The sequence below is a fragment of the Noviherbaspirillum malthae genome (genome assembly GCF_015352985.1).
GTDB classification, from domain to species: Bacteria; Pseudomonadota; Gammaproteobacteria; order Burkholderiales; family Burkholderiaceae_D; genus Noviherbaspirillum; species Noviherbaspirillum malthae.
The window spans coordinates 171601-229271 of record NZ_JACYXF010000004.1 but is presented as its reverse complement, the minus strand read 5'-3'; the positions used below and the strand labels follow the sequence as shown (position 1 = coordinate 229271).

The window sequence follows — 57671 nt, the reverse complement described above, 5'->3', positions numbered from 1 at the left end:
CGATAGCTGGACTCCCGCTCCAGCAGCGGCAGGCGGTCGCCGGCCGTCTGGATGACGTCTTCGATCCGGCTGCGGTTTTCCAGCTGCCGTACCTCGGCAAGCGCGGCTTCGGCTTGCGCCGCGATATCGGAGAGGGCGACCGGCTGTGGAGCGGGAGGCGCTTCTGTAGGCTTGGCAGGGGCGGCGGGCGCAGCCGGACTCGCCGGCGCGGCCGGCTTGGGCGGCACCTGCGCCAAAGCAGTGCCCTGCAGGCTGAACATTGCCAGCAGCAGGAAAAACAGGAAGGGCAGCGGCAGCCGCTGCCAGCCTCCATGAGCACCATTCAATACGGGGAAATGAAATCGGTTCACGCTGTTGAGTTATCCGGTAATGCATGGAAAGGCGACGCGTGTTCGGTTCAGCCTGGCATGCGTGTTTTGCTGAAGAAAGACAGTGCGGGAGATGATGTCCCGTGCATGATACTTCATGCAGGAACTGAGGCAGCGCAGCGCGCTGCCGGCTGGAGCCCGGGCACCCGGCCTCCGGGAAACGACGCGCTATTTCGCCGCCGTGGCGGAATTCCTCGCCGCTGCGACCGACGACGCAATGTCGCGGCTGACACTGGCGACCGCGCGTGCAAAAGCGCGGGCGATCTCTTCATTGTCGCTGCCCGCCAGCGGTTCGCGCGACGTCGACTGTCCGGTAAGCGGGGGCCGGTCGTTCGTCGGCCGCACCGACCACAAGGCCTGTACCGTCACCGCATCTCCGGGCACGGCATCGAAGCGGCTGATGTCGACCGTTACCCTTACATCGGCATTTTGCGCGGCGGCGTCACGGTCGAGCGCCACGCGGGCTCCCGGCAGCTGAGTGCGCAAGCCGCTTGCAATCGCCTGCGCAATCTCGGCGCGCAGCGGCTGTGCCCAGCGGTGCTGCTCCAGCAGGTCGATCTGAGTCGGTCCGCGACGCACCACGAGCTGCGGACGGTCGACGATCTCCGGCACCCGCACAGGACCGACCGCGATGCTCAATGCGCCTCCGTTATTGGCCGTGGCAGCCGTTGGCGGAGGAACGGCGGCCGGGTTGAGCGTATAGAAATTTTCCTTGGGCGCCGACGAACATGCGCCCAGCAGCACGCAGGCAAGCAGCGCCGCCGTGCGAACCACCGCGGAACCGATCGAAGTTGTGTCTGGCATGTTATTCCTCATCCTTTTTTCCGCGCAGCAGCGCTTCAGGGTGGCGGCTCAGGTAATCGGTAAGTTCGCGCACGGATTGCGCCGCGCGTCCGACTTCGCTGAGCGTATCGCGCAGGTCCTGCTGGACGGGAGCATCGCTGGACAGCGTGCGCTCGGCATTCCCCAGGGTCTTTCGTGCCTGCTCCAGCGTCTGCTTCATTTCCGGCAGCACGCTGCCGTCGAGCTGGCGTACCAGCTTGTCGGCGCTCTCCAGCGTGGCGCGCAGGCTGACCAGCGACTTGTCGAGGTTGCTGCCTATCGTGTCGAACGGTACTTTCTCCAGCTTGCGGGCAATGTTGCTCAGGGTTTCCTGCAGATCCTCGAAGGCGCCGGGTACCGTCGGCAGGCTTGCCGGCGTCTTGCTCCAATCGATTTTTGTGCGCGGCGCATTGGGGAAGAAGTCGAGCGCGATCAGCAGCTGGCCGGTCAGCAGGTTGGCCGTCTTGAGCTGGGCGCGGAAACCGCGTTCCACCAGCCTGTCGAACAGGACATGCGGGTCTCGCTCCATGGCCGACAGTTGCGGCGCTCCCGGCCGGTAGCGCGAACGCATGCGTTCCGGATAGATCTCGATCTCGACCGGGAAGCGCAGCGTCTTGCTGTCGCGGTCGTACTCGACGCTGACGGCCTTCACCTCGCCGATCACGATGCCTCGGAAATCCACAGGCGCTCCGGGCGCGAGGCCGCGCAGCGATTCGGTGAAGTAAAGCAGATAGGTCTGCACTTCCTGGCCGACGCGCTTGAGCGCGGCTTCCTTGTTGTCGAACAGCGTGAATCCGGTATCCGCTGCCGCCGGATCGCCGGCTTCTCCTTCCGGCGGCGACTGGAAGGCGATGCCGCCCACGACCACCGAAATCAGCGATTCGGTATTGAGCTTGAAGCCGGAGCCTTCGAGCGAGACATCGATGCCGCTCGCATGCCAGAAGCGTGTGTTGGTCGTGACGAAACGGTCGTTCGGCTCATTGACGAAGATTTCCAGCGTGACGCCCTTGCCGTCCTCGTTCAGGCTGTAGGCGGTGACGTTGCCGACCTGCACGCGGCGGTAATAGATGGGCGCGCCGATATACAGCGAGCCGATGTCTTCGGCGCGCAGCGTGAAGCGCCGCCCCGGCGCGTCCGAAGTCACCGGCGGCGGCGTATCGAGCCCCGCGAAGTCGCGCTGGGTTTCCTGGGACTTGCCGGCATCGACGCCGATGAATGCGCCCGACAGCAGCGTGCCGATGCCGGTGACGCTGTTGAAGGTCACGCGCGGACGCACTACCCAGAAGCGCGTATCGGCGACGATCAAGTCCTCGGCCTGCTTTGTCATTTCGGCGGTGACGATCACCTGCGAGCGGTCCTTGGAAATGCTGATGTTGGTCACCGTGCCGATGTCCACATCCTTGTAGCGCACCTTGGTCTTGCCCGCTTCCAGCCCCTCGGCATTCTTGAAGGTGATGGTGATGGTCGGGCCATGCGACATGATCTGCTGCACCGCGACCCAGGCGCCGAGCAGTGCGGCCACGATGGGAATGAGCCAGACCAGCGATACCGTCCAGCGCCGCCGGGGCACGGCGACCGCCTGCGGAATATCGGAATGGTTGTTCGGTTGGTCAGTCATCGTTCTCCTCTGCGTTATCCACGCTGTCCCAGATCAGCCTCGGGTCAAAGGTCTTGGAAGCGAGCATGGTCAGCACCACGACCGCGCCGAAGGCGGCGGCGCCGATGCCGGCCTGCATCGACGCCAGGGCCTCGATCTGCACCAGGGCCACGGACAGCGCGACCACATAGACGTCGAGCATCGACCAGCGGCCGATGAATTCCACCAGCCGGTAAAGGCGCGTGCGCTGGTGCGGCCGCTTCGACGAGCGGCGCTGCACCGAGATCAGCAGTAGCGTCAGCGCGAACAGCTTGGTCAGCGGCACCACGATGCTGGCGATGAAGATCAGCGCGGCAATGAAATAGGAGCCGCCGTTCCAGAACAGCACCACGCCGCTCATGATGGTATTGCCCTGCGATTCGAACACCGAGCTGGTGTAAAGGATGGGAAAGAGATTGGCTGGAATGTACAGGATATACGCCGCGATCAGCAGCGCCCAGGTGCGCGACAGGCTGCCGGGCTTGCGCAGATGGACATCGGCATGGCAGCGCGGACAGCGCAGTTCGCCCGCATGTCCGGGCGCGCGGCAGAGCAGGCCGCAGGCATGGCAGGACAGCAGTCCGAGCGAGGCGGCCGAACGCATCGTGCCGGTGTACGGGCGCGGATTCATTGCATCGCCTCCGGCGCGCCGGAGCGTGTTTGTTCCTGCGATTGCTGCGCCAGTTGCGCATCGTCCACCCAACGCCACAGGTCGCGCGTGCTGAAGGATGTCGACAGCCAGGAAAACAGTACGATCACGCCGCAGAACGACCAGAAGGCGATGCCCGGCACGATGGAAGCCAGCTCCGACAGCTTGACCAGCGTCACCAGCAGGCCAAGCAGAAATACTTCCAGCATGCCCCAGGGATGCGCAGCCAGCAGCATCCGGAATGCGGACGAGAGGCCGGGCGGCACGCGGCCGAAGCGCAGCGGCAGCAGCATGTACAGCAAGGCCGACAGTTCCAGCGCCGGCACCAGGATGGTGGTGACGAACATCAGCACGGCAACTACGGGGCGTTCCTGCTGGAGCAGCATCTGTGCCGAGCCGATCAGCGTGGTCGAGACCGTAATGCCTTGCGTCGACAGGGTCGCGATCGGAAACAGGTTGGTGACCAGGAACATGATTGCGCAGCCGAGCGCCAGCGCGATCATGGTATCGAGCCTGGCGCGAGAGCCGCGGTACATCACCGCGTCGCAGCGCACGCAGCGGGCATCGGCACGCGACGGAAGCTCGACTTCGTGCTGGAGAAGATCGCATTGTTCACAGGCAATCCAGCGCCTGCGGACTGGCACTTCGCCAGCCGGTGTGGTGTGCTGCTGCATCATCGTCATTCGAAAAAGTGGGCTGGACAGCCCTTGTCCCTGACCGGCATGCGCAAATACTGGCGCTGCCTGGACACATTCATCCTCCATTGACGCCGATCGCCCGCTGAAGTTGCCTTTAATTAAATTGCGGCTGCGATAAAGCAAAGCTGCCTGAGGAAGGCAATCTATGGCACCCTCCCGCAAAGGTTTGCAAACGGGCTTTGCTGCCGCCTGGAAAGCCGCTGCCGTGCAATCGAGGTACCATGTGCGGCGTCGATCCAGCCGATCCATCATCGCAGGAACACTCATGCTCAAACTCACTCTCGAAGCCCTCCAGATCATCGATGCGATCGCCCGCCTCGGCTCCTTCTCGGCGGCCGGCAAGGAAATCTTCCGCGTGCCCTCGACCATTTCCTATACGGTCGGCAAACTGGAGGAGGATCTCGGCGTCGCCCTGTTCGAGCGCTCAGGGCCCAAGGTGATTCTTACGCCCGCCGGCAAGGAGCTGCTCAAGGAAGGGCGGCATCTGCTGCGGGCGGCCGGCGATCTGGAAATGCGCGTGAGGCGCGTGGCGTCCGGCTGGGAAACGGAATTCACCATCGGCATGGATTCCCTGCTGAGCCCGGTGGCACTGAAGGACGACATCCAGGCTTTCTATCAGGCGGCCGACCAGACCCGGCTGAGGATCGTGCAGGAAGCCTTGACGGGCAGCTGGGAAGCGCTGCTCGACCGGCGCGTCGATCTGCTGATAGGCGCCGCCGGCGAAGGTCCGTCCGGCGGCGGTTACAAGGCCGAGGCCATCGGTACGGTGCGCTTCCTGTTCGCGGTGGCGCCGTCCCATCCGCTGGCAGCCATCGACCGGCCGCTGCGCAGGGACGACCTGCACCAGTATCGCGCAATATCGGTCGCCGATTCCGTGCGCCAGACGCCGGCGCGCACCGTGGGCCTGCTGCTGGGTCAGGAAACACTGACGGTACCGGACATGCAGACCAAATTCCGGTTCCAGCTCGCCGGCCTCGGATTCGGCTTCCTGCCGGAGTTCTGCGTCCGCGAAGCCTTGGCGACCGGTTCGCTGGTGGTCAAGGAAGTCGAGGAGCCGAGGGCGGAAGAAGTCTTTTATCTGGCCTGGCGCACCGGGGAAGAGGGGGCCGCCCTCAAGTGGTGGCTGGATCGCGCCAGGCAGTATGCCTTGCCCGGACGTTTCGCCGATCTCATGCCGCCGTGTTAGGGCCAGGCGCAGACACAGTTCCGGTCAGCTCCTGTCGAGCAGCTTGCGCACGGCGGCATGCTCCATCACCACCAGGGGTTCGGCCTGCAGGATCTCGCGGTAGCGCTGGGTGAATGGCGATGAAGACGCCGGGTCGCTTCCCGGCAGCAGCAGCTTTTTTGCCGTTGCGCGTGCCGCCTGCGCTTCTTCGGCGCCGATGTCGTCCTCGTCCGTGAGCTCGTCGATATAGGTCATCAGGCCGCTCAGCTCGCGCAGCCATTCAAAGCCCGGATGCTTGGTCAGCAATTGCAGCAGCTGCCCGGGATCGACTTCGCCCCACTCGGCTTCGTGCTCGCGGCGGGCGACGCCGACCAGCGCCTGATGGAGCTTGCGCAATGCATGCGAGAGGGCGGTCAGGTCTTTTCTGTCATCCATGGTGCTTGTCCTTCAATCCAGTGTGAATCCCTCATTGTGCCCCATGTGCGGAGTTGCCATGGAATCATTTTCCGTCTTGCGCCACCCATACATGACAGTAGTCGAAAAGTGCATCTCCGATGCGTAATTTTCTGCATTATTAATTCATTGAGATCGAGGTAGGTATGGGTGTATCAATTGATAGAAACCATGGCAGCAATGCCGTACAGTCGCCGGAAAAAACCAAAGAAAAGGTCCCGGTCACCAAAACCGTCGAAGTTCGCAATTCGGAAGAGCTGAAGAACGCATTGTCCAGTGCGGAATCGGGTACCAAGATCCATCTTGCCGATGGCGTCTACGAAGGCAACTTCTCGCTGAATGGCAAATCGGGAGTAACGATCGAGGGTTCGAAGAATGCGGTCATCAAGGGCGGCAACGACGGATATGCGCTGCACCTGGAGAACAGCAACAACAATACCCTGACCGGCTTTACCGTTTCCGGCGGCCAGAAGGGCATCGTGCTGGACGGCTCGAGCGACAACGTACTGGACGGCCTGACGGTAAAGGATACCGGGCAGGAAGGTATTCATTTTCGCAAGAACAGCTCCAACAATCTGCTGCAGAATTCCAGTATCGATAACACCGGCCTGACAGACCCGGGTTTCGGTGAAGGCGTGTATATCGGGTCGGACCCCAAAAACTTCCCCGATGATCAGAGCAACGGCAACATGATCATCAACAACGTTTTCGGGCCGAATGTGCGCGCTGAAAACATCGATATCAAGGAAGGCACGAGCGGCGGTATCGTCCGCGGCAACACCTTCAACGGATCAGGCTTGAGCGGGGAACATTTTGCCGATTCCGTGGTGGACATCAAGGCCAATACGCACGGATACCTCATCGATAGCAACATATTTACCGGTGGTGGTGGACGCATCACTTTCGAACCCGGCGCACAGGCATCCAATAGGGTGAACCCCGGCGACATCTTTTGACGAAGTCTCTTTGAACGAGCATCCATCTATCTTGGCGCCAGCGGATAGACGCGATTTCAAGTCATGCTCGAATCCTGCCCTGACTTGAAATCGCATTGCTTGCCGTGCGGCGCCGCCCTGCATTCAATAGATGTCGATGCAATGCGGATGAATCCCTGGTGCTGGCTTGTCCGATTCCTGCGCAATGCAGGATCCAGCCATTGCAATCCGGTCTTTGACTTCCTGTAGAACCTCAACCCGGTCGACCGGATCGCAGCATGATGCGCGATCGTATCTGGCTTCGCGGACGTCGAGCAAAGCCGTAGTGGTGCCGGCCGGAAGTGCCGGCTTTCGAGACGAAGAGTCTACCGCGCTGACGGCTGCCCCAAGACCTGAGCCTTGATATGTGCGACCGTATCAGGGAGCAGAACGAACCTCCCGGGTCCTCTTGACTTCGGCGCGGCGGTACTGTGACAGGCAGATGCGCCGGGCGCCGCGCGCGGTTTCCGCCAGAACGCTGACTGAGCAGCGGGAAGCGCTGCTGATCAACGTGCCGAAAACGACCAGTTCCACCTCAAACAAAACTTGCGGACGTTCGATTGCGGGATTCCGTAGCGGCGACATGCAGACCTCCCTTCGTCAATCACATCAATGGATAGCGGTATTACCGATAAGTGGTGCGGTAGGGAAGCGCGGTTCCGGCATAGGCCGCTTTGCCTGCCCTGGAATAGGAAGCTTATATTCGAAAAAATTGAAAATAGGGTGGCAAACTTTCCGCTTTTTTAACCGGGGGTGGACCGCCATAATACGTTCATGCCCAATACGAAACGGGGCAGGCACGAAAAAATGAGCAAATCAGGTATTTCGAAAGTTTCGAAAATAAATGCAGACAAAGGAGTCGATCATGTTGGAAGTTCGTAAAAGCACAGAGCGCGGCGCAGCCAGTTTCGGTTGGCTCAATTCCCGTCACACTTTCTCGTTCGGCGAGTATTTCGATCCCCGCCAGGTCGGTTTCGGCCCCCTGCGCGTGATCAACGAGGATGAGGTCGAACCTTCCCGCGGCTTCGGCACGCATGGGCACAGCAACATGGAAATCATTTCCTATGTGCTTGACGGCGCGCTCGAGCACAAGGACAGCATGGGCAATGGATCGGTGCTCCGTTACGGCGATGTGCAGCGGATGAGCGCGGGCACCGGCGTGCGCCACAGCGAGTTCAACCACTCGGCAAGCGAGCGCGTGCATTTCCTGCAGATCTGGATCGAGCCCAATCTGCGCGGTATCGAGCCGTCTTATGAAGAAAAGCATTTCGATGCTGCGTCCAAGCAGGGCAGGCTGCGCCTGATCGTATCGCCCGACGGCCGCGACGATTCGGTGTCGGTGCAGCAGGATGCGTCGATCTATGCCGCCATCCTGAATGGCGAAGACCGCGTGGAGCACAGGCTGGAAGAGGGCAGGACTGCGTATGTGCATGTGGTGCGCGGCCGGATCGAGATCAACGGCGCCGCATTGGCAGGCGGCGACGGTCTGAAGATCTCCCGTGAGAGCCTGGTGACCCTGGCCAAGGCGGATGCTGCCGAAGTGCTGCTGTTCGACCTGCCGTACTGATTGCGGACGGCGTGCCTTGATAGCTTTGGACATGCCGTCCTAGGGGACGGCATGCTTCCCCGGCACCGTCGAAGACGACCATTTCATTGAAGGAGCTTGACATGCAAGACCTGAACAGATTTTTCTATCCGGCCGGCCGTGCGGCGCTCGGCACCCTGTTTCTCATCGCCGGCATCAACAAGATCGCGGGCTTCGATGCCGTCTCCGGCTGGATCGCTGCGTCGGGCGTGCCGGCTGCAGGACTGATGCTGGTCCTTACCATCGTGATCGAAGTGGCGGGCGGCCTGATGCTGATCCTGGGCTTGCAGGCAAGGATCGCGGCACTGGCGATCGCCTTGTTCCTGATTCCGGTAACCTTGCTGTTCCATGCCTTCTGGAGCGCCGATGCAGCCGGGTTCCAGAACCAGCTGACGCAGTTTCTGAAGAATGTGGCGATTTTCGGCGGCATGCTGCTGGTCGTCGAGCGCGAAAGTGCACGCACGGCAGCCAGGCCTGCGGTCGCTCTGGCGTAATGGTTTCAAGGGGCATTCGATCGATGGGTCGTTCCTGAAATCGGCTGTCCGGAACCCCGCGGGACCGATTTTGCTGCGGTGCGGCTGGCGTGCCGAATGTTGCAGAGCGATGCATTACGCTGCGTGGGGCTTGACTACGGGCACCGGTTTAGTACTATCCACGACGGGCGGTAACGCCTCACACCATAGCTAAACAACAGATGCATCATCGGAGATTGAATTGAACAAGAGCGAAATCATCGACACCGTCGCAGCCCAGCATGAACTGACCAAGGTGAAAGCCAAGGAAATCGTTGAGCAGGTCTTCGGCTTCGTGGGCGCAGACCTGAAGAAGGAAGGCCGTTTCTCCTTCCCGGATCTCGGCACTTTCACCGTCTCGCAGCGCGCCGCACGTACCGGCCGCAACCCGGCGACAGGCGAATCCATCAAGATCAAGGCTTCCAAGAACGTTCGCTTCAAGGCCGCACCGGCACTGAAGGAACTGGTCGCCAAGGTCAAGGTCGCGAAGTAATCGGTCCACGACGGCAGTCCCATCAAGACGGGGCGGAAGGAAAGTCAGCTTTCCTTCCGCCCCGTTGCATTTCCGGACCTACCCGGAAGCAGTACCGACGCTATCCGCCTGAGGAACGCACAAACCAGATCAGCGGCTTCAGCCGAAATCCAATTCTCCCTGTCCCGGAGCGCTCGCGCGCAATGCGCGGGAATGCCTGGTGCGCGGTGAGGCGGCGGACGCAGGCTGGGGAAGCGCCTGCGCCTTGAGCATCATGCGCAGCCCGGTCATGCGCCGCGTCTGCCTGTCCACCGCGCCATCGAGCACCGCCGCATTCGGCGACACCAGCGTGAAATGCTGCTTGGCGCGTGTGATGCCGGTATAAACGAGTTCACGCGTGAGCACCGGGCCGGCGTCGGGCGGCAGCACCATCACCGCATGCGCAAATTCCGAGCCCTGGGCCTTGTGCACGGTAGTCGCATAGGCGGTATCCACCTGGGGCAGCCGGCTCGGCAGCACGCCGATCACGCTGCCGCCATCGGGCAGGTAGACCCGCAGGCCATCGGGCCGGTCGGGATCGGGCAGCGTGATGCCGATATCCCCGTTGGATACGCCGAGCGAAGCGTCATTGCGGGTGATCATCACCGGCCGGCCGACATACCATTCGCCGCGGCGCCGGATCAGGCCCTTGGCGTCGAAGTGGTCCTCGATGGCCGCATTGATGCCGTTGACACCCCAGTCGCCCTCGCGCACCGCGCACAGCAGGCGGAAGCCCTCGAAGGCGCTCAGCACCGCATGCGCCCAGACCGCGTGGGCTTCCCTGCCTGCGGACGGCATGTTTTTCAGCAGCCTCAGATAGGCGTGATACCCGCCCTCCGCGCCCGCGCGCCCTTCCAGCGCCAGCTGCAGCAGGTCGGACTGGCGCGCCGCATCGATCCATGACAGCACCCCGCCTTCGGTCTGCCGCAGGCAGGCGGACGCCGCCATCGCATCGCCGTAGTTGACCGCGGTGGCAAGTACGCCGACCGGTCCGCCGAAGCGCCGGCTCTTGCGCAGCATGACCGTCTGTTGCGCAAGGACGTCGCCGCCCATGACCATCGCTGCCGGCAGCGTCTCGCCGCATGCCGCGGCGATATAGTCGGCGGTGTCCTTCGTGTAGTTGCCATGCTCGGCATCGGCGCACAGGTCGCCCAGCACCGCGCCCGCTTCGACCGATGCCAGCTGGTCCTTGTCGCCGAGGAGGATGACGATTGCATGCGCAGGTACCGCGTCGAGCAGCGCGGCCATCATTTCCAGGTGCACCATCGACGCCTCATCGACGATCAGCACGTCGATGTCGAGCGGATTGCCCGCGTGATGGCGGAATGCCCTGGTGTCGGGACGTGCGCCGAGCAGGCTGTGCAGCGTGTAGGCGGCGCCGACGCCGGCCGCCAGCGGCAAGGGCATGTCGCCGGCCTGTTGCTCGAGTCCTGCGAGAGCGGCGTCGATCGACTGCTTGAGCCGGGTGGCGGCCTTGCCGGTCGGCGCGGTGAGGGCCACGCGCATGGCTTCGGGCTTGTCCGCAAGGGCGAACAGCAGCGCCAGCAGGCGCGCCACGGTGTAAGTCTTGCCGGTGCCCGGCCCGCCGGTGATGATGGCCAGGTGGCTGCGCACCGCCACCGCGCAGGCGATCTTCTGCCAGTCCGGATCGCTGTCGCCGCCGGTGCCGGAGCCGAAAAGACGGTCCAGCCGGCTGCGCACCGACTGCACATCGACGCTGCGCGGACGCGCCGCCCGGCTGGCCACAGCGGTCGCAACAAGGGTTTCATTGCGCCAGTATCGGCGCAGGTAAAGGCGTTCGCCGTCCAGTACCAGCGGCTGGTTGCGGTCGGCGCTGCCGGTTAGCCAGACATGATCGCAGGCGGCCAGTGCCATCTGCCACGCCTCGGCCGAATCGGGTACACCGCCGGCCGCTTTGCACAAGGCTTGCCAGTGCTCGGTCTGCCAACCCAGCAGCGCGCAGGGCGACGCCACCAGGTCGGACAGGAAAAGGCAGCTGTGGCCGCGCGTCTCCATTTCCGACAGCACCGCGCAGGCCAGCGTGACCGGCGGCGGCGTGCGGCCCAGCGTATCGATGAAGCGCGCGAATGCGCAGCCCAGCCGCTGCAGCAGGCCTTCCGTGACGAATGCATCGAAGCGCTCGAACAATGCGGCGCTGTCCATCATGCCCATGTTTCCTCACTCTGTTCCGCCAGCAGCGCTTCCAGTTCGTCCAGCAAGGCGGGATCGGCCGGCATGTGGTGGCAGCCGCGCGTCTCGGCATTGCCGATGCCGCGCAGGAAAAAAAATACCGCGCCGCCGAGCGCCCGCCCGGGATCGTAATCTGCACCCAGCCGGCTTTTCAGCAGCCTGTGCAGCGCCAGCAGATAGATCATGCCCTGCACGTCGTAGCGGTTGGCGGCCACCGCCTTGGCCAGTGCGTCCTGGTGATAGCCGGCATCGTCACCCGCCAGCTGGTTGGACTTGTAGTCCATGACCCAGTAGCGGCCGTCGTGTTCGAACACAAGATCCTGAAAGCCGCGCAGCATGCCCTGCAGCTGGCGCTCGGCCAGTGCCGGTCTGTCTTCGCCCGGAAGGATGTGTGCGCGGCACAGTTCATCGATGTCGCGGCTGCTCACGCGCTCGAGCGGCACCCAGAATTCCATTTCCGGGATGGTTCTTGCCAGATCCGCCAGCGAGGCTTTCAAGGGCGGGAGTGTCGTCGTGCTTGCGGCGGCGATCCATTCGATCGTGTCGTCCTCGTGGTTGCCGTAGCCGGCGCGCTCGCAGCGTGCCGCCAGCCGCACTCCGAAATCCGCCTCCTTTGCGGAGGCGAATCCTTCTCCGGCCAGCCACTCGAGCTGCGCATGAAGGAACTGGCCGGGAAGCGAGCCGCGTGGAAAGCGGTGCCAGGGCGCGTCGCGGCGCGGCGCGGCTGCGGCGGGCAATGGCAGCACGTCATCGTTTTCCAGCAGCTTGTCTTCTGCCGGCGTGGATGGCGCTGCGGCGATTGCAGCAGCGGCGATCAATGCCGGCGGCACGGGCACGGGACCGAGATCGCGGGTGATCGAGGTATAGCTCGACACCGACCAGCCGCGCTCGAAGCGGGCGTCGAAATCGGCGGCCTCGCCCAGTGCCGCCTGCTTGTCATCGCGCGACAGCAGCGTGCAGCCGGTTTCCTCGGTATTCACGACTTCGATGTCGATGTGCGCGCAGGACGCGCAGGCATCGCGCATGGTCTGTGTCAGTGCCGCAGCAACCACCGGATTGCCGCCGGCCAGCAGATAGCCGAACGCGCAATGATGGAAGGCGCCGTCCAGCGATGCCACGCCCATCCACAAGGCGTGCCGCGACCGGGTGAGGGCGACATAGAACAGGCGCAGTTCCTCTTCGAGGCGTGCCTGGTCCGCCAGAGCGATGCTTTCCGCGCTGAGCGTGAAATCGATGCGGCGGCTGCCGCTGCGCTCCGCAATTTCCAGGAAACGGCTGCGGCTCCTGCCGATGCGCCTTGCCGATACCGCAAACGGCACAAACACCAGCGGATATTCGAGACCCTTGGACTTGTAGACCGTCACCACCTTCACCAGCTGGTCGTCGCTTTCCAGACGCAGGATGCGCTCATCATCGGACTCGCCTTCGCCTTCGATCTGCGCCGCCAGCCAGCGGATCAGCGCCTGCTCGCCGTCCAGCCGGGTACCGGCCTTCTGCAGCAGTTCCGCAAGATGAAGCAGGTTGGTGAGTCGCCGTTCGCCGCCGGCTTCCTGCAGCAGGCGGGCCGGGATGTCGAGGTCATGGATCAGCTGGCGCAGCATGGCCAGCACGCCGTGCCGCTGCCAGACCGTGCGCCATGCCTTGAGCTGTTCGATGCAGCCATCCCATCGCATGTCGTCGGCAACGAGTTCAGCCAGTAGCGGAAGGCTGAGTCCGACGGTGCGGGTCGCATAGGCGGCGCGGCCCAGCGCGCCGTCGAGCGGATTGGAAACCGCATGCAGCCAGCGCAGCACGTCGGCGGCCTCCTCGCTGTCGAAGACCGAATCCTTGTCCGACAGATAGACGCTCGGCACGCGCCGGCGCTCCAGTTCGGCCCTGACCGCATCCGCTTCATAGCGGTCGCGCACGAGGATGGCGATGTCGGCCGGGCGCAGCCGCTCGAATCCGGCGTCTGAGCTGAAGCCCGCGCTCGGATTGTTGAGCAGCGTGGCGATCCTTTCCGCGCACTGGGCGGCGAAGCCGGTGCGATAGGTTTCCTGCGTCAGGCCGTCGTTCTCGTTCGACCAGACCGTCAGCGCCGCCACACCCTTGCCGTCGGCAACCAGGCATTCCTTGCGGCCGTGCGCGGTGACTTCCTCGAAAGGCAGCGGATTGAGGCCGCCGTCGCGGAAGCCGAAGGCGCCGCGCGGATGGCCGGCGGATGCGCCGCCGCCTTCGGCATGCAGGAACAGGTGATTGACCGCCTTCACCACGCCTTCGGTGGAACGGAAGTTGCGGGTGAGCCTGAAGTGGCGTCCCTCGGTTGCGCGCCGTGCCGCCAGGTAGCTGTGGATGTCGGCGCCGCGGAAGCCGTAGATCGCCTGCTTGGGATCGCCGATCATGAACAGGGCAAGCGAGGCATTCTCCTCGGCCACCCGGTACAGCGCATCGAAGATCCGGTACTGGTCGGGCGAGGTGTCCTGGAACTCGTCGATCAGCGCCACCGGATACTGCGTGATGATGCGCTTGCGCAGCGCGTCGCCGTTGGCGCCCTGCAGCGCCTCCTTCAGGCGCGACAGCATGTCGGCGAAGCCGAACTGGCGGCTGCGCCGCTTCAGTTCCGCCATGCGCCTGGCGATCGTCACCGCCGCATGCGTGAGCAGCGCGTGTTCCATCGGTGCGATGGCGTTCAATGCCTCATGCAGGGTTTCCAGTTCCGCGCACTCGGGAGGCAGGGGAACGCTCTTGCCCTTGTTGAAGGCGACCTGAAGCGCGGAGGGAATCATTTTCGGCGCGCCCTTGAAGAATTCCGAGCGCGGCTTCACCAGATGTTCTGCCGCTGCCCATTCATGCAAGGCCTGGAAGAATGCGGACGCCGTTGCCTGCTGCAGCTTGGTGCCGCTGATCGCGCCGCGATGCTCTTCCAGCCACGCCTGCAGCCGGGCCGTCTTGTCGGCCCAGCCCTGGCGCAGCCCGTTCGCGCAGCGCCGGTTTTCCTGCTCGATGCGAACCAGCATCGCCGACAAGGTTTCCTGCAGCGCGCATTCCAGCAGATGGGCGCGCTCCACCAAGTCGCCGAGCGCCTTTTCGAAGGCATCGAGATCCGTCCAGCATTGCTGTACCGCCGCCAGACCGCTGCGGTCGAGGGAATACACATGATGCCGCCAGTAGTCGCGTACCGCGTCTTTCCTGAGCTGGCGTTCGCTGCTGATCAGTTCCTCGTCGAACAGGCAGCCGCTGTCGAATGCATGCTCGCGCAGCATGCGCTGGCACCATGCATCGATGGTGAAGACCGCCGACTCATCCATCGATTCGGCGGCCAGCATCAGGCGCCGCGCCGCCTGCTCGCGCATGGACTGTTCGGGATAGCTGCCGGCGAGCTGCTGCAGGAAGTCGTCCTGGTTCTCTCCATGCTCGTCGCGGAAGAAGGCAGCGGCTTCCACCAGGCGCGCGCGGATGCGGTCCGACAATTCGCGCGTGGCGGCGCGCGTGAAGGTCATGACCAGGATTTCGGAAGGCTGGAGCGGCTTGACGAAGCCGTGCTCGCCGCCGTGGCCGAGCACGAGCCGCACATACAGCGCCGCGATGGTCCAGGTCTTGCCGGTGCCGGCGCTGGCCTCGATCAGGCGCGCGCCGTGCAAGGGAAAATCGACGGGATCGAGCAATTGGCTCATGCGGCCTCCTGTTTCTGCATCGGTACGCCATCCAGCGGAAAATCGGCGACGCCGCTTTCGACCCATTCATGCAGCGGACCATAGAGCTGTCGGCTGCAATTTTCCCAGTCCGGTTCGGCGGACAGCGCTTCAAATGATGGCCAGAGCCGGGCGAGGCAGGCATCGTTCACTTCGCCGAAACCCTGGAAGCCGCCGTCGTAAGCGCTGCGCGGATCGCCGCCTGCAAGCAGCTGCAGCGCGGTCCTGCAGGCCGTCGGCAGCGGACTGTCCATGCCGGCGCGCCACAGCGACACGAGATGTTCGAGCGTGCGCTGCGAATGTTCCTGTTCCAGCGGCGCAAGCACTAGCAGCCGGTCGCGTGCGACGATGTAGCCGGTCACGCGGTAGCCCGCAGCGGCCGCGGCAAGCTGGCGCAGCCAGGCATGGATGAGCTTGTCGGCGCGCAGCACGTCCTTGCTCTTGACCTTGGCCAGCGCCTTGCCTGGATTGATGTCGAGCCATGCCGTCTGTTCGCCGTCGCTGTGCAGCTTGTCTATCCAGTCTTCGAGGCGGATGCTGCCGCAGACGATCGATACCGGCAGGCGCGGCGCGGAATGCGGGTACTGGCGGCACAGGTCGACCCAGACGCTGCGCACCGGCACCAGTACCTGCACGATGGCTTCCTGCCACTGCCTTCCTGCATGCCCGATCGGCAGCATGCCCTTCCTGCCGAGCCGCGCCGCACGTTCGCGCAGTACCGCCTCGACGCCCGACCTGGCTTCCAGTTCGCCGCTGTCGTCGAGCAGGCTGCGCACCACGTCGTATTCTTCAAGCTTGCTGAGGAAGAAGGGCTCGTCGTCCCGTCCGACCTCCACCTGCTGGGAGAAATAGACACCGAGCCGTTCATGGAAGAAGGCCGCCGCCGGCTGGCGGATGAACCGCGCAAGGCCCTTGAGGCCGAGGCGAAGGTCGGTGCCCGGGTCCCAGCGAGGGATGTCTTGCGCCTTCTGTGAGCCGCCGCCGATGTGCGCGGCTCGCCATTCCTTCGCATAAGTGCGCATGCCGCTGCCGTCGAAATAGCGGCGGCTGAACGGCTGCAGCGGATGTTCGGTGGTCAGCGCCGCCGGATCGATGCTCCATCCCGCGCGCAGGTAATCCTGCAGCTGCGAAACCAGGATCGACGCCGGCTGCACGCTGTTGTCGCGCACGTCGCGGCCGACCCAGCTGATATAGAGCTTGTCGCGCGCCGCCAGCAGCGCTTCGAGCATGAGATAGCGGTCGTCGTCGCGCCGCGAGCGGTCGCCGGGGCGCGACAGCCCGGGCTGCGCCAGCAGGTCGAAGTCGGCATGCTGGGCGCGGCGCGGATAGTCGCCGTCATTCATGCCGAGCAGGCAGACCACGCGGAAGGGCACGGCACGCATCGGCATCAATGTGCAGAAGGTTACGCCGCCGGAAACGAAGCGCTGGTTCAGCGAACTTTCGTCGGCGCCGCCGAGCCATGCCTCGCGTAGCACGGCGAGCGGCACCTCCTCGTCGAAGCCTGCCTGGGCGCAGTCGTCCAGCCACGTCTGCAGCGACTGGTCGAGGCGCACGCTGGTCAACCTGTCCTGCTCATCCCTGATGTCGAAGAAGTCGCGCAGCAGCGCACGTGCGCGCGTGCCCCAGACATAAGGCCGAACCGGCAGCGCCAGCAGCTTGCGCCATCCGAGCAGGGTTTCGACGAAGCTTGCCAGCGAACCGGCGAGCGCGGCATCGAGGCCGCCGACTTCGCCATAGGGTTCGATGTCGGCATAGCTGGAATCGGTGCCGTTCGCATAGCCGAGCAGCATGCGGCGTACGCCAAAGATCCAGGCATTCTGCTCGCCTGCCGGCGCCAGTCCGAGCGCTTCGCGGTGCTCGCCGTCCAGGCCCCAGCGTACGCCGGCGCCGTCGAGCCATTGGCCGATGCGCGGCAGGTCGTCCTCTTCGATGCCGAAGCGCGCGGCGATGGCGGGCACTTCCAGCAGGTCGCGCACCTCGCTCTGGCGGCAGCGCTGTTCGGGCAGTCGCAGCAGCCATTCCAGGGCGGCGGGCAGCGGATCGAGATCCCGCTCGGTGACGTCGGCGATGGCAAAGGGAATATGGCGCTTGTCGCCCGAGCGGCTGTACTGGCCGAACACCGATTGAATGGCCGGAGTGAAGCTTTCGATGTCGGGCACCATCACCACGATGTCGCGCGGCTTGAGGCCGGTCTGCGGCGACTGCGCAAGCATGCCGAGCAGGGCGTCGTGCAGGATTTCCACTTCACGCTGCGCGCTGTGGGCCACATGGAATTCGATCGAGCGGTCTTCCGCTTCGGGAGGGCAGAGCGGATGCTCGTCCAGGGGTAGCATGTCGCGGATCGCCGCCTGCACCTGGGCCAGCAGATGTTCGCCCGGTCCTTCGCTGAACAGATCCAGCCGGAGATTGGAAAAGGATTCGACGGTGGCCTGGGCATTGTCGAACTCGTCGAGCATGCGGATGAAGTCGCGTCCCTGCCGCCCCCATGCCGCCAGCAGCGGATTGCAGTGCGAATGCATCTGCTCGTAGGGAACGGCGGACAGGTCCTTGCCGTCGCGCAGAGCCTGGCGGCGCCGTTCTGCGGCGAACAGCTCGCGGCCTTCGATGATGTCGCCCCAGTAGAACTGGCAGGGATTGGGAATGGCGAGGATGACCTGCATCTGCCCCGACAGCGACGCCAATGCCTGCATGGTCTGGTAGGGCAGCGCGGAAATGCCGAACAGGATGACGCGGGGCGGCAGGCGGCCCGGCAAGGCGGCGCCGGACTGCAGCGCATCGACGAAGCGCTGGTGCACCCCGGAACGGCCGGTAAGACGCTCGGACAGCGGCAGCTCTTCGATGATCGTGCGCCACAGCGCAGCCTGCCAGCGCTGATCCTCGGCCAGCGCTGGCGCATCTCCTTTCAGCCCGCGCACCACGTCCTGGCCGCTCTCCCAGTCGGCCAGCCAGTCGGCACGGTAGACCTGGTAGAGATCCATCAGGTCGGACAGGCGGCGCGCGAGCTGCAGGCGGCGCTCCGGGTCTTGATCGGAAAGAAAGCGCTGAAGCGGTTCGAAGCCCGACCTGGCGGCCACCTGCGGCAGCAGACGCATCAGGCGCCAGACCAGCGGAGCGCGGTCGAGCGCCGAACGAGGCGGAATGGCCTCGCTTCCGAGCACGGACCGATAGGCTTCCCACAGGAAGCGGGCCGGCAGGGTAATGCGGGTCGCTGCGCATACGCCAGTCTGCTGGGCCAGCGCAATCTTCAGCCATTCGGCCACGCCGTTCGACTGCACCAGGATGATTTCCTGCTCCAGAGGATCAAGCGGGTGCGTGCTGATCCAATCGATGACGGCGCTGCGCAGATCTTCGAGGCGATTTCCGTGGAGAGTGATGAAGCCGGGAATGAGGGCAGAAGGCATAGGCAAGCGGCGCCGGCCTTCTTGCGGAAGGCCTCGGCCAAGGAATGGACTTGTTATTGACGGGCTTTGCAATTCGCCAAGAAGCCAATGGTCCGGCCATGCTGGCACCGACATACTACTTCTTACCTGCAATAAATTGAAGTTGCCCGCACTGAATGTTGTTTCAGCTTGTGAAGTGGTTTGCCTGACTGCTTCTGGTCTGAATGTGGATGATCGGGAGCGATATCCGGCTGTTTTGCATGGATTAGTCGGGTCTGAGAGTGGAAATGAATTAACGGCGAGCGGTTTGCGTTCTAGGCGGTGATGCCAAGCGGCGCAAAATCTCTGCATCTTTATGTTCGGAAAAGATGTGAATAAAGCAAGAACATACCAAAGCTTCGCATGTCATCTTGGCGCTTCAGCAGTGTGTTCTGCACCGGTCGTATTCGAAGGTTTTGACGGTTAGTTCGTTTAACCGAGGGGAGGGTCATGCATTCAATGTGATGGAAATCCGAACAGGGAATGGGAAAAGGGAGACAGCCCACCGAGCCATGGATGGAAAAGCATGTTTCCACTTGGAAGCATCGGATGGAGAACACATGTGTCGACTTTGATCTGGATCATCCGGAATCTCACGGAGCGCACCTAACATGAACTGCGCTCCAATGCACAAAGCCGGCAGGTCCCGAAAGACTGCTGACGAGGCTTTCTGCATTTGCGGCCATATCATTCCGACAAGGCTAGACCTGAAATTTCGGCTAGTTCCGATTCTCCCGATATCAAAAAGCATCAGGCGGCCAACTCTAATTCTCAACCGGAGCAAGACCATGCAAGGCACTTGGGACAATCATGCCGCGCAATCCGACGCGGACTATCCGGACAACTCGACCTGCCGCCTGCTGGACCTCTTGGGCCAAGCCCTGCGGTGGCCCGATGAAGAATTCAAGCGCCGCTATCCAGAACTGATCGCGCAGATCGAGCGCGATTGCCGGCAGCAGGAGGAATGGCTGGAGTCGATGCCTTCTGTTCATGCCAGGCAACACCTCGAGGAACATGCACGCATGCTGGGCGTGATGCACCATACGGCGTTCTGCGTGATGCAAGGCGATATTGCCATGGGACGCACCGCGACGTTCCTGCTGGCCGACTGGATACGGGTCCATGCCGAAACGATGGACAAGCCCCTGTCGGATGCCATTCTCCAGAAGCGTCTGCGTCTGCGTCCCCGCAGCCGTGCTGCGGACGATCTCATCGATATCCGCTGAATCGCCGAATTCTCTGAAGCAGCGGCGGGCCGTTTCCCGTCGCGTTATAACGCATAACGTAGGCATTACAGGAAAATACGCACCGATCTTCCTCAAGGAATGCTGGCCGTTCCTGCAGAAAGCAGGGTAAGATACCGGTTAATTGCCCAGAGGAAATAAGATCAACAGTGTTCTCTGGCGATGCGGGCTGCGGCGCTTGCTGCGGCGAAAGTAAAACGCGTTGTCATCTGAAGGAGACGCTGATGAATTTGCGCAACCTGCGTATCGGAATTCGCCTGGGCGCCGGCTTTGCGGTGGTCCTGGGACTGCTGATCCTTGTTGTTCTGGTAAGTACCTTTCTCATCAACCAGAACAAATCCGATCTCAAGCAGGGGCTGGAGCGGGCCAACATCAAGGGCGAGCTGGTGGTCGACATGAAGAGCGCCCTGCTGCAGAGCGGCATTGCCATGCGCAACATGCTCGACATCAGCACCGTCGAACAGCAGAAGGCACGCGTCGATGCGCAGAACAAGCTGTATGCCGAAGCGCAGTCCAAGCTGGTCAAGCTGCCCCTGTCCGATGCCGAGAAAGCCATCCTGGCCGAACTGGCCACCATGGAAAAGCGCATCGAGCCGCAGTACAAGGTTGCGATCCGCCAGGCCGAAAACATGAATTCCGAAGGCGCGGCCTCGGTCATCACGAAATATATCGATCCGATGAACGCCAAGGCGGTCAGCGAAATCGACAAGCTGCTCAACATCCAGCGCGTCGCCGAACGCAAGGTCATGGAAGAATCCGAGGCCGCCGACCGCGTGCTCATGCTTCTTCTTCTTGGCATCACGGTCGCTGCGGTCGCCATCGGCGCAGCCATTTCCTGGCGCATCACCGGCAGCATCACCAAGCCGCTGACCAATGCCGTCACGCTCGCCAGTGCCGTTGCCGCCGGCGATCTGACGCAGCGCATTTCCAACCAGAGCAACGACGAGATCGGCCAGCTGCTTGACGCGCTGGCAAAGATGAACGACAGCCTCAACAGCATCATCGGCAATGTCCGCACCACGACCGATACCATCGGCGGTGTGTCCCAGCAGCTGGCTGCCGGCAATTCCGACCTCTCCGCACGCACCGAATCGCAGGCCGGCTCGCTGGAGGAAACCGCATCCGCAATGGAAGAGCTGACCTCGACCGTGCGTCAGAATGCCGAGAATGCGCGCCAGGCGAATACGCTGGTGCAGTCGGCATCCGACGTGGCGGTGCGCGGCGGCCGCGTCGTCGGCGATGTGGTGCAGACCATGAATTCGATCAAGGAAAGCTCGGGCAAGATCGTCGACATCATCAGCGTCATCGACGGCATCGCCTTCCAGACCAATATCCTGGCGCTGAATGCCGCCGTCGAAGCTGCACGTGCCGGCGAGCAGGGCAGGGGATTCGCAGTGGTCGCATCGGAGGTGCGCAATCTGGCGCAGCGCTCCGCATCGGCTGCCAAGGAAATCAAGGCGCTGATCGACGACTCGGTGGAAAAGGTCGACACCGGCAGCGTCCTCGTCGGCAATGCCGGCGCCACCATGGATGAAGTGGTCAGCAGCGTCAAGCGCGTGACCGACATCATGGGAGAGATTCTTGCGGCCAGCGAAGAGCAGAGCGCCGGCATCGAACAGGTCAGCAAGGCCATCACCGAAATGGACAAGGTCACTCAGGAAAACGCCGCCCTGGTCGAGGAAGCCGCCGAAGCAGCGCGGTCGATGCAGGAACGCGCCGGCAATCTCGCCGATGCGGTCGGCGTTTTCAGGCTGCACTGATCTCCCCTCATCCTCAAGCCGGCCGGCCTTGCGGCTGCCGGCTTGCCATCAGCCCGGCGCCAACCTCACCCTTCCCCCGTTTTTCCTTTTCCGGATGAGATTGAGCGCGGCGCTATCGCTGCGATTCGCATGGACGAAAAAAAACCCGCAGGCTTTGCAGTCTGCGGGTTCAATCCAATTCAAGGAGAGTTGGAGGAGACAGGTGCAACTATAGCGCCGGCAGTCTTTGCAGTCTGCTTTATTTCTCTTATATGAGGTATGCGATCTGTTTATATGGACCCATGACGGGACATGCATATCGAAGGAAGGCAACTGTCGTCAACGTCCTGTTGCTGTTATCCGGGATGAGACAAAATCCGACAGCCCTGCTCCCCTCCCTCCGTTCCTTTTGTCCTACGTCAAACGCAGTCCGGCGAATCGGTAGCAAATTTAGCAGCATGTACATGGATAAATCGCCTATTTCGGCGATTGCGCTGCATTCGAGGCGAGTCGCCGGGCATTGATTGAAATTCGGCGTCGGTTTTCAAAGGACGCGCGGCTGAAGGTGATTTGAACCATCATGAATATTAATGATGAGCGCACGGCATCGCCCATGGCAGGTGACGCGTCCGAATGGCCGCCCACGCAAGCCAATCCGTCCGCCGGCAGGGCGCCCGGAGACATGCGCAGCGGCATCGGCGAGCCGCCGTGGGCAAACTTGCGTACCAGCCGCGATCAGCTTAAAGACGGCGGTACCCGCCTGCATTCCCTGCCATCCGATATCGAAGCGGAGCCGACCGATGTCGTCAGCTACTTCAGAAACAACCTGCCTGCAATCCTGATCGTCTGCATTGTCGCGGCGTTCATCGGGGTGGCCATCGGCATGCACTTCGCTGACCAGCCTTCGGATCACGGCACGGAAGCCCGGTCGGCAGAGACCTACCTGAAGCAGAATCGCATCAGCGAAGCCCCGGCGTCACCCTCCGATACGATGATGCTGCGCATTGAGGAAATGCGGAAGATTGCTGCGGAGGACGCCATGGACACCGAGACCGGCGTCGCCGTACCGGCTACGACCGCTCCTGCAGTCAAGCAGACCGAAGCTGCGGTGGAAGTCAAGCCGCCGCAGCCGGAAACCGGGAACCCTTCCAGCACTCCATGCAGCGCCGCATCCATGGCGCTTGCGCTCTGCGATCACCAGTAAGCTGAAAACGCGTTGATGAGGGAGACCGTCCATGAAGATCCTTGCGCTGATAGTTTGCGTCCTGCTGATGGCGCTGGGCCCCGCGCATGCGCAGACCGCGTTCAAGATCGTGACCGCTTCGGAGCGCGGTACCTACATCCAGATCGGGCGCGACCTCGCGAAGTGGGCAGCCCAGCCGGCGAAGATCGATCTCGAGGTGCTGCCTTCGAAGGGTTCGTCGGAGAACGTGCAGCGCCTGCGTTTCGAGCCCGGCGTCAAGCTGGCGCTGGTGCAGTCGGATGTGTACCAGGCCTTCGTCGATCAGGCGGTCGGCGGAAACGCTGCCGCCGGGCGGCTGATTACTCCCTTGCGCGTCGTGCTGCCGCTGTATAACGAAGAAATCTATTTCGTCACGCGCGCCGACTCGCCGCTGACCTACATCCATGAACTCAAGGACAAGAAAATCAATGTCGGTCCGGTCGGCAGCGGCACGGCGCTGAGCGCAACCACGCTGTACCGCCTGATGTTCGGAAGCGCGCTGCCGGAAGCCAATGCCAGTTACCTGTCCAATGAAGATGCGCTTCTCAAGCTGACCGGCGACAAGTCGCTCGATGCCGTGATCGTCGTCGCCGGGCAACCGGCAAAGCTGTTTGCCGAGATGAAGCCGGAAGCGCGCAAATACATCAAGCTGCTGAAGCTGGATGCGAACGCGAAGGAAACGGAGCGTGCAGTCGCCACCTATTTCCCGGCGACGATCCGTACCGCCAGCTATCCGAACTGGATGTCCGAAGATGTGCCGACGCTGTCAGTCAAGGCCTTCCTCGTCACCTACAACTACGGCAACGAGTCGACGCTGACGAGTCTGAAGCAGTTCGCCGAGGCATTTTGCGCCAACTTCGACACCCTGCAGGCGGAAGGGCATCCGAAATGGAAGGAAGTGCAGCTTGACATGCCGGCCCTGGGCAAGGGCTGGAAGTATTTCGCGCCGATGGAGCGGACCCTGCGCAACTGCATGGCCCAGCGCACCCGCGCCGTACCGGCGGCCATGCAGGCACCGGTGAAGAAGGATTGCAGCCAGCAGGAGAAGGTGCTCGGACTGTGCCGGATGTGATCCGGCACGGCCGGCATTGCGCGGTATTGCAGAAACCGGTCCGCGTTATTCGTGTTTATTTACCCTTGTCCTCGTCTGGTCCTGCCAGGGGAAAGCCCAGCAATCCCTGATCCTGCGTATTCCAGATCAGGCTGATGCGCGAGCCGTCGCTGGCCAGATGCGGCTGATCCGAGGCGCCGGACGTCCTTGCCAGTTCCCGCGCCGACCATGAAGCGCCTCCGTCCGCCGACACCTTGGCCATGATGGAGGTCGCTTTGCCGTCGAATTGCTTCCAGGCGATAGCGACATGCCTGCCGGCTACCGCCACATCGGGATGCGAAGCCTGATCTGACCCGAGGCGCTGCGGTCGGCCGAGCGTGCCGTCATCCTGCGTGCTGGCGTAGAATGCGCCACCGCCTTCCTCCTTGCCGCTGAACCACACCTGGTGACGCCGGCCGTCCTTTGCGAAGGCGAGCGAAGGGCCATGATGAGGACAGGCATCGACGCGCCAGTCGTCCTGCGTGACGCGCTTGATCGTTCCGGCCTTGCCGTCCGGGGCGAGTTCCGCCAGCGCATGGTCGCGCGCATTCGGCGCAAACACGTGCCGCCACATCGCCACCGGCGTGCCTTGCTCATTCAAGGCAATGCCGATGCGGCAGCATTCGCAGGCATTGTCGGCCACGCGGTAATCGCCCTTGAAACTGCTCCCCCGATCGTCGGACACGGCGTAATAGACCGCTGAACCCGCATAGGCCTGTTTCTTCGCCTTGGCCTGCGCGGCGCCCCGTCCGTCGATCCATGCAATGTAGATGCGTCCCGCGGGATCGACGGCCATGCTCTCGAAGCTGTGCGTGATGCGGTCGCGGCTGGCATGCACCGTTATCGGGCGGGAGAAGGTCTTTCCGCCGTCCTGCGAGCGGATGAAGCGGATATCGCCGATATGCGGCGGCGCGACCGTGCTGGTGTAGCTGACATAGATATCACCCGCCCGCCCCATGACGATATGCGGGCGTGCTTCGCCGCGGGCAGTGATTATTTCCGACGGATTGTCGATGCGCCGCGGCGCCGACCACGTCCTGCCTGCATCCGATGAGGTCCGGATGACAAGATACTGCTCGCTGCTTTCGGCCTGCCGGGCGACTGCCCACAGCGTGCCGTCGGCAGCAAATGCCGCATCGGCGCCGAGTTCCGGCCGGGCCGCATGGCTGCTGTGTCCCTGGCCATGGGAATGACCTTCAGCGGCCTGCGCCGCCGGAAGCAGCGAGGACATCAATACGAAGGCGGCTGCATGCAGCAGGTGCTTGAGTGGATGGTTCATGGTTCATTCTCCTTCTTGCAGCGGGGACGCCTGCATGACCGCCGGTGCCCGCGCAGCGCTGAATCGATGCGAATCAGTATTTGAGTTCGATGCCCGCATACAGGGAACGGCCGTCGCCGGGATAGAAATACCTGCCGTCGAGTCCGCGCGCATCAGCAATGACGTTGGTCGTGGCCGCATAGACCTTGTCGGCAAGGTTTCTTGCATCGATGAACCACGACAGACTCTTGTTCACTGCCTGGCCCACTTTGAAACCGATCACGCCATAACCTGCCGCGCTCAGCGTGTTCGCGTGGTCGATTTGGGTTGACGAGGCGGCACGCAGGTTGGGACCGAAGTACAGCCCGTTGTCCGCCCGGTACAGCATTTCCGCGGTGGCGAAATGCCGCGGCACGCCTGCCAGCCGGTTGTCGCCGTAGGCACGGTCGCCGTCGAAGCGGAAATCGTTGAGCTGGTAAGCCAGGCGCAGCGTCCAGCGACGTCCTATGTCGGCTTCCGCGCCGGCTTCTATGCCCTGATGAATGGTCCTTGCCGCATTGGTGGTACCCAGCGGATTGCCGGCGGCATCGTTGAGCGTCAGCAGTTCATTCTTCAGGCGCGCATGGTAGAGCGCGAGATCCCAACGCAATACACCCCAAGCCTGACTGCGTTCTCCGCGCGTACCAACCTCGATACTTTTCGCGCGTTGCGCGGCAACCGGCGTGACGTTCGGCCCGCCGGCCAGTTCGCCGAAGCTGGGCGGCTCATAGCTGCCGCTGACATTGGCGAATAACTGTGTCTTCGGATCGAGGTCTTGACGCACGCCGAGCTTCGGTGAGACGTGCCGGAAACGCGCATCCACGCTGTTGTCGCCGTCACTGAGGAAGCGGTCCTCAAGTTTGCGCGTCGCATTGACGGCCTGCAGCCCTGTCACGAGCGCGGTCGACGGCAGCAGGTAATGCTGGTTTTCTGCAAAGACGGTGGTATTGCTCGAGCGCTGTTCCGATTCGCCGGTACGCGCACCGGGCTGGCCTCCGACATTGCGGAAGCGGTCGTCTTCCAACCTGCCTGCGGCAAGGGAAGCGCCGACGACAAGCTGGTTCTTCCGTCCGAACAGCGTTTGTTTGCCCACGTAGCGGGCGGATACGCCGTAGTCGTCCGAGTCCTGTTCGAGCACCTGGAAGATCGGATGGAACAAGGACTTGTATGAATAGAAGGCGCCGAATTCCAGCCGCTGATCAGCATCGAGGATGATGCCGGTGCGGTTCGACAGGCGCACCAGGTCGAAGTCCCGATGCTGGTCGCCGGCAACCGTCGCAGGGTCGGCCCGGCGCGGGTCGGTACGCATTTCCGCGCCGGTCAATGCGCCGGGCAGCTCGGAATTGCTCCGCACCGCGTTGAGGAAGAACCGGGTTTCGACGTCGTCGCCAAGCTGCCAGCCGAGGTTGCCGGAAACGCGCCGGGTATTCTGCCGTGCATGCGCACGGAAACCGTCCTGGTGGAAGACCGATCCGGCCAGGAACCAGTCGGCGCTGTCGCTGTGGCCGCCTGTCGATGCCTGCGCGCGCCGGTAATCGAAGCTGCCGGCCTCGACGCGCGCGCCGAAGGCGGGCGAGCTCAGGCCCGAGGGGCTGATGAAATTGACCGCGCCGCCCAGCGTGGTCGAGCCATACTGCAAGGCATTCGCGCCGCGATACACCTCGACATAGCGTGCGGACAGGGGTTCGACCGCTTGGAAGTCTGCGCTGCCGTCGGCCAGGTTGAGCGGCACGCCGTCCTGCAGCAGCTGGATGCCGCGCATGTGGAAGGTACGCTGCAGCCCGGAGCCGCGTATCGACAGACGCGCTTCTTCCGCGCCGAAGCGCGGCGCCACGAAAACGCCGGGAGAAAACTGCAGCGCATCGGACAATGTCGAGACGCGTCCCTCCTTGTACTGTTCCGCATCCACGATGTTGGCGCCGCCCGGCGTGGCGGCGATGCGCCGCGCGGCTTCCGTGATCGGCGCCAGCGTCGCACTTTCGACCGGCGGCGCAGTGACCGTCACTGCAGGCAGCACCTGCTCTTGCGCTTGAACCTGGGCTTGCGCAGATACGGCTTGCAGCGCACATAAAGCCGGAAACAGCCAGCGCACCGCGCCGGCGCGTCCGCCTTCGGTGCCCATCGGCGAGGCATGTGGACGCATGGTTTCATGTCTTTCCATGCCGGATTTATCGGTTGCCATGGCCGGTCGCTCCCGTCAGTGAACGTGCCTTGAGCTGCACAGGAATGCTTTCGCGTTTCTTGTCCGCCGTTTCGACCAGCAGCGTCAGCGGCACGGTGGCCCCTTCGCTGACCGGCTCGGCCAATCCAATCAGCATGACGTGATAGCCGCCCGGCTTGAGTTCGACCGCCTGGCCCGCCGGCAAGGTGATACCCGTAACGGGGCGCATCTTCATCACATTGTTTTCCATCGACATTTCATGGAGCTCCGCCGTCTTGGCGATGGGAGACTGAACGCTGACGAGGCGCGCATCCTTTTGCGAAGTGATGCGCATGAAGGCGCCGGTTGCGGGTTGCTGTGCCACGGTGGCGCGTACCCAGCCTTCGCTGACGGCAACCTGCGCGAAGGCGGTAGTGGAAATGCCGGCCAGCAGTGCGGCGGCAATGATCGGGAGCTTGTTTTTCATGATGGTTCTTGATTCTGGTTGCGGCAAGGAACGCCGGGCCGGTGCAGGCTGCGGCAGCCGGGCAGGTCGGATGAAAATAGCGGACGGTCAGGAAATGCCGGGCCCCGGTCATGCCGGAGGGCGAGTCTGACAGGCAGATTGATGCATCAAGCCGTCATGTTCCGGCCCGCCGCTTCAGAACCGATAGGGTGGTGCGCGCGGCTGCGCGGACGCCCAGGCGAACAAAGGCCGGGGCGATTGATAGAAAAGGGAAGGGAGAGTGAACAGCTGAAGCGTCACACTGGCCGCAAGATCGGCCATCGGCGGCAGGCCGGGCGAATCCGCCTGGAAACGGCAATATGCGCAGTTTTCGCCATGCGCATCATGCTGGTCCTGAGAAGCGCCGCTCTTCCGGACATCGACCATCACGACATGCTTTACCGGCGACGTGGAGCAGATCTCGGTCGGGATGGAAACGATGGCGGACTTGCGCGCCATGGACGAGTGGAATACCGACGACAATACCGATGCAAACAGGAGCGCAATACATGCGATCCATGCACCAAGGTATTTTGACTGTCGGTTGATGAACATGCCAGCATTGTAACATTGCGTGTTTGCGCTTCAGTCGACCTGCGGGCATGGACAATCAATCCCGTTTGATCAGCTTCAAGTTCAAGACCGGAGCCGGACTCGATGCCGCCTGCCGCGAAGCACTTATACCAATCCCAAGACATAACGTGACAGATGAGATCGATGGATTTTTTCGTCTGGCAAGGCGTGGAAGGAATCCATGGCGGGGCTATGGATGACGGGCACAACGCGGCCAGGCGGAAAAAGACGCGATCTCATGCCATGTTATGCCTTGGGATTGGTATTACATGCGCGCCGCTTCCTGTTCGCTAGAAAGGCAGCGCATGCACGAAAGAAAAGGCCATGCGGAAAACCATTTCCCAGCTTGCCGGATTGCCGTGGTGCAGTCATTCTCCTGCCGCGGAAGCGCATGTCGCGGTGTCCTCCAATTTCAGCACCCGTATCAAGACAGGTATTTGAAGGATGCCAAGGCCAGGCAAATGATCCGGCGCTGCGGTGACGAAGTGCCGGGCGGCTCGTAACATGCGGCGGCCGAACGGCCGCGTCCTTCAGGCCGGTTCGAGCCGCGAGCCGTTTTGCTGCGCAGTCTGGAGCAGGCGGATGAATTCCTCTTTCGGCATGGGTCTGGCCAGCAGGAAGCCCTGCGTCTGGTCGCAGCGCAATTCCTGCAGCACATCGAGCTGAGCCCTGGTTTCCACACCTTCGGCAACCACTTCCATTTCCAGCGCATGCGCCAGGCTGATGATGGCCGAGACGATGGAGCGGCTCTTGCCTTCTTCCTTCGTCAGCGTCTTGATGAAGGCGCGGTCCACTTTCATCTGGTGCACGCCGAACTCCTGCAGGTGGCTGAGGCTGGAATAGCCGGTGCCGAAATCGTCGATCGCCAGCATGAAGCCGACCGACTTCAGCTTGTCCACGGTGGCGCGCGTTTCATCGGCATTTTCCATGGCGGCGGTTTCGGTAATTTCCAGCATCAGCATTTCCGGGGGAATGCCGTATCTGGCGGTGATGGCGAGAATGTCCTGCACAAGGTTGGGCGCGCGCAGCTGCACCAGCGAAAGATTGACCGCAATCGGAATCAGGGCATGGCCGGCAGCCCGCCAGTCGTTCAATTCGCGGCATACCTGCTCTACGACCCAGTGCCCGACGCTGATGATCTGTCCCGACTTTTCCGCAACCGGAATGAATTCGGCCGGCGATATCAGGCCAAGCTCCGGATGCTGCCAGCGCAGCAGGGCTTCCGCGCCCTGAACAGTATGATCGCTGCAGTTGAACTTCGGCTGGTAATGAAGGAAGAGCTGATTCTCCCGCATGGCGGTCTGCAAGCCTTGCTGTATCGTCACCAGGCGCAGTGTTGCCACGTTCATTTCAGCCGCGAAGAAGCGATAGTTGTTGCGCCCGCTCGTCTTGACCTGGTACATCGCTGCATCGGCATGGCTGAGCAGGGTATCGACATTGTCGCCGTCCCTCGGAAACATGGCGATGCCGATGCTGGGCGACAGCCCCATCTCGATGCCGGGCAGCTTGAACGCGGAACGGAAGCTCGACAGCAGCTTTTCCGCGATGCGCGCCGCGGCTGCGTCGTCCGTCACGCCTTCGGCCAGCACGATGAATTCGTCGCCGCCGAAGCGCGCCAGCATGTCGTCCTTGCGCATCACCGATTGCAGGCGCTGCGACAGGTCCTTCAGGACCGCGTCGCCGATGTTGTGGCCGAAGGAGTCGTTGATGGTCTTGAAGCCGTCGAGATCGATGAAGAAAATTGCGAAGGGCGTGCCGGACTGGTGATGCCTTGCAATGGCGCCGTCGATGCGTTCCGTCAGCAGCACGCGGTTGGGCAGGCCGGTCAGGCCGTCGTGCGTCGCCTGGTGCTGCAGGCGCTTGACGAAGACGCTGGTGCGCAGCTGCAGCCTGGCATCCAGCACAGAGAGCACGACCGTAATGGCCAAGATACTGAGCGTCGTGCCGCCCACCGACAGCGCCAGCCAGTTGGTGCTGATGCCGGTCGCCGCACGGCAGACGGAATCGGCGGGAAACCTGGCCGCAGCCATGCCGGTGTAATGCATGCCTGTAATCGCAAGCCCCATCAGCGTTGCGGCGCCCAGGCGATGCAGCCACAGCAGGCCCGGCTGCGTCGTGCGCAGCGCATTGGCCAGCCATAGGGCCGCGATGGAGGCGACGATGGCGATGAGCACCGAGGCAACGAGAATGGTGATCGCATAGTCGATTTCCGGCTGCATGCGCAGGGCGGCCATGCCGGTGTAGTGCATGCTCGCAATACCGAGACCCATTAGCACGCCGCTGACCGTCATGCGTGCGAATGACAATTCGCCGCGCGTGACCAGGTCGAGCGCGAAATACGATACGCCGCAGGCGATCAGCAGGGAGTAGAAGGTGATCGTCGGATCGTAGCCGAGCGGGATCGGCAGCGAGAAGGACAGCATGCCGACGAAGTGCATCGACCAGATGCCCAGTCCCATGGCCACCGCTCCACCGATCAGCCAGTACACCCGGTAAGCGCTCCTGCCGAGTGCGGAAATGCGGCCGACCAGGTCCAGCGTGGTGTAGGAAGCAATCGTGGCGATAAACAGAGATGCAAATACCAGCGGATAACTGTATGAGCCTTGCAGCATGATTTCCATTCCAGATGAGCTTGCAGGTTGGTGAATCCGCAGGCCGGCCGGCATGGGAAAGCAACCGGCAATCATGCGCAGGCTGGGCGCAGTCAGTGTCGCGGCAGGTCGGGATGATCCCGCTCCAAGGCAAAACCTGAACGGCAAAAGTTTTCCGAGGCTCTCGAAGGCGCGGCTTGTTCTAACAAGGCGCAGGCGATAGAACGGCGGAGGCGGGGGCGTTCTGGAAGGCGCTGCAAATTTCCATGCGGAAATCGGGAGGATAGCTGAAGTCCGAGTTCTTCGTCCATGAATTTCGCTACCTCAAGGTGGGCTCGCGGTGCCGGCGGCGGCTCAATGCCGAAAGCGCGCGATCTTGCGGCAAACCGTGGATGCTTGCTTTTTGTGAAAATGAGTATAATTCTCATTTAGATTCGAGCGTTAGGACGTTTTGCCGTCCCGGTTTCGCGCCTCTTGCACCCCACTGCTCGATCATTAATCCGTATCCGAATCGCCATGAACACATTGCGCAACCTATTCATTCTTGTATTGATGTCCCTCTTTGCGCACCTTGCGTGGGCGCAGATTCCTGCACAGTCGTCCGAAGACAAGGCAAAGCAGATCTGGCAGCTGCTTGACTATATGGCTGTCGATTACGGCGGTGCCGTTGCCGACGGCAAGGTCACGAATGCCGACGAATATGCCGAAATGCAGGAATTCTCGCAGGTCGCGGAGCGCCAACTCGCAGAGCTTCCCGAGAAGCCGGAAAGGAAGGCTTTGCTGGAGCGTGCCGCAGCGCTGAAATCCATGGTTGCCGACAAGGCGGCGCCGGCAGATGTCGCCGCGCAGGCGCGCAAGCTGGCGCAGGCCCTGCTGTCCAGCTATCCGGTGCCGACTGCGCCTGAGAAGGCGCCTGCCCTGCAGCACGGGGCCGCGCTGTACCAGGCGCAATGCGCATCCTGCCATGGCGCCGAAGGCCGCGGCGACGGCCCGCTGGCAGCGAAGCTCGATCCCGCGCCGATCGCATTCACCGACCGCGAACGCGCCCGCGAACGCAGCCTGTTCTCTCTGTACCAAACCATCAGCCGCGGCGTCGAGGGGACGTCCATGCCGGCGTTCGCGTCGCTCTCCGATGAAGATCGCTGGGCCTTGGCATTCTTCGCTTCCACGCTGGCTTATCAGGACAAGGAGCGAGAGGCCGGCGCCAAGCTCTGGAAGGCCGATCCTTCGCTGCAAACCGCGATCCCGACATTGAACGAGCTGACGCAGGTTTCCGAAGCGGAGCTGGCGAACTCGCTGCCTGCTGAAAAGGCCGCCGCCGTGCTCGCCCATTTGCGCAGCCATCCCGATGCGCTTCATCAGGCCGCGGGAGGCAGCGGAGCCAGTGTCGCCAGTGTTGCGCTTGCGAAGAAGCGGCTGCAGGACAGTCTTGCCGCACTTGAAAGCAGCAACCGCTCCGAAGCCACCCGCCTCGCCCTGTCGGCGTATCTCGATGGATTCGAGCCGGTGGAGCCGGCGCTGGCGGTCAAGAACCGGGAGCTGCTCGCCGCGATCGAGAAAAACATGGGCGCCTATCGCGCCGCCGTCGGAGCCGGCGATGCCGAAAAGGCGCGCAGCACGAATGCGCAGCTGCAGAGTCAGCTTGACGAGGTGCAGGCCGTGCTCAATGCCGCCAATGACGATCCCTCGGGCATCTTCCTCGGCGCGCTGGCCATTCTGCTACGGGAGGGCATCGAGGCGCTGCTGGTTGTGGTGGCGATGATCGCCTTCCTGAAAAAGGCGGACCGCCGCGACATGCTGCCTGTCGTGCATGCCGGGTGGACCGCCGCATTGGCGGCCGGCGGCCTGACCTGGTTCGCCGCAACCTATCTGGTCGAGATCAGCGGCGCGAGCCGGGAGCTGACCGAAGGCTTTTCCGCAATCTTCGCAGCCCTGGTCCTGCTTTGCGTCGGCATCTGGATGCACGGGAAGAGCGCAGCCGGCCGCTGGCAGGCCTACATCCGCGATAAGCTGTCATCGGCGATGACGCGCCAGTCGAAGTTCATGCTGTTCCTCCTGGCGTTCATTACCGTGTACCGCGAGGTTTTCGAGACGGTGCTGTTCTATGCGGCCATGTGGAGCGAAGGGAATGGCGGCTACCTGCTGGCGGGTTTCGTCAGCGGCGTTCTCATCCTGGCGGCCGTCACCTGGATCATGCTGCGCACGTCGTCACGGCTGCCGATCGGGAAGTTCTTCGCTGTCAGTTCGGCGCTGGTGGCGCTCCTTTCCTTTGTACTGATCGGCAAGGGCGTGGCTGCGCTGCAGGAAGCAGGCGTGCTCGACATCAATCCGATTGCCGGTCCGAGCATCGACGTACTCGGCATCTATCCGACGCTGCAGTCGGTGCTTGCCCAGCTGGCCGTCGTGCTGGTCATCCTGGCCAGCGTTGTCATCAACGCGCGCTCGCAGAAGGCGCAGCAGCAAGCGACCTAGCGCTCTACGGCTTTCCCGGAATATCGGTCCGGGATGACTTGGCGGGGTGATCGCTGCCGTCCCGCTGTCGTGCGCACAATGCCGGTTCCTTCGCCCTCTTGTTTTTTGTGCAAATGAAACGCACGGATCAGGAAGGCGAGAGGAATGACTGTACGATTGCAGACACTCCTGCCGGCGTCGCATGTGGTTATTGACCACATGCCTCGGCTCAACCGGTCCCCATGCTTTCCTTGCCATGGAAAAACGTCTATGCTCTGCCAATAACCAGTAGATACGACTGGTACAAACAGAAGACGATGCCGCGCAATCGGAGAAGATGTGGAGACCGGGAACAAGACCGATGAGGTCAGGAGCGCGCTGACGCAGTTGCGCTTCCTCAAAAGCAGCCTTTGGCTGATCATTGGCTGGCCTCTTGCATGCATTCTCGTTGCAGCAGCGGTATGGATGCTTGCCATGTCAAGGCTGGAAGCCGAGCGGGACAGCAGCCGTGAACAGGCATTCCACGACGCCCGTTCGCTTGCCAATTCCTACGCCGAACAACTTTCTCGAAGCGCCGATCATCTCGATCAGATCACGCTGACCCTGGCTTACTACTGGAAAAAAAGCAACGGCACGCTGCGGCTCGAAGAGCAGGCCACGCAGGGGCTGTATCCGGCAACCGACAATTTCCTGCTCGGGTTCGTCGACAGGCACGGCAAGATCATCACCGGCCTGCTCAAGCGTTCGCGCAATGTCGATTTGTCCGACCGCCCTTACTTCCAGGCCCACAAGAACGGCGCGGTGTCCGGCCTGCAGGTCACGCGGGTCGAGCGCAGCCGCATCACCGGCAAGCCGATCGTGATCTTCAGCCGTGCGCTGACGGACAGCGAGGGCCGCTTCGACGGCATCGTCTATGCCGGCGTGGCGCCGGAATTCCTCGCCTCCTTCTACGACAAGGCGTCGGAGGGGTCCAACGATGTCTTGGCCGTCCTCAACGACAAGGGCGACATCATCGCCCTGAAGACGGGCCGCAACATCCGCCAGTATTCACGCCTGTCGACCAGTCCGGCGGTATTCCTGCGCTCGCAGGGCGTCGAAGTGGCGCCTGCCGAGCGCTTTCTGGATAATCGCTCGCGCATCGTTGCCTGGCAAAAGCTTGAGAAATATGCATTCGTTTCGGTTGTGGCCATGGCGGAGGAGGACGTCTACGTCACCTATGAGGCGCTGCGCCGGGACTATATGGGCCTTGCCGCGGGCGGCGTGTTTCTGCTGGCGCTGATCGGCATCGTGGGCAGTCTCTTCATCGGACGGCTCGCCTGGCGCAAGCACCAGACCGCCGTCATCACCGACACTTACCGGCTTGCGACCGAAGGTGCGCAGGAAGGCTTCTTCATGGCGCGCGCCCTGTATGGAAGCGATCAGCGCATCACCGACTTCGTCGTCGAGAACTGCAACGAGCGCGGTGCGCGCATGATCGGTCTCGACAAGGATCAGCTGCTGGAGGTGCGCTTCTCGCAGCTGTATTCGGGAAAGATGAAGGATCGGGTCATGCAGGTCTACCGCGAGGCCATGCAGAAGGGTTTCCATCAGGACGAATTCCGCATGCAAGTCAACGGCAGCGAGGTCTGGGTGCACAGGCGGCTGGTCCGCTCCGGCGACGGCATCGCCATCACCATGCGCGATATTACCGATAGCAAGGAACATGAACGCAGGCTGAGCGATCTGGCCAACCGCGACGCGCTGACCCAGCTTCCCAACCGCTACTGGCTTTCACAGCATCTACCGCGCATGCTCAGGGAGGCGCAGCAGCAGCAGGCGCCCCTCGCGGTGCTCTATCTCGATCTCGACAATTTCAAGGACGTCAACAACACCATGGGCCATTCGGCTGGCGACGATATTCTTCGCCAGACCGGCCAGCGCATGCTCTCGGTATTGCGTCCTGGCGATCACGTGGTGCGTCTTGGCGGAGACGAGTTCACCATCGTGCTCGGCCAGGTGCAAAGCCGGCAGGACGCAGCGGATGCGGCCACGCGAATCCTGAACCTGCTGTCGGTTCCCTTCCGCGTGACGGGCGGCTTCGAGTACACGATGCAGGCATCGGTCGGCGTGAGCCTGTTCCCGGATGACGGCACGACGATGGAAGCGCTGCTCAAGCATGCCGATACCGCAATGTACGTGGCCAAGAACAATGGCAAGGGCCATTTCACCTTCTATACCCGGGAGCAGACCGAGCGGATCGTAAACCGCATCGGCGCCGAACATGCACTGCGCCATGCGATCGAAAACCGCGAGTTCCTGCTGCACTATCAGCCGCGCGTCAATGCGGCGAACGGCGAGCTGATCAGCATGGAGGCGCTGGTGCGCTGGAATCACCGCGAGCGCGGCATGGTGTCGCCGGGAGAGTTCATTCCGCTGGCGGAGGAAACCGGGCTGATCGTGCAGATCGGCGAACTCGTGATCGACCAGGCCTGCGCCCAGATCGCCGCATGGCAGCGGCAGCATCTGCAGGCGGTGCCGATATCGGTCAACGTCTCGCCGAAGCAGTTCGCCCATGCGGACCTGAAGTCGGTGCTGATGTCCAGTCTTGCACGCCACGGTGTCGCTCCGGCGCTGCTTGAACTCGAGATCACCGAGTCCTGCATGCTGCAGGACAGCCACAAGGTCGCGCAGGATATCGATGCCATTAAGTCCTGTGGCATCCGGGTCGCGGTCGATGATTTCGGCACGGGCTATTCCTCGCTGGCCCAGCTGCAGCGGCTCGACCTCGACGTGCTGAAGGTGGACCAGGCCTTTACCCGCGAACTGGCCAATGGAGAAACCGGAGAAGCCTTCTTCATGACCATCGTGTCGATGGCACATATTCTCGGCATGCAGGTTGTGGCCGAAGGCGTGGAGACCGAAGAGCAGCTTCAGGTGCTGCAGGCCTTGGGCTGCAACGAAGTGCAGGGCTACCTGATTTCGCGGCCGGTGCCGGCGGGCGAAGCCACGAATTTCCTGGTGTGGCGCAAGCTGTTCCGGCATCTGGAGCGCAGTGAGCAGCCTGGCACGCTGGCTCAGCCGGCATAAGTTTTACGCCGGCCTTTTCAAACCGCTGGCATTAGCCGCTGGCCGCTGGTCTCCCTGCGGCAGCGGCCCGGTTCAAGCCAGCGGCGCATCCTCGGCAATGCGCATCTGGGGCGTGATCTGGCGCGGATCGACGCGCAGTTCCAGCACTGCGGCCTTGCCGCTGCTCAGGGCGCGCTCGAATGCTTCCGGAAACTCCGCATCCGAATTCACCTGTTCCGCATGCGCACCCATCGAGCGCGCCATCTCCGCAAGGCCGGGCGGCTGGATGGTGGTGGCACTGATGCGCCCGGGGAAACGCTTCTCCTGGTGCATGCGGATGGTGCCGTACATGCCGTTGTTGACGACGATGACGATGATGGCCGCATTGTTTTCCAGCGCGGTGATGACTTCCTGCGGATACATCAGGAAGCAGCCGTCGCCGGCAAAGCAGATCACGGTGCGCTCGGGATGGCGCAGCTTGGCGGCGATCGATGCAGGCAGCCCGTAACCCATTGCGCCGCAGGTGGGCGCCAGCTCGGTGCGCGGCCGGCGGTACTGGTAATAGCGGTGTACCCACACGGTATAGTTGCCGGCGCCGTTGGTCAGGATCGCGTCGTCAGGCAAGGTCTTGTTGAGATGGTCCATCACGAAGGCCATGCTGACGCCCTGGTATTTCTCGTGCCGGGCAGGCGGCGCGATGAAGGCATCGTGCTCGGCGCGCATGCCTTCCGTCCAGGAAGACCACGCCGGCGCGGACGGCGCGGGCAGGCCGGCCAGCATGGAAGCCGCGCGCGGCATGGAGGCGACCATGGCCAGCGCAGGCTGGTAGACACGGCCGAGTTCGCCCGCATCAACATGAATATGGATCAGGCGCTGCGCCGGCTGCGGCGGCACGAGATGGGTATAGCCGTTGGTCGCGATATCGCCAAGCCGCGTGCCGACCGCCAGGATCAGGTCGGCCTGCTGCACGCGTGCGGCCAGAGCCGGATTGACGCCGAGGCTGAGATGGCCGACGTAATGGCGGTCGCGGTTGTCGATCAGATCCTGGCGCCGGAATGCGCAGGCCACCGGCAGATTCCAGCGTTCGATGAAGCCCGCGAAATCGCGTGTCGCCTGCTCGTCCCAGCCCGTGCCGCCGAGAATCACCAGCGGCCGCTTGGCCGCTTGCAGTTCCTGCAGCAGCAATGCGCTGTCCTCGGGCGCCACCGCCGGTTGCGTTGGGCGGCATGCGGGCACATCCTGCACCGTCAGCATCTCGCCGAGAATGTCTTCCGGCAGCGAAATCACGACCGGGCCGGGACGGCCGGTGGTGGCGCAGGTGAAGGCGCGCGCGATGAATTCCGGTATGCGGGCGGCATCATCGATTTCCACGACCCATTTGGCAAGCGGGCCGAACATCTGCACATAGTCGACTTCCTGGAAGGCTTCGCGTCCGAGATGTTCACGCGCGACCTGGCCGATGAACAGGATCATCGGCGTCGAATCCTGGAAGGCGATGTGCACGCCGATGCTCGCATGCGTCGCGCCCGGTCCGCGGGTGACGAAACACACGCCCGGCCTGCCGGTCAGCTTGCCGTCCGCCTCGGCCATGTTGGCTGCTGCGCCTTCATGCTTGGTGACGATGGTTTCGATCTCCGGCACGTCGACCAGCGCATCGAGCACGTCAAGATAGCTTTCGCCAGGAACGCAGAAGACGCGCTCCACGCCCTGCAGCTTCAGGGCATCGACGAGTATGCGGCCGCCCGAGCGCGGCGCCGGGTTTCCGCTGGCCAAGACGGGTTGTATTGCGTTGATGTCGGGATGGTTCATGGATAGACAGTCATGGTTGGGAACAGTTAATGAAGGAGCAGGAAGACCGGATCGCAATAGCCTACTCCGCTGTGCGCATTGTTGCAAAAACTGGCAAAGATCAGCGACTGCATTCCTGCATTTCTGCTATGTGCCGGATGCAAGACCGAGTATGCCGAAGGCCGCCGCATTTAGCGTATATTTTCCGCATGCCGGGCATGGACAACGGCAACTATAAAACTGGAGACAATGATGAAGGCAAGCAAGTATTTGTCCGTATGGGCATGCGGCATCGCCCTGACTGCAACGGCATCCGGCGCAGCAGCGCAGGAAAAATGGCCGTCCAAGAACATCAACTATATCGTCCCGTTCGCGGCCGGCGGCACCACCGACGTGCTGGGCCGTCTGATTGCCAACAAGCTCGGTCCGGCGCTCGGCACGGTGGTGGTGGTTGAAAACCGGCCCGGCGCCGGCGGCAACATCGGCTCCGACTATGTGGCAAAGGCTGCGCCCGACGGGCATACCTTGGTCGGCGGCACCATCAGCTCGCATGCAATCAACGTCAGCCTGTATTCAAAGATGCCCTACGACCCGGTGAAGAACTTCCAGCCGGTAACGCTGATCGGCACCTTGCCGAACGTGCTGGTCGTCAATGCCAACAGCCCCTACCGGAGCGTGCAGGACGTGATTGCCGCAGCCAAGGCGAAGCCGGAAGCGGTCAACTATGCGTCTTCGGGCAACGGCACTTCCCAGCATCTGTCAGGTGCATTGTTCCAGTCGATCACGGGCACGAAGATGGTCCACGTGCCCTACAAGGGCAGCGCGCCGGCGATGCAGGCGCTGCTCGGCGGAGAAGTCGACCTGGTATTCGAGAATATTCTCGCGGCCGTGCCGCTGATCCAGTCCGGCAAGATCCGCGCTCTCGGCGTCACCTCGGCCAAGCGCTCGACGCAGCTGCCCGATATACCCGCACTTGCCGAAGCCGGCGTGCCGGGCTATGAAATCGTGTCCTGGCAGGCAGTCTTTGCGCCGGCCGGCACGCCGCAGCCGATCGTGCAGCGGCTGTCCGCGGAAATCGCCAAGATCATCCAGGATCCCGAGATCAAGGCGCGGCTGTCCGGACTCGGCGTCGAGCCCTCCGGCGCCGGACCTGCGGAGCTCGGCAGCTTCCAGAAGTCCGAGGTCGCCAAGTGGGCGCAGCTGATCAAGACCGCCAACATCAAGGTGGAATAACTCAAGGTGCAATAAATCAAGTGCGGGCTTCGTCCCGCGCACCGAATCCCAACTCAACAAACCAGGTTCATCAATGAGCGAATGTCTGATTCCCACCCCGGCGCTGAAGCAATGGGTTATCGATCTCTGGCTGGCTGCGGGCTCCAGCCGGCAGGAAGCCGAGCTGACTGCAGAGCATCTGGTCGGCGCCAACCTCGCCGGACATGATTCCCACGGCGTCGGCATGGTGCCGCGCTATGTGAACTCGTGGCTGGCCAATGAACTGCAGCTGAACCAGCATGCGGAAACCGTCACCGACGGCGGCACCATGCTGATGATGGACGGCAGGCGCGGCATGGGCCAGGCCGTCACCTACGAAGCAATGGAAGCCGCCATTGCCCGCGCCCGCGAACACGGCGTCTGCGTGATGGGCTTGCGCCACTCGCATCATCTGGGCCGGGTAGGGCACTGGGCGGAGCAGGCGGTGGAAGCGGGCATGATCTCGGTGCATTTCACCAACTCGGTCAGCAAGCCCATCGTTGCGCCACACGGCGGCACGCAAGGGCGCTTCGTCACCAATCCGTTTACGGTCGGCGTGCCGGTCCAGGGCCGTGAACCGGTGATTCTCGACTTCGCCACCAGCGCGATTGCGCTCGGCAAGGTGCGCGTTGCGCACAACAAGAAAGTCAGCGTGCCGCCCGGTTCCCTGCTCGATGCGCAGGGGATGCCGACCGATAATCCCGGCGTGATGTTCCCCGCGGCCGGCGGCGCGCCGGGCGCGCTGCTTCCCTTCGCGGGCCACAAGGGCTATGCGCTGGCCATGGTGTGCGAACTGCTGGGCGCGGCGCTGATCGGCGGCGAAACTACCCGGCCGCAATACCTGACCATGAAGCATGCGATCTGGAACAACATGCTCACCATCGTCTTTGATCCGCGCAAGATGGGTACCGGCGAGGTTTTCGGCGATGAATTCAATGCCTTTGTCGAATGGGTGAAGTCTGCGCCGCTGCAGCAGGGCAGCGATGCCATCCTGATGCCGGGCGAGCCGGAAAAGGCGATGCGCGAAGCGCGGGCTGCAGCAGTTCCGATCGACGAGGAAACGCTTGCGCAGATGGATCAGGCGGCAGCCTCGGTGCAGTCGCATCGCGGTACATCGCCCGGGCCGCTGTCGGCGCTAAGGATGCGTTGAAGACAAGTCCGAACCCGGCTGCTCCGGGTTCGCCGGCTGGAGTATCGATGCGCCGCAGGCGGTCTCGGCGGCATCGATCAGTTCCGCATCCGGCCAGTCTCCGGCCGAAACGCAGTCGACCACTTCTCCGCGTATGGTCTGAATGACGTTCCAGAGCTGCGCGACCGGCGGCCGGTTCTTGGCCGTCGCAATTGCCACCTCCCTTGCCACCTCGGGGTTGATGAGCCGCGCCGTCCGCAGCCGACCCCGCGTCACCTCGTCGGCCACCGCCGCCAGCGGCAGTATGGTGCAGCCGCAGCGTTCCTCGACCAGGCGCTTGGTCACGCTGGTGGAGCCGTCGCATTCGAGCGCAATGTTCAGCGCACCGCCGGCCTTGGCGACCAGCGACTCCGCCAGCAGGCGCAGGCCGTGCGGCGTGCTCGGCAGAATGAGCGGCAGCTCGCCGAGCCTCGCAATGTCGAAGGTATCGCCTTCATGCGCATGATTGGCGGGCATCACCAGCCGCACCGGTTCGCGCAGCAGCATGTCGACCTTCAGTCCGCCGGCATGCGCAGGCATGTAGAGAATGGCAATGTCGATTTCACCGCTGGCCAGCCATTCGAGAATGTGCGTGCCCAGTCCCTCGACGAAGCGCACCCGCGTTTCGGGGAACTGCGCCTTCAATGCCCGCCCGACGCGGCCGAAGGCCATTCTTGCAATGGTCGGCTGCGCAGCAATCACCACCTGGCGCGGTCCCTTCGACGCCATTCCCTGCAGGGCATGGCGCGCCTGCTGCAGGCTGGCGGCAACCTGCTTGGCCTGCTCCAGAAGAACCATGCCGGCCTCCGTCAGTACCACGCCGCGCCCGCTGCGATGAAACAGCCGCGCATGATAGGCGCCTTCGAGCCGCGCCATATGCCGGCTCAGCGTCGATGGGTCGGTGCCGAGTTCCAGCGCGGCACGCGAGAAGCTGCCGGTCGAAGCGACGCGGATGAAGTATTCGAGGTCGTCGGAATTGATGTTCATGGGCTGCGGATGATAGAGAAAGGCAGGCAGGCTGCAGGCGACATGATAGCCTGCATTTCCAGCCCGCTTCACCGCGCCCGGCGTTATACCAATCCCAAGGCAGAACATCCCATGGGATCGCGTCTTTTTCCGCCTGCCCGCGTTGTGCTCGTCATCCATAGCCCCGCTATGGATTCCTCCCACGCCTTGTCAGACGAAAAAATCCATCGATCCATCTGTCACGTTATGCCTTGGGACTGGTATTAGGCTTCAGCCCGCTGCGCAGGAAAGCTCGGATTCCGCGGGAACGGCGGGAGAGGAAACAAGTTCGCGTGCAATATCCGAGCGAGCATGATAATTCCGGTCCTTGTTGATTTTTTCGACCATTTCATAGACCTTGTTTCGGCAATCTTCGGCGTTGGGCGCATATCCGGTTACGCAGGCAATGCGCCCTTTCTCGGAATAGACGCCGGACGGTTTCAATTGCAAGATCGAACCGAAGCACATCACCCCCTCGCTTTCCGGAAACGGAAGCTGGACAGGCATCTCGGTTACGTTGGTGGGGTAGCCGGGAGGCGTCACTGCCACGCTGATGGCGCATCCGTCGCGCCACTTCAACTGCAAATCTTTCACGCTGTCCTTGGCCGCCTTGTCGACCACGTCGGAAAAGTCCTCATCGAGCCGCATGAGTATCGTTTCCGCTTCCGTATCGCCCATACGCGTGTTGTACTCAAGCACCCAGGGGTCGCCTTTGTCATCGACCATGATGCCGATATAAAGAAAACCGCGATACTGCAAACCTTCGGCATGCAGGCCGCGCATCGTCGGAATCACGATCTGTTCCCTGATCCTGTCTTCGATGTCCGCAGTCAGCCACGGCACGGGCGAATAACTGCCCATGCCGGCGGTGTTCGGACCTTCGTCACGGTCGCCGACTCTCTTGTAATCCCTGACGGCAGCCAAGGGCACCCAATCGCTGCCATCCATCAGGATCGTATAGCTGACCTCCTTGCCGGCCACAAACTCTTCAAAAACGACAGGCGGGCAAGTTTCATATTTGGTTTGCGCCAGAAAAACCTCGGCATACGCGCGTACGGCCTGCTCCTTGTTCATGACCACCACGGCGCTCTTGTCGCTTGATACGCGCATGTCGGCCTTGAGAACGAGGGGATACTTGGCGCCCTCCAGGAATTTATGGCAGTCCGATGGAGTGGTGCAAACGGTATGGCGCGGCGTGCGAATGCCATGCCTTTTCATGAAGCTCTTTCCGAACAGCTTCGAACACTCCAATGCGGCGGCGGCCTGAGTGGCGCCAAGAATGGCCAAGCCCTTGTTATGAAAGATTTCCACGATTCCGGACTGCATGAACGAGGTATCGCCCACCAAGGTGCCATCTATCTGCTTGTCGACAGCAAACTGGGCCAGATCCTCAAACGACTGCTTTTGAACCAGATGCAGTTTCTCGGTAAATACCATCGCCAGGTTGCCGGTATGGACGTACACGGCTTCAACTTGAGGCGACTGCGCAAGCTTCCATGCATAAGCATAATCCCTCGCTTCATGGCCCACTACAAGATACCGTCTTGACATTGGTTTCGCTCCCTTCTGATGTTATCGGTCGAGCCGCTTTTCTATGCTCGGCTTGCCTGATGATTTGAACCTGAACAGGCAAATTGTCCTGTTCAGGGAAAACCGGCATGCGTACCTCTGCTGCCGCATGCCGGTTCAATGGGACTTGTCGTTACACCTTCCCGGGCGGGGCGATGTTGCTGGGAATATTGTTAGGATCGCCGCCTTGATCGGGCGGGGCGGAGTTCTTCTCGGAGGTTTTCAGTCCCAGCTTGTTGGCAAGCTCCTGCTCCTCCGGCGTCAGAGGCTGGCCGCTCTTGAGCTTTTCAAGAATTTGTTTCAGCAGTTCTTCCAGTGAGCCGCCGCTTCCACCTTTTTCACCGCCCGAGACACCCTTCTCTCCGCCGCCTTTCTCGCCTTTTTCACCCTTCTCTCCGTCTTTCTCGCCAGCCTTCTCGGGGAGCAGTTCCGACAGACGTTTCTGAAGTTCCGCAAAGGCCGCTTCTTTTTCCGCGCCCGTGCTGTTCTGCCAGTGTTTCACCAGCTGGTCGGTGGGCATTTTCTCAAGTTCTGCCTGGCCTTTCGGAGCACCCTGCTGTGAACCCGGTACCTGAAAGTTTGCCGAGGTGTTGAAATTAACTCCGCCCATATTCTTTTCCTTTCTATCGTTTCGATTAGGTCATGGCTGCGATAGCACGCAGTGTTTATGGGTGGCACCGCCTATTCGGTTGGTTCCCGCAAGAATCGAATCAGTGGTAGGGCTGAGAAGCCTGCAAGGTCATTGGTCACGTTCGATGAATAGAACGAAAAAAGGCGGCCCATGGGCCGCCAAAGTTGCTTGCAGGAGGTTGTTGACAGGTCCGAGCCGGATCAGCGCTGCGAGATGCCTGCGCGGTTGCCGCTACCGTTCTGGGTGATGTTGGCAACGTGACCGGTCTGGGCTTGGGTAACCGTGGCGATGTTGTATGCATAGCCGGTGCCGTACTGGTTGATGTTGGCACGATGGCTGCTGCCCGATTGAGTCACGCTGGCGAAGTCGTAGCTGCCGCCCTGGGTGATGTTGGCATCGCTGTCGCTGCCTGTCTGGCGCACGACGGCATTCTGATAATAGCCGGACTGGTTTACAGTCGCGTCGTTGCGACGGCCGTCTTGCAGGACGTCGGCATTGTTGTAGCTGCCATACTGAGTGACGGTTGCGTCATTGCCGTTGTTGCGCTGGACCACGAGTGCACCGTTAAAAGTACCTTCCTGGCGGACGTTGGCATACTGGCCGGCTCCGGATTGATTTACGGTAGCAGAGTTATAGCCGCCGATTTGCGCCACGCGGGCATCCTGACGATCTCCGGTCTGGATTGTGGTGGCGGTATTGTTGTTGCCGTTCTGATAGATCGTGGACGCCATGTCGTCGCCGTACTGCTGCGTCACGTAAGCTGCATTCGATGTGCCGTATTGGTTCACGGTCGCAGTCGAATCGTCTGCGCGGGACTGGGTTGCGCTGGTGTAGTTGTAATTGCCGGACTGGGTGACTCCGATAGTGGAATCGGAACTGAAGTTGTTTTGCGAAACCTGAGCATTGTTTGCAGTACCGGTCTGGGTGACTGTGGCATCAACATCGCCGCTGAGGGACTGGCTGACGCGTGCAAGATTGCTGTCTTGGTACTGGCGGATAGTGGCTGTCGAAGCGGTCACGCCCTCTTGCGAAATGCCGGCGTTATTCGATGTACCTTGCTGCTGGATCAGACCACGAGTAAAGAACGCGCCGGTCTGAGTCAGCGCTGCATTGTTATAGTTGCCGTTCTGATCCACTGTTGCCGTAACAGCTCCGCTGTAACTCTGCTGAATGCCGCCGGTCGAATTTTCCTGGCTGCCTGCCTTGTTGCCTGTGCCGTTCTGGGTTGTGGTGGCGGTAGCACTAAAAAAATTGTTGCTCTGCGAAGTGAAGGCATCGTTGCTGTTGCCGTACTGATTGATGGTGGCAGTGTCTGCAAAGGCGGCGGTGCTGCCGAAGGCCATGGCGATTGCGAGGGCTGCCGAAGTCATCGTGAATTTCATTGTCTTACCCTTTCGTTTATATGTGTATGGGGGAGGCGTGTGTGACTGAACCAGCGCCCCTTATCGCTGATTCATTGATGCATTCATGTTGTTCCCGCTCAGGGAGATGGAACCCTTCAGTCCATTGCCGGCCTGCTGAATCTCGGCCTTGTTGTTCATGCCCGACTGGGTGACGAAAGCCTGGTTGGCGCTGCCGGCCTGCTGGATGACGGACTCGTTATACCTGCCGCTCTGCGCGGCGCCGGCCAGGTTGTTGGCGCCGCTTTGCATGATCAAGGCCATGTTGTCGCTCCCTTGCTGCCAGACCGATGCGGCGTTGCCGCGCCCCTGCTGTTCGATGCGCGCACTGTTGGCCGCTTCGCTCTGGCGGATGACCGCGCTGTTGGCAGGGCCGGATTGCGAGATGTCCGCAATATTCCGGTCGCCAGTCTGGACGATGTCCGCCGCGTTTCCGCCCGCACCCGTCAGGTCGACATCTCCTTGCGGGAACTCCCTGCCGGCGAGATCGCTTGCGGCAAATGCAATCAGAGGAATCAGACAGGCAAGCACGCTATAAAGCTGGAATCTTTTCATGTCGCCTATCTCCTCTGCGAAGCCGCCGAAGCCATCCTGGCCTGCTCGACCCGCTCGCCCGCCCAGCCGCTGTCGCCGGCACCTGCCGCTTCAACCAGTTCCATATCTTTCTGGCTGAGGCGATGTTCCTGTTCCGCCAGGTACTTCGTCAGCACCGGATTCGACAGATCGCTCTCGCTCTTGAGAGTCCATGACTTGTTCTTGATGCCGCCAGCGATCAGATGCAGCACCGCCGCCTCGATGGCTTCCGCCACACACATCTGAGCCGGCTCGTTGCGCGTCATGCCGGCTTCGATCTCCACCAGGTCCTTCACATTGACAAACTTGAAGATGCTGGGCCGGATTTCGTAGGAATAGATGGTCTTCGTGGTGGAAATGCTGTGCAGGATTTCCCCGTTGCGGCTGTCGACGGTGCGCAGGTTGACCGTGACCTGGTCGACCCGGTATTGCGTCGACAGGCCGATGCCGAGATACTTGGCTCCGGCGCCGCCCGTGCGGACATTGCTTTCATAAGCTACGACGCCGCCTTCGATCAGCAGGGAGGCCGACAGCAGTGCGGGAACATTGATCCTCGGCGCCTCATTGGGCTGAGGTGTTTCCAGTGCGCGTATGATCTTGCGTTCGGTCAGCAGGTTCTGCAGGTTCTCGCGTTCCACCGGAATGAACCAGCCGGAGTCCTTTAGAGTCTTGATGAGCAGCGATGTGCTGCCCTGGGTGACCGCGGTAGAAAATGAGCTGTCCGGAGACGGCTTGTACTGTCCAGTCTGGTCCCTGAAGCCGTACACCGCGACTGCGATCTTGCCGGCGGGAGCGGGTAGGCGGGCGAGGTCGCGCGCCATCGGTGAAGCAGGGGTCAGATGCGCTTCCGCGTTCACGTTGGACGGCGGATGGCTGACAGCGCAGCCGGACAGAAGCATCAGGGCTGCCGCGCAGGACAGACCGATCAGGCTGGCGCGCGCTCTCATTTGCCCACCACGAAGGAAGAGCTTGCGCCGGTGACCTTATCGGTCGTCGTCACGGTCAGGGAACCGCCGCCGGCATCGATGACATTGATCCGGAAATTGCCGGTCTCGATGGTGCCGGGCACGAGCTGACCGTTAACAAGGATCTTGGAAGTCGCCGAGGAAGCCAGCTGACCCAATACGGCGCGTTCGAGCGATTCGTTAAACTGCTTTAACGGGTCCTGTCCCAATGCGCCCAGACCGGAGGCATCCGCTTCCTTGTGCTTGTTGGTAGCCTGGGCCGAGCCGAGCAGCACGCTTCCGTAAAGCGGGCTTCCTCCAAAAGAAGGATTAATCGGCACATAGACAAGCTCGGTAGCTTGTGCGTTAAGGGTAGTAAGGGCGGCAAGGATGGCGAACGCGCAGCCGATCCCCGCCATGCCTTTCAAGCATGTCGTTTTCATGAACACTCCCTGGTACTTTTTAAATTTCTTCTTTAGCGAGGTCGACGTCGACCAATGTGGCCTGCTCTACTTCTGCACCGACGATCTCATCCTGGACAACGGAAGCAGCGTCGTTGCCCAGCTTTCTTATCTGTTCCCGCGACGGCGGAAGATTTGCCTGGAACACTTTCTTGCGACGGTATTCGACCCACACGATGTTGCCCAGCCGTGCGGACGGCTGTTCCTTGACGATGACAATGACCCGCTCGCTGAGCGGCGAATCGCGCCAGGCCGAAGAAAAATGGCGGAAGAAGTCCTGTCCGCCAACAGTCACAGTCTGATTCAGCACCACGCCCGCCGCAGGATCTTGCGAGAACCGCGCTGCATCTGCATCGGCAGCTGCAGCCAGTCCCGGCCAGAGTGCTGCAAATGCGATGGCCGCAATCTGCCGGCCCGCTTGCACGGTGCTGATCATCCTGCCTCCCTGTTGATTCTTAGTTATATCTAGTAACTTAAATTTACAATTAGTTACTTAGGTGAACCGTATATTCACATTTCCAGCCGTTACGAGTTTGAGGAAAGTCAGATCAAATTCGTTTTCGAAAATACAATTTTTAATTGCCGTTCGGCAATTGTTTAAGGATTGATTTCCGTGTAGTAATAATGATTTTAGGCAACTACATTAATTTATCTGTTATCACGGAAAACGAAGAGGATTGGGTGTCCGCGAACACGTATGTAATTAACGAATCGCCGTCATGGCCTTGCTTGAAGCGCTAATCCACCTTGACGCGGATGCTACGAAACCGTAGAAGACACATTGCAGATGCCGATGCAGCAAACCTTGCTCGAGAAGCGGCCTCTGGTTTTCTTAAAATCTTTGGAAGCTTAATTAGAAATTTAATGAATAATATTAAGAGAGGAATGTATAAGAATCTAAAGTTGCCTAAGCGAAGGCATTGCACCTTCGCTCTTGCGCCCGATGTATCTTTTCGCTTGGCTGTACGCTGCTTGAAATGACGCCAGGAAAATCCCGCTTCTCATCATGAAGCCGCTGGCGGCGCGCGTGCCCGATATGAGAGTGCACGCGTTCATGAGGTATGCCGAGTGCCGCAGTGCCGGAAGCGGACTTCGCATTAAGTTTTCAAGCAGGCTCTCAGCGTTGCGTCGTACCGGGTGCCGGTGCGGCGTCGGGCAAGGTAATCTCCCGATATTCCCGATAGATGCCTCCATCGGACACGCTGCCGCTGACCGTGCCCTGGTCCAGCATTCGGCGTCTGCATAGTTCCTGGTCGGAGGTCGGCAGCAGCTGACAGCGTGCAAGCGCATTGCGCTGATAGTCGCTTTCCCCGGCAAGCTGTCCGCGCTGCATTTCCGCGCGTGCTGCTGCAGCCTCGCGCAGGCAGGCCGAGCGCGATTCGGGTTCGGAAATCGATGCGCAGGCGGCGCGCTCGGATTCATAGCGCGCCGAGGCGCCGCCGTTCGGGGCAGACTGTGCGTGCGCGCTTAATGACACCGTCAAGGCGGCCATCACCAGGAAAAGTCGGTTTGTGCAGGAAGACATGACGATAACCTCCAGTGAGTCAGGGTATTTCATGGATGTCCGTAGGTGCAGGGTCGAGCATCGCGCACCTGCAATGTGGCAGACACCCCGATATTCATGCTAGCGCGATCCCGCAGCCATGGCGTTGATTCTTCGCCATGACTGTCCGCTGTCTTCGACCAAGACGTGTAAATGCAGTTGTTTTCGTGCCCAAAGGAAAATTGTTGTTACCTTTCAGGTATCCTTCCAGCAACGCGCCTATTCGCCAACGGCCTCAGAACCGCCGTGCAATACCGAACCCTGATGCCTTCTTCAAGGGCTCCGAACATGCGCCGGCTTTCGCTCCCAGACCCGTCGAACGCCGAACCCACACCGACATGCATCAATAACAACTGATTAACGACTGGAGCAATGTTCATGAGATTCAAACTTCCCGCCGGAGGAAAAGCTGCGCTGTCCCTTGCCGTTGCATTGACGGCCGCCGGTTGCGCCGGCCTGCAGCAGGAACCGCAGGGCGCTCTTCGCAAGGAAACCGTCTATGCAGTGACGGCCTCTAACCAGCTGGTGAAATTCAACGCCGGCCAGCCCGGCAAGATCCTTTCCCGGCAGCCGCTCGCCGGCCTGCAGAGCGGTGAAGTTGTGCTTGGCATCGATTACCGTGTCGCCAGGGGCTGGCTGTACGGTTTGGGAAGCAGCGGCAGGCTCTATCGCATCAATACCGGTGATGGCGCCGTGACCATGGTAGGCAGCGCTCCGATTGCCGTCATGCCGACCGGCTCGGAAATCGGCTTCGATTTCAATCCGACGGTCGACCGCATTCGCGTGGTCACCAACAGCACCGGCCAGAACATGCGCCTGCATCCGGATACCGGCGCCGTCGTGGACAGCGATCCGAATGCGCCGGGATTGCAGGTCGACGGTCCGCTTGCCTATGCGCCGGGCGATACGCATGCCGGCCAGACTCCGGGACTCGCGGCCGCCGGTTATACCTACAACAAGCAGGATGAAAAAATCACCACCAACTTTGCGATCGATGCCCTGCACCGCACCCTGGTAACCCAGGGCAGCCGCGAAGGAACGACGCCGGCGGTTTCTCCCAATACCGGCCTGCTGTACACGGTCGGCGCATTGGGTACCGGGGAAATCGAAAAGGTGTCATTCGACATCGCCGATGTTTCGGGGGCTGCCTTCATGGCCGCCAGCAAGCCGGGCGAGGCGAAGTCCACCTGGTACGAGGTCAACCTCGACAGCGGCAGGGCGGCGCGTATCGCTACGATCGGTGTGTCCGAGCGTGTCGTTGGAATTGCCATCGAGCCGTAAGACGCAGCGGCGGGGATGGTATCCCGTCCTCGTCATCTCCATCTTGCTGGAATATCAACGCGCAATCACCCTGGAGCGCTGCACTTTCCGCTGCAGCTGCAGTATGCCGTAGATCAGCGCCTCGGCCGTCGGCGGACATCCCGGCACATAGACATCCACGGGAATGATGCGGTCGCATCCGCGCACGACCGAATACGAATAGTGGTAGTACCCGCCGCCGTTGGCGCAGGTGCCCATCGAGATCACGTATTTCGGTTCGGGCATCTGGTCGTAGACCTTGCGCAGCGCGGGCGCCATCTTGTTGGTCAGCGTGCCGGCGACGATCATCAGGTCAGCCTGGCGCGGACTGGCCCGCGGCATGATGCCGAAACGGTCCATGTCATAGCGCGATGCCGCCGCCTGCATCATCTCGACGGCGCAGCAGGCCAGCCCGAAAGACAAATACCAGATGCTGTTGCTGCGCGCGCTGGCGAGCAGTTCATCGACAGTGGTCAGCAGATAGCCGTCGGCTTCCAGCGAGGGAGCATTCATGTCGGTTTCCTTTCCTGAGAGCGGAAACCTTATCCGTACTGCCGACAAAAAGATTGTACCGACACGACATGTGACGGCTCGGTTGATCAAAGTTGATCAATTCAGTCGATGAAGGCGGGGAGTTCTGCCGCATTCAGCCGCCACAGGCTGTAGATCGAATCTTCCTCATCTTTCGCCTTGAGGAAGCGGCCGGGAGTGTCGCCGACGAACTGGCGGAAATCGCGAATGAAATGCGCCTGGTCGACATAGTGCGCCTCGACGGCGATGCGCGCCATGCTGACGGCAGCCGGCGTTCCCGCGAGCAGCTGTGCAAGCACCGACGAAAAACGTGCGAGCCGGCGGCAGTCGCGCAGCGGCATGCCGTAGTTGACCAGGAAGCGGCGCTCCAGCTGGCGTGTGCCGAGCGACAGCCCGTCGGCCAGTGCCGCTGCGGGCATCAGCAGGCGTTCCAGGCCGAGCGCAGGCAAGGCTGGTTCGCGCTTGCCTCCGCCGTGCAGGGAGCGCATCAGGAAGGCCTCGACCGCCTCGACCGCGGCATGCATGCTCGCCACGCCGTAAAGTTCGTTTGTCAACCGCGCAACAGTATGCTGTGGCAGCGCGTCTTCAAGCGCAACGATGCGTTCAAAGAACAGATTCGCCGGCATGCCGAAGCAGGCCGACAATCCTGTCGGCCGGAAGGTGACACCGATGAAGCGGCTGCCGATGTCAACGCGAAATCTGCGGGGTGTCATGCAGGTGCCTGCAATGAAGGCCAGCGGCATGGGTGCTGCCGATGCCGGTTCCAGCAATGAAGCGCTGCCTCGCAGGTAGATCACCAGCTGCGCATCGGGTGTTGCCGGCAGATGGCTGTCGGCGCTGGTGAATTCACCGATCATGATGTTGCGTATGCAAGCCCGCAGCGGCGGTACCGGCAGAACGACATGCCGCATCATTTCTTGTGTGCCTCTCTGCGGGTTTCCTGATATTGCGGCAGCTGATCGGCGAGCTTTACCCATTGCAGCCGGCTGCGAACGTAGGTGTGATCCTTGGGAGTCAGCCGGTCCGGATCGTCCAGGCTGACGATAGTCACGTCGATCTCGTCCGGCAGATTGTCGTTTTCGAAGGTGAGCTGGGTGCCGCATTGCGGGCAAAAGCTGCGCATGCCTAAGGCGGTCGAGCGAAACCGGGTGGGCTTGCCGGCGACAAGCCGGAAGCCGGTTTTCGGAACGCTGAACCAGGCCACCATGGGAGCGCCGGAGGTGCGCCGGCAGATTTCGCAGTGGCAGTTGGTCTCGTGAAACGGCGTGCCGTCAGTTTCATAGCGCACCGCACCGCAGAAACATCCACCGCTCAGCATGGCAGCCTCTCCAGAACAACAGCGCTTTCAAATGAGCGAAAGATGACATCCCATGATTTCGGCTGTGCTTTGCTGCGGGTATCCAAACCTGTCATGTTAAGGCTCCTTGATATGCTGATGCGCACGGTGGAAAACCCGGCCGGAGAAGCAATCCCGGAATTGTACACAAGCCGGCCGGAGGGATTGCTCAAGGCTTCGGCATCCGGATTGCCGGCATGAAACCGGCCCCGCTGTATGCAAGCGTTACTCGCAAGTAATGAACAAGTCGCTTTGACCGACCCGATGGTGATCAGCCTGGCCAAGCATTCGAGGCGCAATACTTCTCGCTTTTGCAATGCAATAAGCGATTTTTCCATGAAATTCAGATTGCAGTAATTTTTTACCCGACTGCTTGCAAGCACAATTTCCTGTGCTAGTATTTTCCGAAGTTACTCGCGAGTAGAAAAAATATTCTGCCGCGATAAACCACCACAATTCGAATGAAGTATCGATGCGCTGCATAAAAGAGGAGACAAACTTGCAGGCAGTAGCGAACGATTCCATTCTCGACGTGCGCGGCGTCACGCTGCGTTTCGGCGGCGTCAAGGCGCTGGACAATGTCAGCTTCAGCGTGGCCGAAGGCAGCATCACGTCCGTGATCGGCCCCAACGGGGCCGGCAAGACTTCGGTGTTCAATACCATTTCCGGTTTCTACAAGCCGGCATCTGGCGACATTCTTTTCCGCGGCAAGAGCCTGTCCGGCGTGGCGCCGCCGCGCCGCGCCGCGCTCGGCCTGGCGCGCAGTTTCCAGAACATTGCGCTGTTTCGCGGCATGACGGTGCTCGACAATATCAAGCTCGGCCGCCACTGCCATCTCAAGACCGGTCCGCTCGGCGCGCTGTTCTTCACGCCGCGGGCAAGGCGGGAGGAAGAGCAGCTGAGGCAGGAGATCGAGGAACGCATCATCGATTTCCTTGAGATCGACCACATCCGCAAGGCGCCGGTCGCCTCGCTCTCCTACGGCTTGCAGAAGCGTGTGGAACTGGCGCGCGCGCTGGCGATGAAACCGCAGATCCTGCTGCTCGACGAGCCGGTGGCCGGCATGAACCGCGAAGAGACGGAAGACATGGCTCGTTTCATTCTTGAAGTGCGGCGAGAGTGGGGCGTTACCATCTTAATGGTCGAGCATGACATGAGCATGGTGATGGATCTTTCGGATCATGTGGTGGTGCTCAATTTCGGGCAGGTGATCGCCAGCGGCATTCCATCCGAGGTGCAGTCCAATCCGGAAGTGATCCGCGCCTATCTCGGCTCCGGCGATGTGCATGCGCTGCGGGCACGCTACAAGCAGGCGGGGACAAAGGGTGAAAAGCAGGGTTTCCGGAGCGCGGCATGAATTTCGACTGGCTCTTTTTCCTGGAAATTTCACTGGCCGGCCTCGGTACCGGCGGCCTGTACGCCCTGACCGGACTGGCCTTCGTCATCATCTACAAGGCCACGCGCGTGGTCAACCTGGCGCTGGGTGACATGCTGATGGCGGGCGCCTATCTGTTCTTCGCGTTTTCCGCCGGCGCCGGCCTGCCGCTCTGGATCGCGGTGCCGGCCGCGCTTGTCGCCATGGGCGCGCTCGGCATGCTGCTGGAGCGCACGGTGATCCGGCCGATGCTGGGCGAGTCGCCGATCGCTTCCTTCATGGTGACCGTCGGCCTGTCGTCGATACTCGTCGGGCTGGTGGAGCTGATCTGGACCGCCGACCAGCGCCGCCTTCCAGAGTTCTTTCCTTCCGCGCCGATCAGGCTGGGCGAAGCCTTCCTCGCACCCAAGATTTTCTACGGCTTCTGGATTGCGGTGGCCTTGATTGCCATCGTGCTGCTGACCTTCCGCTACTGGCGCGGCGGCGTCGCATTGCGCGCCACCGCCTCCGACCAGGCGGCTGCCTATTCCATGGGCATCAATGTGCCGCGCGTGTTTTCGCTGGCATGGAGCTTTGCCGCAGTGATTGCCGGCGTGGCCGGCATCGTGGTCGGCGCGATCGGCGGCATTTCCTCGACCATGGGCGTGTTCGGCCTATCGGTGCTGGTGGTGGTGATCTTCGGCGGCCTCGACAGCGTGGCGGGCGCACTGGTCGGCGGGCTCATCATCGGCCTGATCGAAGCCTGGGCCGGCGCCTACCTCGGCGGCGAATACAAGCTGCTCGCCACCTTCATCCTGCTGGTCGTCATTCTGCTGATCCGGCCTTACGGCCTGTTCGGCACCCATGAAATCGAGAGGCTGTAATGCGCATCGGATCCGCCAAGGAAAGCTATGCCGCCGATGAGGCATTGTTCGATACCGCCACGCAGCGCGCATGGCTCATTGCGCTGATGGTATTGCTGGCCGTCTTTCCATTCTTCGCCGGCGAATACTGGCTCTATCTCGCCTGCCTGGTTGCCATCAACGTCGCCAGCACCACCGGCCTGAACCTGCTGACCGGCTACACCGGGCTGGTCAGCCTCGGGCAGGCCGCCTTCATGGGACTCGGCGCCTACACGGTCGCCATCCTGCAGATTCGCTTCGGCACGCCTTTCCTGCTCAACCTGCTGGCAGGAGGCGTGGTGGCCATGGTAGGCGGCATCATCGTCGGCCTGCCTTCGCTGCGTGTGAAGGGACTGTACCTGGCGATTGCGACCATCGCCGCCGGCTTCATCTCCCATTTTGCGTTCTCGCACTGGGCCAGCCTGACCGGCGGCACCGGCGGGCTTGCGGTGCCGCCCGCGCAATTCTTCGGTCTTGCGCTCGATACGTCGTTCAAGCTTTACTGGGTGATCATGCCGGTCACCATCCTGATGCTGTTCGGCGCGGCCAACCTGTTCCGCACCCGTATCGGCCGCGCCTTCATTGCGATCCGCGACCGCGACATCTCGGCCGGCGTGCTCGGGATTCCGCTGCTGCGCTACAAGCTGATGTCCTTCGCGCTGTCGTCCTTCTATGCGGGTGTGGCCGGCGGCATGTTCGCCTACTTTTTCCGCATCGTGACGCCGGAGAGCTTCCCGCTCATCATGTCGATCTTCTTCCTCGCCGCCGTTATCGTCGGCGGCATGGGCACGATACGCGGCGGCATCTTCGGCGCGGTGTTCATGACCATGGTGCCCGAGTTGCTCAAGATCGTGATCGGATGGCTGCCGATCTCCAGCAACACCACCCTGATCCTGTCGCCGGTCCGCACCATCGTGTTCGGCCTGCTGATCGTTCTGTTCCTGATCTTCGAACCGCACGGACTGGCCGAAATCTGGCGCCGCGTCCGCCGCACTTTCCACCTGTGGCCATTCCGGACATAGGACATAACAAGAGGAGACGATACATGTTTGGCAATCCGATCAAGAAATGGCTGGCGGCGCTGGCCGCGGCCGGCACCCTCGGCTTGGCTGCGAACGCTTCGGCGCAGGGCGCCCAGCAGGGCGGACAGGGCGATATCGTGCTGGGCGGCTCGATACCCATGACCGGCGTGTTCGCGTTCGCCGGCATCGGCATCGATGCCGGCATCAAGGATTATCTGAAGATCGTCAACGATGCCGGCGGCATCAAGGGGCGCAAGATCCAGTATGTGCCGGAGGATACCGGCTACAAGGTCGATGTCTCTATGGCCGCCTTCAAGAAGATCACCAGCCAGCACAAGGTCAACCTTTACTACGCGGATTCGACCGGCTTCTCTAAGACCGTCAATCCCGAGCTGGAGCGCGCCGGCAGCATGCTGATGACTGGCGCCTCCTTTGCCAAGGAACTCAACGATCCGCAGAAATATCCGCTGCAGTTCATGGTCGGCCCCGACTACACCGAGATGGTCGGCATCCTGCTGAACTACATCGCCAAGACCAAGCCGGGCGCGAAGGTGGCGTTGGTCTACTCCGACACCGAATTCGGCCGCGATCCGGTGGAAGGCACGCGTGCTGCCACCAAGAAGCTCGGCCTGAACCTGGTCAGCGAAATCGTGACGCCGCCGTCAAGCGTGGATGTCTCGGCGGAAGTGATCAAGCTGCGCCGCGCCGACCCCGACTACACCATCTTCCACGGCTATGTGCTTGCGCCGATCCCGGAATTCATCAACCAGGCCAAGTCCATGGGCATGAAATCGGCCTTCATGGGCACCTTCTGGACCATGGACAATTCCACCGTGATGCGCATGGGCGACGCAGCCGACGGCTTCATGGGCGTGATGCCTTACCGCTATCACTACGATACCGAAGGCAAGTCGCCGATGATGGAAAAAATCCGCCAGATTCGTCCCGAGTACCAGAGCACTGCCTACACCCAGGGCTTCCTCGCCGCCATGCTGATGACGGAAGCCGTCAAGCGCACGCTGGATGCCGGCAAGCCGCTGGACGGCAAGAACCTGAAGGCGGCGCTGAACTCGATCCAGAACTTCGACACCGGCGGCATCATCGGCACGCCGATCTCGATCAAGGGCAATTCCATCCCGGTGGGCCGCATTTACAAGGCAGACATGAAGCAGAAGAAGATGCTGCCGGCCTCCGACTGGATCACCCTGAGCCAGTAAGCGAGGAGCTTAGATGAGCATGGTCGCAAGCGAAGACATGGTCCTCGAAGTCAACAACATCGAGGTGGTCTACAACAAGGCGGTACAGGTGCTGCGCGGCCTGTCGCTTGCCGTTCCGCGCGGGAAGATCGTGGCGCTGCTGGGAAGCAACGGCGCCGGCAAGTCGACCATGCTCAAGGCAATTTCCAACCTGCTGCCGCTGGAAGACGGTGCGGTGACGCGCGGTGAAGTGCGCTTCCAGGGCGGCACCACCACCCATGCCCATCCGTATGAACTGGTGCGTTCCGGGCTCTTTCATGTGATGGAAGGGCGCCGCGTGTTCGAGGACCTGAGCGTGGAGGAAAACCTGGTGGCCGCCAGCTATGCGCTGCAGGATGGCAGGAAACCCGACTTCGACCTGGTGTATGAGTACTTCCCCCGGCTGCATGAACGTCGCAATGGACTGGCCGGCTACCTGTCCGGCGGCGAGCAGCAGATGCTGGCCATCGGCCGTGCATTGATCGCGCAGCCCAAACTGATGCTGCTCGACGAACCTTCGCTCGGCCTGTCGCCGGTGCTGGTGGAAACCATCTTCGACATCATCGCCCGCATCAATGCCGAGCGCGGCGTCTCGATGCTGCTGGTGGAGCAGAACGCTTCGATCGCGCTGGCGGTGGCCGACTACGGCTACATCATGGAAACCGGCAAGGTCGTCATCGACGGCAGCGCGGATAAGCTGGCGTCGGACCCCGACGTGCGCGAATTCTATCTCGGCGTGGGATCGGAAGGCGCCGCCAAGGGCTTTCGCGAACTCAAGCATTACAAGCGCCGCAAGCGCTGGCTGTCCTGACATCAACACATCGCGACATGGAAACCATCGCCTTCACCAAGACCCAGCCGCAGATGCTGCGCGAGCATGCCCGCCTGCGGCCCCACAGCGTCGCCATCCGCCAGAAGGAATACGGCATCTGGCGGCCGCTGAGCTGGAGCGGCTATTACCGCCGCGCCTGCCATGTCGGCCTCGGCTATCGTGCGCTCGGCCTGCCGCCCGGCGGCCATATCGCCGTGATTTCCGAGAACCGCACCGAATGGGTTCTTTCTCAGCTCGGCGCAGGCTTGGTCGGCGCAGTGACGGTCGGCGTCTATCC

The 57671-nt window shown here is 61.9% G+C and carries 49 protein-coding genes (2 of these 49 only partly in view); 20 read left to right on the top strand and 29 right to left on the bottom strand.

What is annotated here, in order from left to right:
* The 5 genes from IGW03_RS38870 to IGW03_RS09080 form a co-directional block, all read right to left on the bottom strand.
* Positions 1-350, bottom strand: partial view of a mechanosensitive ion channel family protein gene (locus tag IGW03_RS38870; protein WP_194722218.1) — the 5' portion only. 2212 nt of this gene lie to the left of the window's left edge; 350 of the gene's 2562 nt are visible here — the first part of the coding sequence; its start codon is at positions 348-350; its stop codon lies off the left edge, out of view.
* 186 nt (positions 351-536) lie between these two features.
* On the bottom strand, positions 537-1172 hold the full coding sequence (locus IGW03_RS09095; protein WP_194722217.1) for a PqiC family protein: 636 nt from the start codon (positions 1170-1172) through the stop codon (positions 537-539).
* 1 nt (position 1173) lies between these two features.
* Positions 1174-2808, bottom strand: a complete 1635-nt coding sequence (locus IGW03_RS09090) for a PqiB family protein (protein WP_194722216.1) — start codon at positions 2806-2808, stop codon at positions 1174-1176.
* A complete protein-coding gene (locus tag IGW03_RS09085; protein WP_228535261.1) occupies positions 2801-3457 on the bottom strand; it encodes a paraquat-inducible protein A in 657 nt (218 codons plus the stop codon). Before IGW03_RS09085 ends, IGW03_RS09090 begins: the two co-directional genes overlap by 8 nt.
* Positions 3454-4152 (bottom strand): paraquat-inducible protein A, encoded by a 699-nt coding sequence (locus tag IGW03_RS09080; protein ID WP_194722215.1) that lies wholly within the window; start codon positions 4150-4152, stop codon positions 3454-3456. The genes IGW03_RS09085 and IGW03_RS09080 overlap by 4 nt, the downstream gene beginning before the upstream one ends.
* Positions 4153-4438: 286 nt before the next feature.
* Here IGW03_RS09080 and IGW03_RS09075 point away from each other — a divergent pair, with 286 nt between their 5' ends.
* The gene (locus IGW03_RS09075) at positions 4439-5359 is read left to right on the top strand and encodes a LysR substrate-binding domain-containing protein (RefSeq protein ID WP_194722214.1); all 921 of its coding nucleotides are present in this window, start codon (positions 4439-4441) and stop codon (positions 5357-5359) included.
* Positions 5360-5383: 24 nt separating this feature from the next.
* On the opposite strand, the gene IGW03_RS09070 is transcribed toward IGW03_RS09075, so the two are convergent.
* The gene (locus tag IGW03_RS09070) at positions 5384-5773 is read right to left on the bottom strand and encodes a hypothetical protein (RefSeq protein WP_194722213.1); all 390 of its coding nucleotides are present in this window, start codon (positions 5771-5773) and stop codon (positions 5384-5386) included.
* Between the two features lie 164 nt (positions 5774-5937).
* Between IGW03_RS09070 and IGW03_RS09065 the strand changes: the two genes are divergently transcribed.
* Positions 5938-6747 carry a NosD domain-containing protein gene (locus IGW03_RS09065; protein WP_194722212.1) on the top strand — a complete coding sequence of 270 codons (810 nt, stop codon included), beginning with the start codon at positions 5938-5940 and terminating at the stop codon, positions 6745-6747.
* A gap of 396 nt (positions 6748-7143) precedes the next feature.
* Here the strand turns inward: IGW03_RS09065 and IGW03_RS09060 are convergent, their stop codons facing one another.
* Entirely contained in the window at positions 7144-7350 is a 207-nt protein-coding gene (locus tag IGW03_RS09060; RefSeq protein ID WP_194722211.1) for a hypothetical protein, read from the bottom strand.
* Between the two features lie 280 nt (positions 7351-7630).
* Here IGW03_RS09060 and IGW03_RS09055 point away from each other — a divergent pair, with 280 nt between their 5' ends.
* The 3 genes from IGW03_RS09055 (at position 7631) to IGW03_RS09045 (ending at position 9355) form a co-directional block, all read left to right on the top strand.
* Positions 7631-8332 (top strand): pirin family protein, encoded by a 702-nt coding sequence (locus IGW03_RS09055; RefSeq protein ID WP_194722210.1) that lies wholly within the window; start codon positions 7631-7633, stop codon positions 8330-8332.
* Between the two features lie 101 nt (positions 8333-8433).
* Entirely contained in the window at positions 8434-8844 is a 411-nt protein-coding gene (locus IGW03_RS09050; protein ID WP_194722209.1) for a DoxX family protein, read from the top strand.
* 220 nt (positions 8845-9064) lie between these two features.
* Positions 9065-9355, top strand: a complete 291-nt coding sequence (locus IGW03_RS09045) for an HU family DNA-binding protein (protein ID WP_194722208.1) — start codon at positions 9065-9067, stop codon at positions 9353-9355.
* A 138-nt stretch (positions 9356-9493) separates the two neighbouring features.
* Here the strand turns inward: IGW03_RS09045 and recD are convergent, their stop codons facing one another.
* Genes recD through recC form a run of 3 tightly spaced genes read right to left on the bottom strand, consistent with a single transcriptional unit; the run spans position 9494 to position 18635 of the window.
* Positions 9494-11539: an exodeoxyribonuclease V subunit alpha gene (gene recD, locus IGW03_RS09040; RefSeq protein WP_323744946.1), complete on the bottom strand. Its 2046-nt coding sequence runs from the start codon at positions 11537-11539 to the stop codon at positions 9494-9496.
* Positions 11536-15216: an exodeoxyribonuclease V subunit beta gene (recB, locus tag IGW03_RS09035; protein ID WP_194722206.1), complete on the bottom strand. Its 3681-nt coding sequence runs from the start codon at positions 15214-15216 to the stop codon at positions 11536-11538. The genes recD and recB overlap by 4 nt, the downstream gene beginning before the upstream one ends.
* The gene (gene recC / locus IGW03_RS09030) at positions 15213-18635 is read right to left on the bottom strand and encodes an exodeoxyribonuclease V subunit gamma (protein ID WP_194722205.1); all 3423 of its coding nucleotides are present in this window, start codon (positions 18633-18635) and stop codon (positions 15213-15215) included. Before recC ends, recB begins: the two co-directional genes overlap by 4 nt.
* An 806-nt stretch (positions 18636-19441) precedes the next feature.
* On the opposite strand from recC, the gene IGW03_RS09025 reads away from it, so the two are divergent.
* From IGW03_RS09025 to IGW03_RS09010, 4 genes are all read left to right on the top strand, one after another.
* The gene (locus IGW03_RS09025; protein WP_194722204.1) at positions 19442-19879 is read left to right on the top strand and encodes a hemerythrin domain-containing protein; all 438 of its coding nucleotides are present in this window, start codon (positions 19442-19444) and stop codon (positions 19877-19879) included.
* Positions 19880-20121: 242 nt separating this feature from the next.
* Positions 20122-21657 (top strand): methyl-accepting chemotaxis protein, encoded by a 1536-nt coding sequence (locus tag IGW03_RS09020; protein ID WP_194722203.1) that lies wholly within the window; start codon positions 20122-20124, stop codon positions 21655-21657.
* Positions 21658-22216: 559 nt separating this feature from the next.
* On the top strand, positions 22217-22840 hold the full coding sequence (locus IGW03_RS09015) for a hypothetical protein (RefSeq protein ID WP_194722202.1): 624 nt from the start codon (positions 22217-22219) through the stop codon (positions 22838-22840).
* A 31-nt stretch (positions 22841-22871) separates the two neighbouring features.
* On the top strand, positions 22872-23930 hold the full coding sequence (locus tag IGW03_RS09010; RefSeq protein WP_194722201.1) for a TAXI family TRAP transporter solute-binding subunit: 1059 nt from the start codon (positions 22872-22874) through the stop codon (positions 23928-23930).
* A gap of 55 nt (positions 23931-23985) precedes the next feature.
* Here IGW03_RS09010 and IGW03_RS09005 read toward each other — a convergent pair whose 3' ends face one another.
* The 5 genes from IGW03_RS09005 to IGW03_RS08985 all read right to left on the bottom strand — a co-directional run bounded on the left by IGW03_RS09005 (position 23986) and on the right by IGW03_RS08985 (position 31075).
* Positions 23986-25227 (bottom strand): sialidase family protein, encoded by a 1242-nt coding sequence (locus IGW03_RS09005; protein ID WP_194722200.1) that lies wholly within the window; start codon positions 25225-25227, stop codon positions 23986-23988.
* A 73-nt stretch (positions 25228-25300) separates the two neighbouring features.
* Complete coding sequence (locus IGW03_RS09000) at positions 25301-27427, bottom strand: TonB-dependent receptor family protein (RefSeq protein WP_194722199.1); 2127 nt, start codon at positions 27425-27427, stop codon at positions 25301-25303.
* On the bottom strand, positions 27414-27872 hold the full coding sequence (locus IGW03_RS08995) for a copper chaperone PCu(A)C (protein ID WP_194722198.1): 459 nt from the start codon (positions 27870-27872) through the stop codon (positions 27414-27416). The genes IGW03_RS09000 and IGW03_RS08995 overlap by 14 nt, the downstream gene beginning before the upstream one ends.
* A gap of 174 nt (positions 27873-28046) precedes the next feature.
* Entirely contained in the window at positions 28047-28445 is a 399-nt protein-coding gene (locus IGW03_RS08990; protein ID WP_194722197.1) for a DUF2946 domain-containing protein, read from the bottom strand.
* A 548-nt stretch (positions 28446-28993) separates the two neighbouring features.
* Entirely contained in the window at positions 28994-31075 is a 2082-nt protein-coding gene (locus tag IGW03_RS08985) for a putative bifunctional diguanylate cyclase/phosphodiesterase (RefSeq protein ID WP_228535259.1), read from the bottom strand.
* 495 nt (positions 31076-31570) lie between these two features.
* Between IGW03_RS08985 and IGW03_RS08980 the strand changes: the two genes are divergently transcribed.
* Positions 31571-33526, top strand: coding sequence for a cytochrome c/FTR1 family iron permease (locus tag IGW03_RS08980; protein ID WP_194722196.1), 1956 nt, complete (start codon positions 31571-31573; stop codon positions 33524-33526).
* Between the two features lie 318 nt (positions 33527-33844).
* Positions 33845-36571 (top strand): bifunctional diguanylate cyclase/phosphodiesterase, encoded by a 2727-nt coding sequence (locus tag IGW03_RS38865; protein ID WP_194722195.1) that lies wholly within the window; start codon positions 33845-33847, stop codon positions 36569-36571.
* 72 nt (positions 36572-36643) lie between these two features.
* Here the strand turns inward: IGW03_RS38865 and IGW03_RS08970 are convergent, their stop codons facing one another.
* The gene (locus tag IGW03_RS08970; protein ID WP_194722194.1) at positions 36644-38359 is read right to left on the bottom strand and encodes a thiamine pyrophosphate-binding protein; all 1716 of its coding nucleotides are present in this window, start codon (positions 38357-38359) and stop codon (positions 36644-36646) included.
* A 228-nt stretch (positions 38360-38587) separates the two neighbouring features.
* Here IGW03_RS08970 and IGW03_RS08965 point away from each other — a divergent pair, with 228 nt between their 5' ends.
* Positions 38588-39571: a Bug family tripartite tricarboxylate transporter substrate binding protein gene (locus IGW03_RS08965; protein ID WP_438943630.1), complete on the top strand. Its 984-nt coding sequence runs from the start codon at positions 38588-38590 to the stop codon at positions 39569-39571.
* A gap of 73 nt (positions 39572-39644) precedes the next feature.
* Positions 39645-40739, top strand: a complete 1095-nt coding sequence (locus IGW03_RS08960) for a malate/lactate/ureidoglycolate dehydrogenase (protein ID WP_194722193.1) — start codon at positions 39645-39647, stop codon at positions 40737-40739.
* On the opposite strand, the gene IGW03_RS08955 is transcribed toward IGW03_RS08960, so the two are convergent.
* The 9 genes from IGW03_RS08955 to IGW03_RS08915 all read right to left on the bottom strand — a co-directional run bounded on the left by IGW03_RS08955 (position 40725) and on the right by IGW03_RS08915 (position 48865).
* On the bottom strand, positions 40725-41744 hold the full coding sequence (locus IGW03_RS08955; protein WP_194722192.1) for a LysR family transcriptional regulator: 1020 nt from the start codon (positions 41742-41744) through the stop codon (positions 40725-40727). The two genes, IGW03_RS08960 and IGW03_RS08955, sit on opposite strands and share 15 nt — an antisense overlap.
* Before the next feature lie 249 nt (positions 41745-41993).
* The gene (purD, locus tag IGW03_RS08950) at positions 41994-43313 is read right to left on the bottom strand and encodes a phosphoribosylamine--glycine ligase (protein ID WP_194722191.1); all 1320 of its coding nucleotides are present in this window, start codon (positions 43311-43313) and stop codon (positions 41994-41996) included.
* A gap of 151 nt (positions 43314-43464) precedes the next feature.
* On the bottom strand, positions 43465-43941 hold the full coding sequence (locus IGW03_RS08945; RefSeq protein ID WP_194722190.1) for a hypothetical protein: 477 nt from the start codon (positions 43939-43941) through the stop codon (positions 43465-43467).
* A 221-nt stretch (positions 43942-44162) separates the two neighbouring features.
* Positions 44163-45305 carry a hypothetical protein gene (locus tag IGW03_RS08940; protein ID WP_194722189.1) on the bottom strand — a complete coding sequence of 381 codons (1143 nt, stop codon included), beginning with the start codon at positions 45303-45305 and terminating at the stop codon, positions 44163-44165.
* 99 nt (positions 45306-45404) lie between these two features.
* Positions 45405-45917: a curlin-associated protein gene (locus IGW03_RS08935; RefSeq protein ID WP_194722188.1), complete on the bottom strand. Its 513-nt coding sequence runs from the start codon at positions 45915-45917 to the stop codon at positions 45405-45407.
* Positions 45918-45922: 5 nt separating this feature from the next.
* Positions 45923-46882 carry a CsgG/HfaB family protein gene (locus tag IGW03_RS08930; protein WP_194722187.1) on the bottom strand — a complete coding sequence of 320 codons (960 nt, stop codon included), beginning with the start codon at positions 46880-46882 and terminating at the stop codon, positions 45923-45925.
* Positions 46879-47322, bottom strand: coding sequence for a curli assembly protein CsgF (locus tag IGW03_RS08925; RefSeq protein WP_194722186.1), 444 nt, complete (start codon positions 47320-47322; stop codon positions 46879-46881). The genes IGW03_RS08930 and IGW03_RS08925 overlap by 4 nt, the downstream gene beginning before the upstream one ends.
* A gap of 19 nt (positions 47323-47341) precedes the next feature.
* Positions 47342-47776, bottom strand: coding sequence for a CsgE family curli-type amyloid fiber assembly protein (locus IGW03_RS08920; protein WP_194722185.1), 435 nt, complete (start codon positions 47774-47776; stop codon positions 47342-47344).
* A 681-nt stretch (positions 47777-48457) separates the two neighbouring features.
* On the bottom strand, positions 48458-48865 hold the full coding sequence (locus IGW03_RS08915) for a hypothetical protein (protein ID WP_228535257.1): 408 nt from the start codon (positions 48863-48865) through the stop codon (positions 48458-48460).
* 396 nt (positions 48866-49261) lie between these two features.
* Between IGW03_RS08915 and IGW03_RS08910 the strand changes: the two genes are divergently transcribed.
* On the top strand, positions 49262-50164 hold the full coding sequence (locus tag IGW03_RS08910) for a DUF4394 domain-containing protein (protein WP_194722184.1): 903 nt from the start codon (positions 49262-49264) through the stop codon (positions 50162-50164).
* Between the two features lie 54 nt (positions 50165-50218).
* Here IGW03_RS08910 and IGW03_RS08905 read toward each other — a convergent pair whose 3' ends face one another.
* The 4 genes from IGW03_RS08905 to IGW03_RS08890 form a co-directional block, all read right to left on the bottom strand.
* Entirely contained in the window at positions 50219-50695 is a 477-nt protein-coding gene (locus IGW03_RS08905; protein WP_194722183.1) for a NuoB/complex I 20 kDa subunit family protein, read from the bottom strand.
* A gap of 101 nt (positions 50696-50796) precedes the next feature.
* Positions 50797-51627: an AraC family transcriptional regulator gene (locus IGW03_RS08900; protein WP_194722182.1), complete on the bottom strand. Its 831-nt coding sequence runs from the start codon at positions 51625-51627 to the stop codon at positions 50797-50799.
* Positions 51624-52031, bottom strand: coding sequence for a GFA family protein (locus IGW03_RS08895; RefSeq protein ID WP_194722181.1), 408 nt, complete (start codon positions 52029-52031; stop codon positions 51624-51626). Before IGW03_RS08895 ends, IGW03_RS08900 begins: the two co-directional genes overlap by 4 nt.
* Positions 52025-52387: a hypothetical protein gene (locus IGW03_RS08890; RefSeq protein WP_194722180.1), complete on the bottom strand. Its 363-nt coding sequence runs from the start codon at positions 52385-52387 to the stop codon at positions 52025-52027. Before IGW03_RS08890 ends, IGW03_RS08895 begins: the two co-directional genes overlap by 7 nt.
* Before the next feature lie 134 nt (positions 52388-52521).
* On the opposite strand from IGW03_RS08890, the gene IGW03_RS08885 reads away from it, so the two are divergent.
* The 6 genes in view from IGW03_RS08885 to IGW03_RS08860 are tightly spaced (at most 23 nt apart) and all read left to right on the top strand, a layout consistent with a single transcriptional unit that may run on beyond the window.
* On the top strand, positions 52522-53406 hold the full coding sequence (locus IGW03_RS08885) for an ABC transporter ATP-binding protein (RefSeq protein WP_194722179.1): 885 nt from the start codon (positions 52522-52524) through the stop codon (positions 53404-53406).
* Positions 53403-54287: a branched-chain amino acid ABC transporter permease gene (locus IGW03_RS08880; RefSeq protein WP_194722178.1), complete on the top strand. Its 885-nt coding sequence runs from the start codon at positions 53403-53405 to the stop codon at positions 54285-54287. Before IGW03_RS08885 ends, IGW03_RS08880 begins: the two co-directional genes overlap by 4 nt.
* Entirely contained in the window at positions 54287-55327 is a 1041-nt protein-coding gene (locus tag IGW03_RS08875; protein ID WP_194722177.1) for a branched-chain amino acid ABC transporter permease, read from the top strand. Before IGW03_RS08880 ends, IGW03_RS08875 begins: the two co-directional genes overlap by 1 nt.
* Positions 55328-55350: 23 nt before the next feature.
* Positions 55351-56544, top strand: coding sequence for an ABC transporter substrate-binding protein (locus tag IGW03_RS08870; protein WP_194722176.1), 1194 nt, complete (start codon positions 55351-55353; stop codon positions 56542-56544).
* Between the two features lie 19 nt (positions 56545-56563).
* Positions 56564-57373: an ABC transporter ATP-binding protein gene (locus IGW03_RS08865; protein ID WP_194722339.1), complete on the top strand. Its 810-nt coding sequence runs from the start codon at positions 56564-56566 to the stop codon at positions 57371-57373.
* Positions 57374-57390: 17 nt separating this feature from the next.
* Positions 57391-57671 carry the 5' portion of an AMP-dependent synthetase/ligase gene (locus IGW03_RS08860; RefSeq protein ID WP_194722175.1) on the top strand. Its footprint extends 1531 nt past the window's final position, so the window shows 281 of its 1812 coding nt (coding positions 1-281); the start codon lies at positions 57391-57393; its stop codon lies beyond the right edge, outside the window.

Excerpts from the sequence above, each read along its gene's own strand:
- IGW03_RS09095 (WP_194722217.1), bottom strand. The coding sequence starts at position 1,172 with ATGCCAGACACAACTTCGATCGGTTCCGCGGTGGTTCGCACGGCGGCG.
- IGW03_RS09090 (WP_194722216.1), bottom strand. The coding sequence starts at position 2,808 with ATGACTGACCAACCGAACAACCATTCCGATATTCCGCAGGCGGTCGCC.
- IGW03_RS09085 (WP_228535261.1), bottom strand. The coding sequence starts at position 3,457 with ATGAATCCGCGCCCGTACACCGGCACGATGCGTTCGGCCGCCTCGCTC.
- IGW03_RS09080 (WP_194722215.1), bottom strand. The coding sequence starts at position 4,152 with ATGATGCAGCAGCACACCACACCGGCTGGCGAAGTGCCAGTCCGCAGG.
- IGW03_RS09075 (WP_194722214.1), top strand. The coding sequence starts at position 4,439 with ATGCTCAAACTCACTCTCGAAGCCCTCCAGATCATCGATGCGATCGCC.
- IGW03_RS09070 (WP_194722213.1), bottom strand. The coding sequence starts at position 5,773 with ATGGATGACAGAAAAGACCTGACCGCCCTCTCGCATGCATTGCGCAAG.
- IGW03_RS09065 (WP_194722212.1), top strand. The coding sequence starts at position 5,938 with ATGGGTGTATCAATTGATAGAAACCATGGCAGCAATGCCGTACAGTCG.
- IGW03_RS09060 (WP_194722211.1), bottom strand. The coding sequence starts at position 7,350 with ATGTCGCCGCTACGGAATCCCGCAATCGAACGTCCGCAAGTTTTGTTT.
- IGW03_RS09055 (WP_194722210.1), top strand. The coding sequence starts at position 7,631 with ATGTTGGAAGTTCGTAAAAGCACAGAGCGCGGCGCAGCCAGTTTCGGT.
- IGW03_RS09050 (WP_194722209.1), top strand. The coding sequence starts at position 8,434 with ATGCAAGACCTGAACAGATTTTTCTATCCGGCCGGCCGTGCGGCGCTC.
- recD (WP_323744946.1), bottom strand. The coding sequence starts at position 11,539 with ATGATGGACAGCGCCGCATTGTTCGAGCGCTTCGATGCATTCGTCACG.
- recB (WP_194722206.1), bottom strand. The coding sequence starts at position 15,216 with ATGAGCCAATTGCTCGATCCCGTCGATTTTCCCTTGCACGGCGCGCGC.
- recC (WP_194722205.1), bottom strand. The coding sequence starts at position 18,635 with ATGCCTTCTGCCCTCATTCCCGGCTTCATCACTCTCCACGGAAATCGC.
- IGW03_RS09025 (WP_194722204.1), top strand. The coding sequence starts at position 19,442 with ATGCAAGGCACTTGGGACAATCATGCCGCGCAATCCGACGCGGACTAT.
- IGW03_RS09020 (WP_194722203.1), top strand. The coding sequence starts at position 20,122 with ATGAATTTGCGCAACCTGCGTATCGGAATTCGCCTGGGCGCCGGCTTT.
- IGW03_RS09015 (WP_194722202.1), top strand. The coding sequence starts at position 22,217 with ATGAATATTAATGATGAGCGCACGGCATCGCCCATGGCAGGTGACGCG.
- IGW03_RS09010 (WP_194722201.1), top strand. The coding sequence starts at position 22,872 with ATGAAGATCCTTGCGCTGATAGTTTGCGTCCTGCTGATGGCGCTGGGC.
- IGW03_RS09005 (WP_194722200.1), bottom strand. The coding sequence starts at position 25,227 with ATGAACCATCCACTCAAGCACCTGCTGCATGCAGCCGCCTTCGTATTG.
- IGW03_RS09000 (WP_194722199.1), bottom strand. The coding sequence starts at position 27,427 with ATGGCAACCGATAAATCCGGCATGGAAAGACATGAAACCATGCGTCCA.
- IGW03_RS08995 (WP_194722198.1), bottom strand. The coding sequence starts at position 27,872 with ATGAAAAACAAGCTCCCGATCATTGCCGCCGCACTGCTGGCCGGCATT.
- IGW03_RS08990 (WP_194722197.1), bottom strand. The coding sequence starts at position 28,445 with ATGTTCATCAACCGACAGTCAAAATACCTTGGTGCATGGATCGCATGT.
- IGW03_RS08985 (WP_228535259.1), bottom strand. The coding sequence starts at position 31,075 with ATGCTGCAAGGCTCATACAGTTATCCGCTGGTATTTGCATCTCTGTTT.
- IGW03_RS08980 (WP_194722196.1), top strand. The coding sequence starts at position 31,571 with ATGAACACATTGCGCAACCTATTCATTCTTGTATTGATGTCCCTCTTT.
- IGW03_RS08970 (WP_194722194.1), bottom strand. The coding sequence starts at position 38,359 with ATGAACCATCCCGACATCAACGCAATACAACCCGTCTTGGCCAGCGGA.
- IGW03_RS08965 (WP_438943630.1), top strand. The coding sequence starts at position 38,588 with ATGATGAAGGCAAGCAAGTATTTGTCCGTATGGGCATGCGGCATCGCC.
- IGW03_RS08960 (WP_194722193.1), top strand. The coding sequence starts at position 39,645 with ATGAGCGAATGTCTGATTCCCACCCCGGCGCTGAAGCAATGGGTTATC.
- IGW03_RS08955 (WP_194722192.1), bottom strand. The coding sequence starts at position 41,744 with ATGAACATCAATTCCGACGACCTCGAATACTTCATCCGCGTCGCTTCG.
- purD (WP_194722191.1), bottom strand. The coding sequence starts at position 43,313 with ATGTCAAGACGGTATCTTGTAGTGGGCCATGAAGCGAGGGATTATGCT.
- IGW03_RS08945 (WP_194722190.1), bottom strand. The coding sequence starts at position 43,941 with ATGGGCGGAGTTAATTTCAACACCTCGGCAAACTTTCAGGTACCGGGT.
- IGW03_RS08940 (WP_194722189.1), bottom strand. The coding sequence starts at position 45,305 with ATGGCCTTCGGCAGCACCGCCGCCTTTGCAGACACTGCCACCATCAAT.
- IGW03_RS08935 (WP_194722188.1), bottom strand. The coding sequence starts at position 45,917 with ATGAAAAGATTCCAGCTTTATAGCGTGCTTGCCTGTCTGATTCCTCTG.
- IGW03_RS08930 (WP_194722187.1), bottom strand. The coding sequence starts at position 46,882 with ATGAGAGCGCGCGCCAGCCTGATCGGTCTGTCCTGCGCGGCAGCCCTG.
- IGW03_RS08925 (WP_194722186.1), bottom strand. The coding sequence starts at position 47,322 with ATGAAAACGACATGCTTGAAAGGCATGGCGGGGATCGGCTGCGCGTTC.
- IGW03_RS08920 (WP_194722185.1), bottom strand. The coding sequence starts at position 47,776 with ATGATCAGCACCGTGCAAGCGGGCCGGCAGATTGCGGCCATCGCATTT.
- IGW03_RS08915 (WP_228535257.1), bottom strand. The coding sequence starts at position 48,865 with ATGTCTTCCTGCACAAACCGACTTTTCCTGGTGATGGCCGCCTTGACG.
- IGW03_RS08910 (WP_194722184.1), top strand. The coding sequence starts at position 49,262 with ATGAGATTCAAACTTCCCGCCGGAGGAAAAGCTGCGCTGTCCCTTGCC.
- IGW03_RS08905 (WP_194722183.1), bottom strand. The coding sequence starts at position 50,695 with ATGAATGCTCCCTCGCTGGAAGCCGACGGCTATCTGCTGACCACTGTC.
- IGW03_RS08900 (WP_194722182.1), bottom strand. The coding sequence starts at position 51,627 with ATGATGCGGCATGTCGTTCTGCCGGTACCGCCGCTGCGGGCTTGCATA.
- IGW03_RS08895 (WP_194722181.1), bottom strand. The coding sequence starts at position 52,031 with ATGCTGAGCGGTGGATGTTTCTGCGGTGCGGTGCGCTATGAAACTGAC.
- IGW03_RS08890 (WP_194722180.1), bottom strand. The coding sequence starts at position 52,387 with ATGGAAAAATCGCTTATTGCATTGCAAAAGCGAGAAGTATTGCGCCTC.
- IGW03_RS08885 (WP_194722179.1), top strand. The coding sequence starts at position 52,522 with ATGCGCTGCATAAAAGAGGAGACAAACTTGCAGGCAGTAGCGAACGAT.
- IGW03_RS08880 (WP_194722178.1), top strand. The coding sequence starts at position 53,403 with ATGAATTTCGACTGGCTCTTTTTCCTGGAAATTTCACTGGCCGGCCTC.
- IGW03_RS08875 (WP_194722177.1), top strand. The coding sequence starts at position 54,287 with ATGCGCATCGGATCCGCCAAGGAAAGCTATGCCGCCGATGAGGCATTG.
- IGW03_RS08870 (WP_194722176.1), top strand. The coding sequence starts at position 55,351 with ATGTTTGGCAATCCGATCAAGAAATGGCTGGCGGCGCTGGCCGCGGCC.
- IGW03_RS08865 (WP_194722339.1), top strand. The coding sequence starts at position 56,564 with ATGGTCGCAAGCGAAGACATGGTCCTCGAAGTCAACAACATCGAGGTG.